The organism is Halomonas elongata (genome assembly GCF_029081005.1).
Classification (GTDB): Bacteria; Pseudomonadota; Gammaproteobacteria; order Pseudomonadales; family Halomonadaceae; genus Halomonas; species Halomonas elongata_B.
The window spans coordinates 1-55,571 of sequence record NZ_JAJQTQ010000012.1 but is presented as its reverse complement, the minus strand read 5'-3'; the positions used below and the strand labels follow the sequence as shown (position 1 = coordinate 55,571).

Below are 55,571 nucleotides of genomic sequence, written 5' to 3'. Positions count from 1 at the left end.
ATGGCCCCGTCCGGGACGCTGTCCGTGGGGGATGAGGTCGAGATCACCCTGGAGTTCGAACAGCGTGAATCGCTGACCGTAGATTTCGAGGCCGTGTCTCCGACCTCCATGTAGGCGGGGAGAGGTATGGTTGCAGAACCTGACGCCCAATCCCCCGCTGTTTCCAGCGGGGGATTGCGTTGAACACGGTTTCGCTTGGCGACTGGGCGGTTCAGAGCGTCATGGCGGCGACCCAGCCAAAGGCGACCAGCGGGATGTTGTAGTGCAGGAAGGTCGGCACCACGCTGTCCCAGATGTGGTCGTGCTGGCCGTCGGCATTGAGGCCGGCGGTCGGCCCGAGGGTCGAGTCGGAAGCCGGTGAGCCGGCGTCGCCGAGGGCGGCGGCGGCGCCCACCAGGGCGATGGTCGCCATGGGCGAGAAACCGAAGTTCAGCGCCATGGGCACGTAGAGCGAGGCAATGATCGGAATGGTCGAGAACGACGAGCCGATCCCCATGGTGATGAAAAGTCCCACCAACAGCATGATCAGGGCGGCCAGTCCCTTGTTGTCGCCGATCACCTCGGTGGAGCTGGTGACCAGTGCCTCGACCTGGCCACTGGCCTGCATCACGCTGGCGAAGCCCGCCGCCGAGATCATGATGAAGCCGACCAGCGCCATCATGCGCATGCCTTCGGTGAAGATGTCGTCCTGCTCATGCCAGCGGAAGACGCCGCTCACCGAGAGCAGGGCGAAGCCGAAGAGCCCGCCGATCACCATCGACCCGGTGAACAGCTGAACCGTGACGGTACCCACCAGGGCTGCCGCCAGTACCAGCATCTGCCAGGGCTTGAGGTGCTGGGCGGCCTGGCTGGGCGTCTCGTCGCCGTGGGCGAGATCGATGTCCTGGTAGTCGCGCTTGCGGCGATAGCTGAACAACAGGGCCACCACGAGCCCCAGCGCCATGCCACCGATGGGCACGATCATGGCCATCGGCACCATGCCCGCCGTCACGTCCAGGCCATTCTCGTTGAGATTGGTCAGCAGGATATCGTGGAGGAAGATCGAGCCGAAGCCGACCGGCAACAGCATGTAGGGGGCGGTGATGCCGAAGGTGATCACGCAGGCCACGGCGCGGCGATCGAGCTGCAGGTGATTCATGAGCTTGAGCAGCGGCGGCACCAGCACCGGGATGAAGGCGATATGCACCGGGATCAGGTTCTGGGAGCTCACGGCCGCGGCCAGCAGCACGCCGAGCAGGGTGAAGACGATCAGTTGACGGTTGGGAATCCCGTCGTCCAGCCCCAGCTTGGCGATGGCCTTGTTGGACAGCAACTGGGTGATGCCCGAGCGTGACAATGCCACGGCGAAGGCACCCAGCACGGCGTAGGAGATCGCCACCTTGGCACCGTTACCCAGGCCGTCGTTGAAGGCGGAAAGGATCTCGCCCAGCGGCATGCCCGCGTAGAGACCGCCGACCAGGGCGGCGGCGATCAATGCGAACACGACGGACACTCGCATCAAGCTGAGGGTGACCATGACCAGGATGGCCAGGACTACTGCGTTCATGTCTTGTCCTTGTTGAGAATGTCGATTGTTGTTGGTGTCGTGCCTTCCCGTTGCTGATACGGCGGGCCCGGGAAGGCGCGACGGAGCGATGGTTGCTGGTCAATTCACCTGGCTGGGCAACAGGTCGGCGGGCGCCAGACGACTGAGGTGGCGTTTCGCGAGGAGGGCGCTGGCGGCGTCGATATCCGGCGCGAAGAAACGGTCCTTGTCGTAGTAGGCGACACGCTCGCGGAGTACCCGGCGAGCCTCTTCCAGGGTGTCGGTCGTCTTGAGGCCGTCGCGGAAATCCAGTCCCTGGCAGGCGGCCAGCCATTCGATGGCGAGGATGCCTCGCACGTTATCGGCCATTTCCCACAGCCGCTTGCCGGCGGCCGGCGCCATGGAGACGTGGTCTTCCTGGTTGGCCGAGGTCGGCAGGCTGTCGACGCTGTGCGGGTGCGAGAGTGCCTTGTTCTCGCTGGCGAGCCCGGCCGCCGTCACCTGTGCGATCATGAAGCCCGAGTTGACGCCGCCGTGTTCCACCAGGAAGGGCGGGAGCTGGGACATGTGCTTGTCCATCATCAGGGAGACGCGACGCTCGGTGAGCGAGCCGATCTCGGCGATGGCCAGCGCCAGGTTGTCGGCCGCCATGGCGACCGGCTCGGCATGGAAATTGCCGCCGGAAATGATATCACCCTGCTCGGCGAACACCAGGGGGTTGTCCGAGACGGCGTTGATCTCGATGCCCAGGACCTCGGCGACCTGGCGGATCTGGGTGAGGGCGGCGCCCATCACCTGGGGCTGGCAGCGCAAGGAATAGGGATCCTGGACCTTGCCGCAATCGACATGCGAGTCGCTGATCTCGCTGCGCTCACCGAGCAATTGCCGGTAGGCGGTGGCGGCATCGATCTGGCCACGCTGGCCGCGCACGTCATGGATGCGGGCATCGAAGGGCGAGCGTGAACTCAGGGTCGCTTCCACGGTGAGCGAGCCGCAGACCGTGGCGGCGGCGAACAGGTCCTCGGCATCGAACAGGCCCTTGAGCGCGTAGGCGGTGGAGACCTGGGTGCCATTGAGCAGGGCCAGACCTTCCTTGGGTGCCAGCGACAACGGTTCGAGGCCGGCCTTGGCCAGGGCTTCTTGGGCCGGCAGCCATTCTCCGCGATGGCGTGCCTGCCCCTCGCCAAGCAGCACCACGCTCATGTGCGCCAGCGGGGCCAGGTCGCCGGAGGCGCCTACCGAGCCCTTGAGCGGGATGTGCGGATAGATCTCGGCGTTGATCAGTGCCACCAGGGCATCCAGGACCTCACGGCGAATGCCGGAGAAGCCGCGAGCCAGGCTGTTGACCTTGAGCACCATGATCAGTCGCACCAGCTCGTCGTCCATGGCGGCGCCGACGCCGGTGGCATGGGACAGCACCAGGGAGCGCTGGAGATCCTCGAGCTGATTCTTTTCGATGCGAGTCTGGGCCAGCAGGCCGAAGCCGGTGTTGACGCCATAGACGGTGCGATCTTCCTCGACCACGCGATTGACGCAGTCGACGCCGGCGGCGATATCGGCATCGGCACTGGTCGGCAGGGAGACCTGGAGAGGGGCTTCGAAGACCCGGCGCGCCTGGGCCAGGGTCATCTTGCCGGGTTGTATCTCGAGATGGTTCATAGGGAGTTCCTCATCTCGCCGAGCCGGAGCTTGCCGGTGGCAGGCACTACGCGAAGGTGCTGTGAACCCATCCCTGGGCGCTACCGATGCCATCCTTGGCATCGGACCTTCGCTTCGACCTGCCACCGGCGCTCCCTGTACCAGCGAGAAGCATGGCTGTGGATGTAGAAGGTTTTACTTGTCGATCATCGGCAGGTCGAGGCCATTCTCCTTGGCGCACTCCTTGGCGATGTCGTAGCCGGCATCGGCATGACGCATGACGCCGGTCCCCGGGTCATTGCGCAGTACTCGGCCGAGGCGGGCATGGGCATCATCGCTGCCGTCGCAGACGATCACCACGCCGGCATGCTGGGAGTAGCCCATGCCCACGCCGCCGCCGTGGTGCAGCGACACCCAGGTGGCGCCGCCGGCGGTGTTGAGCAGGGCGTTGAGCAGCGGCCAGTCGGAGACGGCGTCGGAGCCATCCATCATCGACTCGGTCTCACGGTTGGGGCTGGCCACCGAGCCGGAGTCCAGGTGATCGCGACCGATGACCACCGGCGCCTTGAGCTCGCCGTTTCTGACCATCTCGTTGAAGGCCTGGCCGAGCCGTGCGCGGTCCTTGAGGCCGACCCAGCAGATGCGTGCTGGCAGGCCCTGGAAGCTGATGCGCTCGCGAGCCATGTCCAGCCAGTTGTGCAGGTGCGGGTCGTCGGGGATCAGTTCCTTGACCTTCTGGTCGGTCTTGTAGATGTCCTCGGGGTCGCCGGAGAGAGCCGCCCAGCGGAAGGGGCCGACGCCTTGGCAGAACAGCGGGCGGATATAGGCCGGCACGAAGCCGGGGAAGTCGAAGGCGTTCTCGACGCCTTCTTCCTGGGCCATCTGGCGAATGTTGTTGCCGTAGTCGAAGGTCGGGATGCCTTGCTGCTGAAAGTCGAGCATGGCTTGCACGTGCACGGCCATGGAGCGCTTGGCGGCCTTGACCACCGCCTCGGGGTCGGTCTTGCCGCGCTCGACGTAGTCGTCCCAGGTCCAGCCGGCGGGCAGGTAGCCATGCAGCGGGTCGTGGGCGCTGGTCTGGTCGGTGACCATGTCCGGACGTACGCCGCGCTCGACCAGGGCCGGCAGCACGTCGGCGGCGTTGGCACACAGGCCGATGGATACCGCCTTGCCCTCGGCGGTGTAACGCTCGAGACGCGCCAGGGCGTCGTCAAGGTTTTCGGCCTGCTCGTCGAGATAGCGGGTGCGCAGGCGGAAGTCGAGGCGCGATTGCTGGCACTCGATGTTGAGCGAGCAGGCGCCGGCCAGGGTGGCGGCCAGTGGCTGGGCGCCGCCCATGCCGCCGAGGCCGGCGGTGAGGATCCAGCGGCCCTCGAGGTTACCGTCGTAGTGCTGGCGGCCGGCCTCGACGAAGGTCTCGTAGGTGCCCTGGACGATGCCCTGGGAGCCGATGTAGATCCAGGAGCCGGCGGTCATCTGGCCGTACATCATCAGGCCTTTTTTATCCAGCTCGTTGAAGTGCTCCCAGTTGGCCCAGGCCGGTACCAGGTTGGAGTTGGCAATCAGCACCCGCGGGGCGTCCTTGTGGGTCTCGAACACGCCGACAGGCTTGCCGGACTGGATCAGCAGCGACTGGGTGTCCTCCAGGCGCCGGAGGGTCTCGACGATCTTGTCGTAGCATTCCCAGTCCCGGGCGGCGCGGCCGATGCCGCCGTAGACCACCAGGTCCTCGGGGCGTTCGGCGACGTCCGGGTGCAGGTTGTTCATCAGCATGCGCAGCGGCGCTTCGGTGAGCCAGCTCTTGCAGGTGAGCTCGCTGCCGGTGGGGGCGCCGATCTTGCGGCTGGGGTCGTGACGCTTGTCGGTATGGGACATGGAGGATTTCCTCATGGTCAAGAGTCTGATGGCCGATGTGTGGGTCAGCCGTTCAGGGTGAGCAGATGGACGAGGCGCGCCGCCACTCTGGCGGTTCGGCCATCGATGTCATGGTCGGGGTTCAGCTCGGCAAGGTCGGCCAGGCACAGCTTGCCGCTGTCGCGTACCGTCTCGACCAGCGGCTCGAGCAGTGCCTGGGATACGCCCCGGGCGGCGGGGGCGCTGACGCCCGGCGCCTCGGCGGCGGGCAGCACGTCGAGATCGATGGTCAGGTAGAGGACGTCGCAACGGGCGATGAAGCGTTCCAGGTCGCGCTGGATGGCGTCGATTCCGGTGTGCGTGATGTCGCGATCCTCACGGATCAACACGCCCAGGTCGTCGGCGCGCTGGAACAGCGCTCGGGTGTTGGCGGCCCGGCTGACGCCCAGGCAGGCGTAGCGAAACGGCCAGCCGTTGGCCTGACACGCCTCGGCGATCTGCGAGAAGGGGGTCCCGGAGGAGCGCACATGGGCCGGGTCGCGCAGGTCGAAGTGGGCATCGAGGTTGATGATGCCGACACGCGGTCGTGTCTCGCGGGGCGCGAGGTGCCGGGCGAGTCCTTGCCAACTGGCATAGGCGACTTCGTGGCCACCTCCGAGCACGATGGGCAGGTGGCCGGCGTCGAGCAGCGGGGCCAGGCGCTCGGCCAGAGCTTCCTGAGCGGCTTCCAGGGCGTCGCCGTCGCAGCTCACGTCGCCGGCGTCGAAGGCCGGTCCCTCGCGATGCCAGGCCAGGGGCGCAAGCGCACGACGGATCGCGGAGGGGCCGGCGGAGGCGCCGACCCGGCCCTGGTTGCGAGCCACGCCGGCATCGCAGGCGAATCCGAGCAAGGCACACCCGCTCGGGGCGTCCTCGGTGAGGGGCGCGATGCGCTGGTGCCAGCGATCGCTGTCGGGTTCCGGGTCAATGCGGCCCTGCCAGGGACTCATGTCGATCTCAGTGGCCATGCGCATGATCCTCCACGGGTTGGCCGGCGACGACGCGCTGGCGCAGCCGACTGGGCTGGACGGCATAGGCGAGTTCCGCCGGGGTGTCGATGTTCCAGAGGCAGAGATCGGCGGGAGCACCTTCGCGCAACCTGCCGAGTTCGGGCATTCCCAGGGCCCGGGCGCCGTGCGCGGTCATGCCGGCCAATGCCTCTCGAGGGGTGAGGCGGAACAGGGTGCAGGCCAGGTTGAGCATCAGGGTCGGCATGAACAGCGGCGAGCTGCCGGGGTTGGCGTCGGTGGCGACGGCCATCGGTACATCGGCCTCGCGTAGCCCGGCGATGGGCGGCTGCTGGGTCTCGCGCAGCGTGTGGAAGGCACCCGGCAGGATCACCGCCACGCTGCCGGCATCGCGCATGGCGGCGATGCCGGTGTCGTCGAGATATTCGATGTGGTCGGCGGACAAGGCGCCGTGACGGGCGGCCATGGCGGAGCCGCCCAGATTGGACAGCTGTTCGGCATGGGCCTTGATCGGCAGGCCATGGGCCTGGGCCGCCTCGAAGACGCGCTCGCACTGGGCCACCGAGAAGGCGATCTTCTCGCAGAAGACGTCGACGGCGTCGGCCAGCCCCTCGGCCGCGGCCGCCGGGATCATCTTGTCGCAGACCAGGTCAATGTAGCCGTCACTGTCGCCTGCGTATTCCGGCGGCAGGGCGTGGGCGCCGAGCAGGGTCGTGACGACGCGCACCGGCCGGGCCTCGCCGAGGCGGCGGGCGACGCGCAGCATCTTGAGCTCGTTCTCCACGTCGAGGCCGTAGCCCGACTTGATCTCCACGGTGGTCACGCCGTCGGCGAGCAGGGCGTCGAGGCGCGGCAGGGCGGCGGCGAACAGCGCGTCTTCGCTGGCTTCGCGCGTGTCGCGCACGGTGCTGATGATGCCGCCGCCGCGTCGGGCGATTTCCTCGTAGCTGACGCCTTCCAGACGCGACTCGAACTCGTCGGCGCGACCGCCTCCGAACACCAGGTGGGTGTGACAATCGACCAGGCCCGGCGTCATCACGCCGCCGCTGCCCATCGGAAGGCACGTATCGGCGAGGGAGGCCGAGAGGTCACGCATCGGGATCAGGGAGTGGATGCGGTCGTCCTCGACGATCACTGCCATGGCATCGGGCAGGGTCTGCTGGCCGTCGAAGACGGTGACGTCCTGCCAGAGTCGGCGAGTCCGGGGATGGGTCATGCTGACGCCTCCTGATGTCTTTGTATATACAAATACATTAGCGCATTATTCCTGCGTCGTCACCCCGTTGCGTCGGGTCTGTCCGAGGCCGTGATGTCAGGTTGATTGTCCATGAGTGAGTGATTTTTAATTTTTAAAACAAGTAACTATGATTTTCGTTGGGTTGCTTTTGAATAAGCCGTCGCGAATATGTTTGACCAAAGTATCATGGGTGTGGACGGGCGCGTTCATGGCGTGGGAATTCCCTATGATGTATATACAAAGTATCAACGACGACCTCGCTCACCACGACAATTCAGGAGCCATCCATGGCGAATTCCCCATCCGACGCCTCCCGACGTCGGGGCCCCTCGACGGCCACCGTGCTCAAGCTGTTCGTGCCCAGTCTCATCGGGGTACTGATCTTCTTCGTGCCGATGACGCTCGGTGGCAAGACGACGATCCCGCTGGATCACATGGTGACCGGCGCGCGAAGCCTGCTGGGCGAGGGTAGTGGCCTTTATGCCCTGGCGCTGATCGTCGCCGGGGCGCTCTATCCCCTGGTCAAGGGAAGCTGGCGGCGCAGCATGACCGAGCGGGTCTTCACCGTGCTCAAGCTGGCCGGTGTGGCGGCGGCGGTGATGGCCTTGACCGGTTGGGGCCCCGGCTTTCTGCATGAACCGGACATGCTGCCCTTCCTGTTCGACAAACTGGTGATTCCGGTGGGGTTGATCGTGCCGATCGGCGCCATCTTCCTGGCGCTGCTGATCAGCTTCGGCCTGCTCGAGCTGATCGGTGTGCTGGTCCAGCCGGTCATGCGGCCGGTATGGCGCACGCCGGGGCGGAGTGCGATCGATGCCGTGGCCTCCTTCGTCGGCAGCTATTCCATCGGCTTGCTGATCACCAACCGGGTCTACCAGGCGGGACAGTATTCGGCTCGGGAGGCGGCGATCATCGCCACTGGCTTCTCCACGGTATCGGCGACTTTCATGATCATCGTTGCCAAGACGCTGGAACTGATGGAGATCTGGAATCTCTACTTCTGGTTGACCCTGGCCATCACGTTCACGGTGACCGCGATCACGGTACGGATTCCGCCCCTGTCGAGCATGGACGACAGCAAGCGTGACGGTGAGCCGGAGGCCGTGCCGGGGCGTCGTCTCGCCACCGCCTGGCGTACCGGGCTCGAGGTGGCCGAGCGGGCGCCGAGCCTGTCGTCCAGCGTGGCGCTGAACTTCCGCGAGGGGCTGTTGATGGCGATCAGTATCCTGCCGTCGATCATGTCGGTGGGGCTGGCCGGTCTCTTGCTGGCCAAGTACACGCCCTTGTTCGAATGGCTCGGCTGGGCCTTCTATCCCTTCGTGGCGATCTGGGGGCTGGACGAAGCCGCCGCCCTGGCCCAGGCCTCGGCGGCGGGGCTCGCCGAGATGTTCCTGCCGGCCCTGCTGATGGGCGATGCCGGCCTGGTGGCACGTTTCGCCGCCGGCGTGGTGTCGGTCTCCTCGGTGCTGTTCTTCTCGGCCTCGATTCCCTGCATCCTGTCCACCAGCATCCCGTTGTCGGTAGGGCGCATCGTGGTGGTGTGGTTCCTGCGGGTGGCGCTTAGCCTGCTGCTGGCAGTGCCGGCGGGTTACCTGGTGCAAGCCCTGGCCGCTTGAGGAAAATGGCGTTTGTCCCGGGCCCTGGAGATAGTGGGGCGCCGGGGCGGCGTCAGCGTTTAGGGCGGGGAGCAGTCACTTGGTATGCAGCGAGGAGCGCAGCTTGTAACGGTCGCCGGGGTGGATCAGGCGGGCGTAGCTGATCAGGTGGTCCCCCGACCAGGTGCGCCGGATCATTCTCAGGCAGGGTTCGTGGGGGGCGATGTCGAGACGTCGCGCGGTGTCGGCATCGACCAGCACGGCCTCGACCACGTGCTCCACATCGTTGATCGGGCAGGCCGCCACCAGCACCTCATTGGGGGTGTGCCGGGTGAAATCCGTTTCCAGGTAGTGGGGCACCCGGCTGGGATTGACGTAACGATCCTCGAGCTGGATGGGTATGCCGTCCTCGCGATGCACGATCAGGGTATGGAAGACCCGGGCGCCGTTGCGGACTCCCAGGTACACCGAGATCTCGTCGTCGGCGTCCAGTGCCTCGGCACGCAGGACTTCGCTGGTGTAGACGTGTTCCCGGCTGCGGACTTCCTCGGCGATGTTGTGCACCTCGATCAGCGAGGACTCGGCCTTGCGGTCGGTGACGAAGGTGCCGACTCCCGGCTGACGCGTCAGGTATCCCTTCTGGACCAGGTCGCGGATCGCCTTGTTGGCGGTCATGCGACTGACGCCGAATTCCTCGGCCAGCCGTTCCTCGGGCGGAATGCGGTACTGCGGGGCCCAGTCGCCGCCATGAATCTTTTCCAGCAGGTGGCGTTGTATCTTCAGGTAGAGGGGCAGGGAGCCGGCCATGCGTTATCCTGTGCGTCCATTCCGGTGGAAACGGGAAAAGCAAGGGAACGGCGACACCCGCCGCCCCGTGTTCCAGGCACTTTCGGACAATGCCCAGGAGTCCATGATGTCACGAACCGATCATCGGGGCACATCCCCGACGCGCCTCAAGAGTCCCGCCGCCGCGCGTAATCGCGAGCCGATCCTCGCAGTGCTCGAGGAGGTATTGCCGGCGCGAGCCCGGGTGCTCGAGCTGGCCAGCGGCAGCGGGGAACACGGGCTGCATTTTGCCTCGGCGATGCCGGGCTGGCAGTGGCAGCCGAGCGATGTCGACGCGCACTCCCTGGCATCCATCGAGGCCTGGCGAGAGACGTCGGGTCCGGGCAACCTCATGGCGCCGATTCGTCTCGATGCCACCGGTGCCTGGCCCGACGAAACGTACGACGCCATCGTGGCCATCAACCTGGTGCATATCTCGCCCTGGGAAGTGATCGAAGCGCTGGTGGCTCGGGCCGGCGAGCGGCTGTCGGTCGGCGGAGCGCTCTATCTGTATGGGCCTTATCGGCGCGAAGGTCGACACACGGCGCCAAGCAACGCTGCCTTCGACGAGGACCTGAGACGCCGCGATGCGCGCTGGGGCATACGTGACCTCGAGACGGTGGTGGAAGTGGCCAGGCCTCACGGGTTGGCATGCGAGACGGTCGTCGAGATGCCGGCCAACAATCTCAGCGTGGTACTGCGTCGCCGGTGAGCGAACATTGTGCAACCCCGGCAGCCTTGCGATGATGCCGGGCATGTCGATCGGTCAGTGAGTCGAAGAGTGGACAAGTTCGAGGTGAAACTGGACCAGGCGGCGCGGGCGGCCTGGCTCTCCCATGTGGGAGGCTGTACCCAGGACGAGATCGCCGTCCAGTTGGGCGTCTCCCGTCCCGGTGTGCAACGCCTGCTGGCGCTGGCGCGTCAGGAGGGCCTGGTCAAGGTCCATATCGACCATCCCATCGCGCAGTGCACGGCGCTGTCCCAGACGATTCGCGACGGTTTCGGTCTGGCATTCTGCGATGTGGTCCCGGCCGATGCCGAGGCGGGGGCGGATAGCGCCCATTATCTGGCAGTGGCCGGTGCCGAGCGTCTCGCGCGCCTGCTCGAGCGATCCGAACCACTGACCCTGTCGTTGGGCACGGGGCGTTCGGTACGCGCCACGGTGGAGGCGCTGAGACGGTTCGACCGTCCGCAGCATCGCATCGTCTCGCTGGTGGGCAACATCGCTCGGGACGGCTCCGCCAACCGCTATGACGGTGTCATGGTGCTTGCCGACAAGACGGGCAGTGAGCGCTTCCTGCTGCCCGCGCCGGTCGTGGCGGGTTCGGTCGCCGAGAAGGAGGCACTGCAGGGGCAGCCCCTGTTCCAGGCCATCGCCGAAGTCGCGCGCCAGGCGCAGGCGGCCTTCATCGGGGTGGGGCGAATCGATCGGCAGGCCACCCTGTTTCAGGATCACTTCATCAGCGAAGCCGAGCTGGACGAACTGCTGTCCCGGGAGGCTGTCGGTGAACTGCTCGGCTGGCCCATGAATGCCGAAGGCGAACTGATCGACTGCTCGACCAGCCGGCGCGTCACCAGCCTGCCGTTGTCGATGTTCCGCGACCAGGAAATGGTGGCCCTGGCCGGAGGGCGGGGCAAGGCGCCGGCGATTCTCGCGGCCCTGCGCGGGGGATGGTTGAAGAGTCTGGTGACCGATGAGCAGGCCGCGCGGTATATCGTCGAGCACTTGTGATCGGAGCTTCGAGCCACGAGCTACGAGATACGAGATACGAGATACGAGATACGAGATACGAGATACGAACCCCCGGCCGGGCTGCTCGAGCGGTAATCTCCGTCGTCTGCTTTTGACGAGAGGCTCACGTCAGTCGTCATCCTGCTCGCCGCTCGCCGCTAGCTTCTAGCTTCTAGCTTCTAGCTTCTAGCTTCTAGCTTCTAGCTTCTAGCCTAAAGTCTAAGCACTCCGGCTTTGCGTTTTGAACGTCTCTATCCGATCATTTGATCAGTCGTTGATTTCATTGATCGGTAATGAGCGAAAGGACAGCGGGAGTCCCCGTCGTCCTGAGACAACAACAACGCCTCCCACGAGGCATCAACGCAACAGGAGCACGCCATGCAGCGTCATCGTCTACTTCCCCTGGCCGCCGTCGCGGCGCTGGGCGCCACGGCGGCCCAGGCCGAGACCATCACGGTGGCTACCGTCAACAATAACGACATGGTCATCATGCAAGGGCTCACCGAGGCCTTCGAGAAGGCACACCCCGACATCACCCTTGACTGGGTGGTGCTGGAGGAGAATGTGTTGCGCCAGCGCATGACCACCGATATCGCCACCGATGGCGGGCAGTTCGATGTCATGACCATCGGCAGCTACGAGGCGCCGATCTGGGCCGAGCGTGGCTGGCTCGAACCGCTCGACGACCTGCCCGAGTCCTACCGGGTCGAGGACCTGCTCAAGCCGGTCCGCGATGGTCTCAGCCATGATGGTACCCTGCATGCGCTGCCGTTCTATGCAGAAAGCTCGATGATGTACTACCGCAAGGACCTGTTCGAGCAGGCCGGCATCGAGATGAGCGAGCAGCCGACCTGGAGCGAGGTGCAGGAGTGGGCCGGCAAGCTCAACGACCCTGATAACGAAGTGGCCGGTATCTGCCTGCGCGGGAAACCGGGCTGGGGCGAGAACATGGCATTCGTCTCGACCCTGGTGAATACCCATGGTGGCCGCTGGTTCGACATGGACTGGAATCCCGAGATCGACAGCGATGCCTGGCAGGAGGCGGTCTCTTTCTATGTCGACCTGCTCAATGATTATGGGCCGGCAGGGGCGAGTTCCAACGGCTTCAACGAGAACCTCGCGCTCTTTTCGCGGGGCAACTGCGCCATGTGGGTCGATGCCACCTCGGCGGCCGGCAAGCTGTTCAATCCCGACGAGTCCCAGGTCGCCGACCAGCTTGGCTTCGCCCCGGCGCCGGTGGCCGAGACACCGAAGGGCTCGCACTGGTTGTGGTCCTGGGCCCTGGCGATTCCGAGCTCCTCGGAATCCACCGAAGCGGCCAAGACCTTCATCAGCTGGGCGACTTCGCAGGAATACGTCGAACGGGTCGGCGAGCAGGAAGGCTGGACCAGCGTGCCTCCCGGCACTCGCGAATCCACCTATGCCGATGAGCGTTACCAGCAGGCCGCACCCTTCGCCGGTTTCGTGGTCGACGCGATCCGCGACGCCGATCCGCTGGATTCCACTCTCGAGCCCAATCCCTATGTGGGCGTGCAGTTCGTCGGCATTCCTGAGTTCCAGTCGATCGGTACCCAGGTGGGGCAGATGATCGCCTCGGCCCTGACCGGGGAAACCAGCGTCGAGCAGGCGCTGCAGGCCGCGCAGCGCGCCACCGAACGGACCATGCAACGCTCCGGCTATCTCGACTGACACGCAGGCGTCATCCATGGCGGCGCCTGGCGCGCCGCCTGGATCGAGTGCCGCTTGCGGCGTCCCAACCGACGAGTGACGACCCATGAACAAGACTCGAGCCTCCGGCCGTACTGTCGGGGGACTGCGCACCTTATCGCTGCAGGCCCCCGCGGTAACCCTGCTGTTGCTCTGGATGCTGGTGCCGCTGGGCATGACCCTGTGGTTCTCCTTCCAGCGCTACAACCTGCTGATGCCCGGCATGAAAGGTTTTGCCGGGCTGGAGAACTATCAGTACCTGCTGAGCGATCCCGCCTTGTGGTCGGCCATGGGGACGACCCTGTTGCTGGTGGGCTGGGTCCTGGCGATCACCGTGGTGGGCGGGACCCTGCTGGCGGTGCTGTTCCAGCAGGATTTCTTCGGTCGCGGCATTGCCCGGGTGCTGGCCATTTCGCCGTTCTTTGTCATGCCCACGGTCAGTGCTCTGGTGTGGAAGAACATGATGATGCATCCGGCCAACGGGGTACTGGCCTGGCTCGCCGAATCCTTCGGCCTGCCGGCCCTGGACTGGTTCTCCAGCCTGCCCTTGACCTCGATCATCATCATCGTCTCCTGGCAGTGGCTGCCCTTTGCGCTGTTGATCCTGCTGACCGCCATGCAGTCGCTGGATGACGATCAGGTCGAAGCCGCCCGCATGGATGGCGCGGGCCCGGTGGCGATCTTCTTCTTCATCACGCTGCCGCATCTCAAGCGGGCGATCAGCGTGGTGATCATGATCGAGATGATCTTCCTGTTGACCATCTTCGCCGAGATCTTCGTCACGACGTCCGGTGGGCCGGGACTGGCCACTACCAACCTGGCTTACCTGATCTATATCCGCGCCTTGCTCGACTTCGATGTCGGGACGGCGTCCGCTGGCGGGGTGATCGCTATCATTCTCGCCAACATCGTCGCCATCTTCCTGGTCCGCATGGTGGCCAAGAACCTGGAGCAATGAGCCAGGCACGCTGAGGAGATTCTTCCCATGACGACGACCCTGTCGACCAAGAACACGCCGATGGATGCAGCCCGCGGTGACGCTGCGGCCCGCGCCAGGCGATTGCGCGGCTTCGGGATGGCGGTCCTCGGCTGGACGGTAGCCCTGGTCATTTTCTTCCCGATCTTCTGGATGATCCTGACCGGCTTCAAGACCGAAGCCGAGGCCATCGCCGAGCCGAGCCTGATCTTCACGCCGACCCTGGACAGCTATGTCGAGGTGCAGGAACGCGCCAATTACCTCAAGTTTGCCTGGAACAGCGTGGTGGTGGCCTTCGGCTCGACCCTGCTGGCACTGTTGATCGCCATTCCATCGGCCTATTCGATGGCCTTTTTGCCGACCAGGCGCACCAAGGGCACCTTGCTGTGGATGCTGTCGACCAAGATGCTGCCACCGGTCGGCGTTCTGGTGCCGATCTATCTGTTGTTCCGCGATCTGGGGCTGCTGGACACCCTGACCGGACTGACCATCGTCTACACGCTGATGAACCTGCCGATCGTGGTGTGGATGCTCTACACCTTCTTCAAGGATCTTCCCCGAGACATCCTCGAGGCGGGGCGCATGGACGGCGCGAGCACGCTTCAGGAAATCGGTTATCTATTGCTGCCCCTGACACTGCCCGGGATCGCCTCCACCGGTCTGCTGTCGGTGATCCTGAGCTGGAACGAGTCTTTCTGGAGCCTCAACCTGACGACCTCCCAGGCGGCACCGCTGACCGCCTACATCGCCTCCTTCTCGAGCCCCGAAGGCCTGTTCTGGGCCAAGTTGTCCGCCGCCTCGACCATGGCCATCGCGCCGATCCTGGTATTCGGTTGGCTCACCCAGAAGCAAATGGTCCGAGGCCTGACCTTCGGCGCAGTGAAATAAGAGGACAATGACATGGCAACCCTGCAACTCAACAGCGTCGTCAAGCGCTTCGACGATACCCAAGTCATCAAGGGTGTCGACCTGGAGGTCAAGGATCAGGAGTTCGTGGTCTTCGTCGGCCCATCCGGATGCGGCAAGTCGACCCTGCTGCGCATGATCGCCGGGCTCGAGAGCACCACGTCCGGGGATATCGTCATCGAAGGCCAACGGGTCAACGATCTGGGACCCGCGGAACGCGGCCTGGCCATGGTGTTCCAGAGCTATGCCCTCTATCCGCACATGACGGTGGAGGACAACATGGGCTTCAGTCTACGCCTGGCCGGCGTGGCCAAGGAACAGCGACGCCAGAAGGTGCTCGAGGCGGCCCGCATCCTGCAACTGGAGCCGTTGCTGGATCGCAAGCCGAAGGCCTTGTCCGGCGGTCAGCGTCAGCGGGTGGCGATCGGCCGGGCCATCGTGCGCAATCCCAGCATCTTCCTGTTCGACGAGCCGCTGTCGAACCTGGATGCGGCCCTGCGCGTGCAGATGCGTATCGAGCTGGCGCGCCTGCACGAGGAACTCAAGGCAACCATGATCTACGTGACCCACGATCAGATCGAGGCCATGACCATGGCCGACAAGATCGTGGTACTGCAGGGCGGGGAGGTGGAACAGGTCGGCTCGCCCATGGCGTTGTACCACCATCCTCGCAACCGCTTCGTGGCCGGTTTCATCGGCTCGCCGAAGATGAACTTCCTGCCGGTGAGCGTGGTGTCGGCCGGCGGCGAGGGCGTGGACGTTCGCCTGCCCGGCGGCGGCACGACTCGGGTGCCGGTCGACGGACGGGATTGCGACGCTGGCGAGTCGCTGACGCTGGGCGTTCGCCCGGAGCACCTGACGCTGGACGAAGCGGGGCCGCTGCGGGCACGCATTCAGGTCATCGAACGCCTGGGCGGCCAGACCTCGCTCTACGTGGACATGGACGATGATCTTCTGACGCTGATGGTGGATGGCGACGTTACCCATCGTGTGGGCGACGAGGTCCGTTTCAATTTCGAGCCGCGTCGCGGACATCTTTTCACCGGGGATGACCTCGCGCTCGAGAGTCTCGAACGCCATCCGCTGGCGTCCCTGACCCGTCAGGACAATCGTGCCGCCAGCGATACCGAAGCCTGAGGAGCGGACATGGAAAGGCTGATCTTCGACTGCGATGGCGTATTGGTGGACAGCGAGGCGCTCGCCGAGGCGACCCTGGCCGAACGGTTGTCGACGTGGTTGCCCGACGTCGATATCGAGGCGCGACTGGGCGAGGCTCTCGGTTTGACCACGGGGGCGATCCTCGAACGTCTCGAGGCACTCAGCCGTCATGCGCTGCCTGCCGATGCGCTGCGCGCCATCGACCGCGAGATCGAGCGGCGTCTGGCACGGGAATTGTGCGCCATCGATGGCGTCGCCGAGGTCATCGAGCGACTGGGCATGTCGATGGCGGTGGTGTCCAACAGTCATCGCGGACGCGTACGAGACTCGCTGGCGAAGACCGGGCTGGACACCCTTCTGGGCGAAGTGCCGATCTTCTGTGCCGAACAGGTAACAGATCCCAAGCCGGACCCCGGGCTCTATCGACTGGCCGCCGAGACGTTGGCGTCGCTGCCGAGGGACTGTCTGGTGGTGGAGGACAGTGTGGCCGGTGTCACGGCAGCCCGAGCGGCCGGCATGACAGTGATCGGTTTCATCGGGGCCAGCCATGTGCCGCCCGGCCAGGCGGAGCGGCTGCTCGAAGCCGGCGCCTGGCGTGCGATGACGAGCATGCATGAATTGCCGGCGCTGGTGATGGCCTGGCGCAGACAACGCCTCGCCGGATGAACGACGACGAGAAGGAGACCGTGGGATGAAACTCACCGACAAGGTCGCGGTGGTGACCGGCGGCGCGCGGGGGATCGGCCTGGCGATCGCCGAACGTTATCTGGCAGAAGGTGCCCGGGTGGTCGTCGCCGATGTCGACGCTGCGGCCATCGATGAAGGGCTGGCGTCGCTGGATGCCGGCGACAAGGCCATCGGGCTGCAACTGGATGTGCGTGACAGGGCGTCGATCGATGCCATGGTGGCGACGGTCCTGGAACGTTTCGGTGCCATCGACATCCTGGTCAACAACGCCGCGGTATTCGATATGGCGCCAGTGCTGGACGTGCGGGAGGAAAGCTTCGACCGACAGTTCGAGGTCAACGTCAAGGGGCTCTTCTTCACACTCCAGGCGGTGGCCACGGCAATGGTCGAGCAGGGCCGGGGCGGGGCCATCCTCAACATGGCCTCCCAGGCCGGCCGGCGTGGCGAAGCGCTGGTCAGCACCTACTGTGCCACCAAGGCGGCGGTGATCAGCCTGACGCAATCCTGCGGACTGGACCTGATCCGGCATGGCATCCGGGTCAACGGCATCGCCCCCGGCGTGGTCGACACGCCGATGTGGGAAGAGGTGGATGCGCTGTTCGCACGATACGAGGGACGCCCGCCGGGCGAGAAGAAGCGGCTGGTCGGCGAGGCGGTGCCGATGGGGCGGATGGGTCGTCCGGAAGACTATGCCGGGGCGGCGGTCTTTCTGGCCAGCGACGACAGTGACTACGTCGTCGCCCAGACGCTGAATGTGGATGGCGGCAACTGGATGAGCTGACGATTGGTCGTCGATTTTTGCCTTGTGACCCACATGGAGGTGGGAAATGCGTTGGCCCGCCGGGAGCGGGCCTAGCCCTGGTCATCGCTCGCCGAGTTTTCGGACGAGTCTTGCTACGAGATATACGAAGGCAGGCAGGAGACAAGCCGAAATGACGCCCAACATCCATGAGGTGGCGGCACGGGTGCTGGAGACGGCGGGGGATAGCCGTCGCTTCATCGTGGCCCTGGCGGGGCCGCCCGCCGCCGGCAAGTCCTTCCTGTCGGGTTGGCTGTGCCGGGAACTCAATGCCCGTCAGGCCGGCTGCGCGGCGGTGGTGCCCATGGATGGCTACCACTTCGACAACGCCGTGCTGGAACCGCGCGGGCACTTGCCCATCAAGGGCGCGCCGGAAACCTTCGATACAGAGGGCTTGCGGTGCGACCTGGCGAGGTTGAAACGTGCCGATCGGGAGGTCGCCGTGCCGGTGTTCGACCGGCCCCTGGACCTGGCTCGGGCCGGCGGTCGGCTGATCGCGACCGGGCACCGCATCGTCATCATCGAGGGCAACTACCTGCTGCTCGACGAAGGTCCCTGGCCGATGCTGCGCAATGACTTCGACTTCAGCCTGTTCCTCGAGGTGCCCGACGAGGTGCTCGAGGCGCGTCTGATCGAACGCTGGCGTGACATGGGGCAGGACCAGGCCGGTGCCATCGAGCGTACCCGGCACAAGGACATGCTCAATGCCCGGTTGATCAAGACACGCTCGGTGGCCGCCGACCTGCACTGGGCCACGAGCGACTGAGCCCCACTTTCTCACATGACGCCATTGCCACGAGCGGCAGGAGACCCTTTCATGACTCGACTCAACAACGCCAACCTGGATCAGCTGGCTTCCGAGGTCGCCACACCCGGCTACGATCGTGGCGCCGTTACCCCCGGCATCGTCCACATCGGTGTCGGCGGCTTCCACCGTGCTCATCAGGCGATGTATCTGGATGCGCTGATGCGTCGAGGAGAGGCACTTGACTGGGGGATCGTCGGCGTCGGTGTGATGCCCGGCGATCGCCGCATGCAGCAGACTCTGGCTGCCCAGGATCATCTGTATACCCTGATGGTCAAGCACCCCGACGGTAGCCTCGAGCCCAGGGTGATCGGCTCGATGATCGACTATCGGTTCGCGCCGGACGACCCGGAGGCGGTGATCGAGGCCATGGCCGATCCGGCCATTCGTATCGTCTCGCTGACGGTGACCGAGGGCGGTTACAACGTCCATCCGGTGAGTGGTGACTTCAACCTCGAGGATGACGATGTACGCCATGACCTGGCCGAGCCGGGGGCGCCCCGGACCTCGTTCGGGCTGGTGGTCGAAGCGCTCGCCCGACGACGGCAGCGTGGTGCGACGCCATTCACGGTGATGTCCTGCGACAATATCCAGGGCAACGGCGATGTCGCTCGGCGCATGTTCGGTGCCTTCGCCAGGGCTCGTGACACCGGGCTCGGGGCCTGGATCGAGGCCGAGGTACCGTTCCCCAATTCCATGGTCGATCGCATCACTCCGGTGACGGCGCCGGCGGATATCGAGGAACTGTCGGCCCGCTTCGCGCTCGAGGATGACTGGCCGGTGGTCTGCGAGCCTTTCACCCAATGGGTGCTGGAGGATCGCTTCGCGTCGGGGCGTCCGGCTCTCGACAAGGTCGGTGTGCAACTGGTCGAGAATGTCGAGCCCTATGAATTGATGAAGCTTCGCCTGCTCAATGCCAGTCATCAGGCGTTGTGCTATTTCGGTTATCTGGCCGGGTATCGCTATGCCCACGAAGTCTGCCGGGATCCGTTGTTCGTCGATTTCCTGATGGACTACATGGTGAAGGAGGCGACGCCGACGCTGGCCGCGTTGCCCGGTGTCGACCTGGAGGCGTACCGACGGACCCTGATCGAGCGCTTCGCCAACCCGGAGATCAAGGACACTCTGGCGCGCCTGTGTGCCGAGAGTTCCGATCGTATTCCCAAATGGCTGCTGCCGGTCGCTCGCGATCAGCTTGCCAATGGCGGCGATGTGCATCGAGCGGCGGCGGTGGTGGCCAGCTGGGCGCGCTATGCCGAGGGCACGGACGAAAACGGGGAGCCTATCGAGGTGGTCGACCGCCTCAAGGACTCCCTGACAGCGGTGGCCGCGGTGAATCGAGAACGGCCGACGGCCTTCATCGAGAACCGCGAGCTGTTCGGTGACCTGGCCGATCACCCGCGTTTCCGCGACGCTTATCGAGAGACGCTCGAGAGTCTGCACGAGCGGGGCGCACGCGCTACCCTTGGGACGCTGGTTCGAGCTTGAGGGAGAACGGGATGTATATCGGTGTGGATTGCGGTACCCAGAGTACCAAGGTAGTGGTGGTGGACGTGGACGCGGGTCGCCTGCTTGGCGAGGCGAGCCGCCCCCATCGTCTCGACGAGGGCGACAACGGGCGCCGCGAGCAGCATCCCGAGGATTGGATCGCCGCCTTCCGGGGGGCTTTTCAGGCTGCCGTGGCCGAGGCGCGTATCGATCCCCGTGAGGTTCGTGCCATCGGTGTTTCCGGCCAGCAGCACGGTATGGTGGCGCTGGATGAAGCCGGCGAGCCGTTGTATCCGGCCAAACTGTGGTGCGATACCGAAACCTCCACGCAGAATGACGCCCTGATCGAGCGGCTCGGCGGTGAGGCCGGTTGTCTGGACAAGCTCGGTCTGGTGCTGCAGACCGGCTATACCGCTTCGAAGGTGGCCTGGTTGCGTGAAACCCGGCCGACGATCTATCGGCGCATTGCCACCCTGTTGCTGCCCCATGATTATCTCAATTTCTGGCTCACCGGCGAGCGGGTGGCCGAGGCGGGGGATGCCTCGGGTACCGGTTATTTCGATACCCACCGTCGTTGCTGGCGGCATGATGTCTTCGCCGAGATCGCCCCGGAGCTCGACGCCGAGCGAGTGTTGCCGCGGTTGATCGAGTCCGACGAGCCGGCCGGCGTCGTGCGCCCGGCGCTGGCTCGCGAGCTGGGGCTCGCCGAGGGTGTCCTGGTAGCCAGTGGCGGGGGCGACAACATGCTCGGCGCCATCGGCACCGGCAATATCGCGCCGGGCCTGGTGACCTTGAGCCTGGGCACGTCCGGTACAGTATGCGCCTATTCGGACGAGCCCGTACCCGTCGAGGACGCCATGGTGGCCAACTTCTGCGCCAGCAGCGGCGGCTGGCTGCCGCTGATCTGCACCATGAACGTGACCTCGGCGACCAACCGGGTACGTGAACTCTTCGGCCTCGACCTGGTGGGGTTCAATGACCGGCTCGATCGGGCACCGATCGGTGCCGAGGGGGTGACGACCCTGCCGTTCTTCAACGGTGAACGGGTGCCGCCGCTACCTCAGGCATCGGCCAGCTTTCTGGGGATGACCAGTGTCAATACCACGCCGGCCAACCTCTGCCGATCGGTGGTCGAGAGCGCGACCTTCGGTATGCGCTATGGCCTCGAGAGGCTCGGCAAGCTGGCGGCGGGGGCCAGTCAGATCCGCCTGATCGGCGGTGGTGCAAGGAGTCCTGCGTGGCGCCAGATCGTTGCTGATGTGACGGGCACGCCGGTGGTCTGTCCCCAGGTCACCGATGCCGCGGCGCTGGGAGCGGCGCTGCAGGCAGCCTGGTGCGATCGCCGACGGACGACGAGCCTGTCGACCCTGTGCGAGCGGCTGGTGCACCTCGACCAGACGGCTGCCACCGAGCCGCTGCCGGCGAATGTCGAGGCTTACCACCAGGCATATGGTCGCTACCGCGAGGCGTTGCAACGACACTATCGTATCCCCGACACCCCCTGATTTCCGACACCCATGAGGAGGATCGACATGACCACGCGACTCGATGCCTTGAAGGATCACTCCCTGGTGGTGGCCGACACCGGCGACCTGGAGGCGATTCGTCGCTACCGTCCCCAGGACGCCACGACCAATCCCTCGCTGTTGCTCAAGGCGTTCGATCTGGCGGCCTATCAGCCGTTGATCGATGAGGAACTGGCCGTCATCGAAGGCAGCGATGAAACGGCCGTGGCGCGGGCCGTGGACCGACTTGCCGTGGCCAAGGGCTGCGAGATTGCCAGGCTGATCCCCGGACGGATTTCCACCGAAGTGCCGGCATCGTTGTCCTTCGATACCGAAGCCAGCGTGCGCAAGGCGCATGAGTTGATCGAGGCTTATGACGAGCGTGGCGTGGGCCGCGAGCGTATCCTGATCAAGCTGGCCTCGACCTGGGAAGGCATCCGTGCCGCCGAGCGACTGGAGCGAGAGGGCATCAACTGCAACCTGACCTTGCTGTTCAGCGATGCTCAGGCGCGGGCCTGTTTCGATGCCGGCGTGACCCTCGTTTCACCCTTCGTCGGTCGCGTTACCGACTGGTACAAGCAGGCGACCGGGCGGGATTATGGCCCCGAGGAAGATCCCGGCGTGCGTTTCGTGCGTGGTGTCTGCCGCCGCGTGGTGGAAGGAGGGTTCGATACCGTGGTGATGGGAGCGAGCTTTCGTACCGTCGACCAGGTGCTGGCGCTGGCCGGCTGTCCCCGCCTGACCATCTCGCCGGCACTGCTCGAGGAACTGGCCTCGAGCGAGGGTGACGTGGCGCCGGCGGTCACGATGGGCGGTGATCAAGGAGCTCGTCCGACGCCGATCGACGAAGCGACATTCCGCTGGGAACACAATGCCGATGCCATGGCCAACGACAAGCTGGCCGAGGGGATCCGCCGGTTCGCCGAGGATCACGACGCCCTGGCCCGGCGAATCGCCGAGCGACTGGCCGCTTCATGATGTCGTCCCGAGCCGGGGCAGGCCCCGGCTCCCGCGACTCAGCGGCTTTCGGGGACCTCTCCGGGCACGCGATAGCGCGGTTCTTCCTGCCGGCGTTCCTGTTCGGTCCTGGTGTCGTCCTCGGCGGGCACGCCCCAGACGGTTTCGCGGCTTCCATCCGGCCATGAGTAGGTGGTGCAGCCGCCCGACAGCATGGCTGTCAGCATGATCGAGACGAGCAACAGGCGTTTCGTGAATCTCATGGGGGACTCCTGGAGATGGTCCAGCGGGCCTGGGAAGGCACTGAATAAATGCCTGCGCGGGCAAATCGCGTCGCTATAGCCACCATCCTGGGCGGCTACCCTGGGGGCCCGTCTAAAGACGGTTCAAATTCGCTCCCGGCGAATTGGTGCGCGGTGCTCGAAGCCGCCACATATACCTCATATGCTCCGACTCCTGTGCTCCGCTCGTCGATTGATCAGCGCTTCCCTGGATAGTGGGCATATGGCCGATCTTAATGGACACCAGCCCTGTCGAATACCGTTCCGTGAGCACGGTGTGGTGACGACGTTGTTTTTAGCAGGCTAACAATCCTGCTAACATTACGCCCCTTCGAGCCGCTGGCGGCGCCAGCCGGCCAGGGGAGCTAGAGTTCACAGGAATCAATCGATGTCTCCAGATCAGCGTTTCGCGCGCTGGGTCCGCGTCGCGATCGTGGCCTTCTGCGTGCTGTTTATCTATTTCGTACTCGCCGACACCTATATGCCGATGACCCCGGAGGCTCGAGTATTGCGCCCGGTAGTGCAGGTCGCGCCCGAGGTTGGCGGTCGCGTCGATTCCGTTGCCGTGGTGAACAACCAGCGTGTCGAGCAGGGCGACGTGCTGTTCGGGATAGATCGCGATCCCTATGAGCTGGCGCTGCATGAAGCGCGTCTGGCGCGCGACGCGGTCAGCCGAGACAATGCCTTGATCGAGGCCGACCTTGCCGAGGCTCGGGCCAATCGCGAGTCGGCCCGGGCGATCGCCGAGGAGTTGACCTCCGAACGCCGGCGGGCCGAGTCGCTTCTCGATCGGCACGGCATTTCACGTCAGCGGTTCGACCAGGTTGCCGCCGACGAGCGTGAAGCTCGGGCCTCGGTGGAGGCGGCGCAGGCCCGTATCCGTCATCTCACGGTCAAGCTCGGCAAGCGTGGCGAGGGCAATCTGCAGCTGCGCCAGGCAGATAACGCCATCGAGCAGGCTGAACTCGACCTGTCGCGTACCCTGGTGCGTGCCGAGCGGCCCGGTGTGGTGTCCAACCTCCAGTTGCGGGAAGGCGATTATGCCACTCAGGGGCAGCCGGCGCTGGCCCTGGTGGGGGATCGACTCGACCTGGTCGCCGACCTCCGCGAGAAGAGCCTGCGACATGTGCGGAAAGGCGAGCCAGCACGGGTGGTGTTCGATGCCTTGCCGGGCAAGGTCTTTGCAGCGCGGGTGGTATCCAGGGATGCCGGGGTGAGGGCCGGTCAGCTCACGGCCGATGGCAGCCTGGCGGATATTCCCACCACCGATCGCTGGGTGCGCGATGCACAACGCGTGCGTGTGCATCTCGAAGTCGAAGCCCCTCCCGAGCCTCTGCCCGTCAGCGGTGCCCGGGCCACTGTGCAGCTGTTGCCCGAAGCCAACCCCCTGGCGAGCCTGTTCGGTGGGCTGCAGATCCGCCTGATGTCCTGGTTGCATCATGTCTACTGAGCCGCGTTCACGCACGAGTCTCGCGGGGCTCGGCCATGGCGTGCGTCGCTTGCTGGTGCGCTCGCTGGGGCTGGTGATGCCGCATCGCGGCGACGGGCCCGGGATAGAGTCGGGGGAGTCGCGCTTCGCTCCCAATGACCTGCGCCAATGCCTGCGTGTTGCCTGTGGTGCGGGCATCGGCTTCTTGATCAGCCATTTGATGGGTTGGAACTACGGGGTCTTTTTCACGGTCTTCCCGATGTTCATGCTGGGCATGATCCCGGTGTTCAATGCGCATGTGGTGCGTCAGTTTCTCGGCAACGCCTGTCTCAACGTGGTCGAAGTGAGCCTGGTGGTGGGGTTGACGCAGCATATGCCCGTGGTCATGACCGGCCTCGTGTTTCTGCTGTTCTATGCGCGCTTCAGACTGATGGCGAAGGGGCCCTTGTTCGTGTTCGGCGCCAATGGGGTCCTGACCTTGAGCGTGTTGATGCACTTCGCCAGTTATCCGACCCTGGACCTCGCCGACCTTCTGGCCAGCAATCTGGTGGCCAGCCTGCTCGCCGTGGTCATCGCCGCCGTGATGCACTGGGTGTTTCCCGACGTCGCGCCGCGTCAACGGCCGCCGGGAGAGGACAAGTCGGCGGCTCTGGTACGTCACCAGACGCTGATCGGGGCCATCACGGCGACGCTGTCCTTCGTGGTGTTCCAGACGCTGGATCTACAGGACTCGTTGTCGGCGCAGATGGCTACCATCCTGATCCTGTTCTCGCTGGGCTATCACGGTGCACGGGTTTCCGCCGTCAAGCGGGCCGTGGGCACCCTGCTGGGCTGCAACATGGCGATCATCCTGCAACTGGTGCTGTTCACCCAGAGCGACCACCTGCTGCTGGTACTGGTCAGCTACTGGATCGGCCTGATGCTCTTCGCGCGGGTGCACCTGCTCGAGGGTGGCGGTTCCGGAGTGGGCTTCGGCGGAATGACGACGCTGGGGATTCTCTATGGCCAATACCTCGGGCCCAACCAGGACTTCTTCTATGATGCCCTGTACCGTTTCAGTTCGATGTGCGTGGCCCTGGTTGCCACCCTGGTGGTGATGGCGGTGCTGCATCGCCTGCTGAACGCGTCCGAGCTGACCCGGGCGCATGTCGACTGAGAGGATCAGCCGGATACGCCCAGCCAGAGCGGCACATAGACCACCAGCAACAGCACCGCGATCAAGCCCAGCAGATAGGGCAGAATGGCCCGAGTGATGCGCTCCAGCGGCAACTGGGTGACCGAGGAAGCCACATAGAGGTTGATGGCCACCGGCGGGGTGATCATGCCGATGGAGAGTCCGACGACGATGATCAGCCCGAAGTGGATCGGGTCGATGCCCAGCTGGGCCGTCAGCGGCAACAGTACCGGTGTCAGGATGATCAGGGCGCTGGCGGTTTCGATGAACACGCCGGTCAGCAGGATCACCGCCACGACCAGCAGCATGATCACATAGGGGCTGGTCGACAGTGACAGGACGGACTGGGCGATGGCGGTGGGGACCTGGGCGCTGGAGAGCGTCCAGCTGAGCGCCGCCGAGGTGGCGATGACCAGCATGATCACCGAGGTGGTGATGGCCGAGCGAATGAGGATCCGGTAGATGTCCCCGAGGGTCAGGTCGCGATAGACGAACAGCGACACCAGCAGGGCATAGTTGACGGCGACCACGGCGGCTTCGCTGGGCGTGAATATGCCGGAAAAGATGCCCCCGAGAATGATGACCGGCGTCATCAGTCCCCAGAAGGCGCCCTTGAAGGTCCGTCCGATGACCGCCGCCGAGAGCGCTTGTCCACGCGGATAGGCGCGGCGGTGGGCCTGGACGATGGCGATGCTCGCCAGGCCGATGCCCATGGCCAGGCCCGGCAGGAAGCCGCCGAGAAACAGCTTGGAGACCGACTGCTGGGCGATCACTGCATAGATGATCATTGGCACCGAGGGAGGAATGACCACGCCGATGGTGCCGCTGGCAGCGATCAGGCTGGCCGCCGAGGCTGGATCGTAGCCCTTGCGCTTGAGTTCCGGTACCAGACTCGTGCCGACCGCCGCGGTGGTGGCGGCGCCGGAGCCGGAGATGGCTGCGAAGAACATGCCGGCCAGTACCGAGACGATCGACAGGCCACCGCGGAGAAAGCCGAACAGGCTGTCGGCGAAGTCGACCAGCTTCTCGCTGACCTTGCCCTGGGCCATCAGGTCGCCGGTGAGAATGAACATGGGCACCGCGACGAGCGCGAAGGCATTGACCCCCTGAAACATCTGCTGGGCGAGTACCAGCAGTGGCGTTCCCCCGTGCCACAAGGCCAGCAGGGTACCGGCGCCGATGGCCAGGGCAATCGGGACACCCAGCAGCATGAGTGCCAGGAATGAGCACAACAGCAGGGTGGTCATTCGTCGGTCTCCCCGGTAGTGCGACGCCGCCCCCGGACCAGCAATGACAGGATATCCAGCAGGGTGGTCCAGCTCATCAAGGCCGCGCTCAGCGGGATGACGGCATAGACCCAGGTCATCGACAGGCGTAGCGAGGCCGACTTCTGGAAACTCTGCATCTGCATGTAGCGATAGCCGATGATCACCAGAGCCACCAGAAAGGCCAGGGCCGCGACGCCGGCGAGCAGCCGCATCAGGCGTTGCGGTCGGCCGGGCAGGGCCTCGACCACGAAGTCCACGGCGATATGGCGTCCGCCGCGATAGGCGAGCGTGGCGGCGAGGAAGGTGATCCATACCAGCAGGAAACGCGCGACCTCCTCGGTCCACCCGAGGGCGGTGAAGAAGACACGCGAGACGATCTGCAGGGTGATGACGCCGACCATCGCCGCCATTCCGGCGAAGACGACAGGGCGAGTGGCGGCGTCGATGCCCCGCTCAAGCCGTTCGAGCAGGGGCAGCACTTATTCCAGTGCCTCCCGGATACGCGGCAGGTAGTCCCCGAACTGCTCGGCGTACTGGTCGTAGACCGGTGTCACGGCGTCCTGGAAGGCCGGGATATCGGGCGAGGATTCGATCTGCAGGCCGGCATCGCGCAGTTCGGCCAATTGCTCGGTGCGCATGGCGGCGTTCTGCTCGCGTTCATACTCGGCGGCATCCTGGGCGGACGATTCGATCGCCTGCTGAGCGGCCTCGGGCAGTTGCTGCCAGACCGGCATGCCCATGACGAAGATCGCCGGCGCATAGGTGTGACGTGTCAGGGTCATGTAATCCTGGGTCTCGTTGAGCTTGAACGAGTGGATCACGTTGACCGGATTCTCCTGGCCGTCGATCGTGCCCTGCTGCATGGCGGTCAGCGCCTCGGTCCAGGCCATCGGCACGGCATTGGCGCCCAGTTCGCGGAAGGTGTCGACGTAGACGGGGTTCTCCATCACGCGGATGCGCAGGCCGTCCAGATCCTCGGGCGAGCTGACCGGGTGGGCACTGTTGGTCAGGTTGCGAAAGCCGCGCTCGGCATAGGCGAGTCCCTTGAGGTTGACGTCGCCAAGCCTGTCGAGCAGTTCCTGTCCGATGGGGCCATCGAGCACTCCATAGGCTTCTTCGGGAGAGGAGAACAGGAAGGGCAGTTCGAAGACCGCCATCTCTTCGACGAAGTTGGCGACCGGACCATTGGTGATCACGCCCATGTCCACGGTGCCGATCTGCATGCCTTCGAGCAGGGTGCGTTCGTCGCCCAGGGTGGCGTTGGGGTAGAGGTCGATGGTCACCGCGCCGTCGGTGCGTTCGGCAACCAGTTCCTTGAATTTCTCGGCAGCGATATGAAAGCCATCCTGCTCGTTGACCACATGGGCCAGACGGAGGGTGACGGGTTCGATGTCGGTGCTGTCCTGGGCCTGGACGGAAGTGGCGCCCAGCAGGGCGGCCAGGCCGAGCGCCAGCGTGCCTTTGGGAAAGGTCGTCATTAGGGTGTCCTTGAAGTCCGCTGTGTCATGGAAACACGGTTTTTCAGCGTTTCCTTATGGGTTGTGTCTATTATCGAGGCGGATTGCTGAGGATGCCGAGTCAGACGGCTGCGGTCAATTGCAGGCTTATCATGCATCATGGCGCTCATGGATGGCCGGTGTCGGATGGCCGCGCGATGGCAGAAGGGGAAGCAGGATGGATATGACGCTCGTCGAACATATGTGGATCGCGGTCGTCGTGCAGCTGGGCCTGGCAGGTTTCCTGGGGCTCAGGGGAGCGGGCGTGGCGGCCGTGATGGTGTTTCTCGGTCGGGAAATCGCGCAGAACGAGTTCGAGGCGTTGCGGCTTCCCGAATACGCCGACATGAGCCTGGCCACCTTGCCCTGGTGGGCGGGACTTCGGCATGGCTGGGGGCTGGGGTCGGTGCTGGATGTCGTCGCCCCGGCGCTGGCCTGTTGCCTGGTCGCACTGCTGTGGCGGGCATGGCGGCGGTGGCGTTGAACCATGCCGTTGCGCTATCGCTGCTCTGGCCGGTGGTCGTTGCCGACCTGCGCGCCTGGTTCTCGGAGGCCAGGCACCATCATACATGGTGGTCATGGTCGTGGTTTCTGCCCGCCGGGATCGACCCGGCGGGGAGGTGCTAATGACCGGTGAGGCTGGTTTCATTCTATCTTGTGCGCCAAGGCCATCAGGTAAAGTGCTATGGCCAGGGCGAGCACGGAGAGTGCGAGATAGATGGCATCCAGAGGGGTGTCGAACTGTATTTCCACGACGGCCCGAAAAAATTCGATGATCACTGCCAGGATGACGACTCGAGCGATCTTGTCCTTGAGCTGGTCCAGCGACTGAACGTTGAACGGGTGGGTGAACGCATGCTCTTCTACAGGCTCTATGCGTGATACGAAGAGCTTGTAGACACCTATCCCGAAGATCATCAAGACCAGTGCAATCAGGTAAATATCGATGGCTACAACGATGTCGGTGACGATGATCTTGTGAAGATCGGGGTCCCCTTCCAGGTAGCGATGCCATGTCTCGAGTACTAGTGAAATGATGTCCAGAGTGGCAAGAAGGAACAGCACCAGAGCACCGAGCAATGCGGGGATCACCGCCAGTAGTACCATTAGCCGCGATTGCCACAGGACGTATTCGAATCGTTGCTCGAACCGGCTGCGTGGCGTGCTGGAGCCTGGATCTTGCCCAGGTGGTTGTTCGTCGCTCATGCCAGTCCTCCTGATGGTCCTGCTATTCGTTGCTCGAAGTACACCGCATTGGGTGTTGCATCGTCCAGGCCCTGATCGGAGCTTGGCGCCTGCGCCGAATGTTGGGGGGCATATCAGAGGGTCTCTGACAGCGTTCCAAATGATTTGACACCTGTCCGGGAGAAGAGAAGTATGAATTCATGACTTTCGGGCCCTGTGCCCTGCTGTTCTTCCGGAGTTCCATACGGTATGCGCGTTTTTGCCAATCCAGTCGGTTCCGGATCACTTTGGTTCGACAACCTCGCCACTGCCGACGGCACCCCCGTTGCTTATGATCCCCAGGCACGGGCCTTCCTGCCTATGCCGCCTTTCTGCGCCAACAGGGATGTCATCGGTTGCAACTGGATTGCGCCTGCTCAGGATGCCTTCTGTCGATCCTGCGCCATGACGGCGCTGGCTCCAGATACCGCTATACCCGGCGCTATCCCCAACTGGGCACAGACTGAGGCTGCCAAGCGTTGGGCGCTCGACAACCTGGGGCGCTGGCACTGGTTCCGGCCAGAGGACCCGGGGGCGCGCCCCGTCTTTCACTTGCTTGCCGAGGGCCCGACGCCCGTGCTCATGGGGCATGTCGAAGGTGTGGTGACGATCAGCGTGGCGGAGGCTGATCCGGTCCTGCGCGCCACTCGACGCCAAGCGCTCGACGAGCCCTACCGCACGATGATTGGACATATGCGCCATGAGATAGCGCATATGCTCTGGTGGAGACTTAGTCTGCGCGACGATTTCCTCGATGCCTTCCGCGTCATGTTCGGCGACGAGCGGGCGGATTACCCCGTTGCGCTCCAGCGCTACTACCATGACGGCCCTCCACCCGATTGGAGACAACGCTTCCTGACCGCCTACGCTTCCGCGCACCCGCATGAGGACTGGGCCGAGACCGCCGCGCATCTGCTGCATCTGACCGATATTACCGATAGCTTCGTTGCCGCGGGCTTGTCATTGCCTGAGCTGCCGAACCCGGGCTGGGACCCATACTCGGAACCGGATGCCGAGCGCCTGATCCATGTGGCGACTTCCCTCGCAGTGGGCGTCAATCATGTCAACCGCTCCATGGGGCTATCCGATCTCTACCCCTTCGTGCTGTCGGAGGCCGCGCGCTGTAAACTCGCCTTCGTGCATGACTGGTTGCGACGAGGTGCGCAGGGGCGTTAACCCCTGAAACTGCCTGCACTCGGCGCCGGTTTTCGCCTTGCCTTGCGGCCTACATGGATGCGGGGATGGTGTTGGCCCGCCGGGGGCGGGCCCTGGTCTTCGTCCGTCGGCTTTTCGGGTAGTGCCTGGCGATGAAAATGTCGTCATCGTGCACGGCCACCGGTGTTTCTGGAAACGTTCTCGGGGACTCTGAACGCCACAGGTGCTGAATGGATGGCCTTCATTCAGTCGGTCAGTTTTCTTGTGACCGTGCAGTGGCACACCCCGTCCTCGATGCTATCGATGCGGACAACAACCGGGCGATCCTCGGCCAGGTCTTCGGTGAACAGAAGCCAGGTGTTTGAATCGAACCCTCGCACGTATTCCTTGCCGACTTCAGGCTTCTCGATCTGATGCGTGCCGATCTGCGTGGTCATGCCAACCTCGAGGCGGTGTATATCTTGCATGGGTGCCACCTGTACCAACGAAAATGAAATACTCGCTGCCATGGTACATGGCGCGCTGAGCAGCCGCTCATGGACTTTTCCTATATGTATACCCAGTATAGCATTGCGTCGCTCTCGGGTTCGCGTGTATCGCCTGCCATCTTCTCAGACATTCGCCTCCCTGAAACTCACCAATCGGTGCTTCTCCTCGTCCCACAGGGCCAGGCGCACGGAGGCAAGGCTCTGCCATAGGGTAAGACGGCCGATACCCCGGAGTTCGGGATGGTCGCGCAGCACATCCGGCAGGCGGTAGAAGGGGATGCGGGTGCATAGGTGATGGACATGGTGCACCCCGATGTTGGCGGTGAACCAGCGCAAGATGCCGGGCAGGTCATAGTGTGAACTACCGTGCAGTGCCGCCTCCTGGAAAGTCCAGTCGGGGTCGTGCTCCCAGAAGGTATCCTCGAACTGGTGCTGGACATAGAAGAGCCAGACCCCGATCGTGCCGGCGATCAGCGTGATCGGCAGCTGCACGAGCAGGAAGGGGCCGATGCCCACCAGCCACATCATGGCGGCGACAAGGACCAGGATTGCCGCATTGGTCGCCATGGTGCTCAGCCAAGGCATCCAGCCTGCGCGCATGAAGCCCACCGGCAACCGATTGTCCAGCAGAAACAAATACGCAGGGCCGAGGGCGAAGAGGACGAAGGGGTGACGATAGAGCCGGTAACGCAGCCTCTTGTTGCGCGGCAGGGCGCGGAATTCCTCTACCGTCAGGGTGTCGATGCCACCGATACGCGGACGGTCGAGGTTGCCGGAATGGGCATGATGGTGCCTGTGGGCATGGCGCCAGAAGTCGAAGGGCGTCAAGGTCAGCACGCCGATCGCCCGTCCGACCCAGTCATTGGCACGCCTCGAGGGAAAGAAGGCGCCATGGCTGCAGTCATGCTGGATCATGAACAGGCGTACGAGAAAGCCCGCGGCGGGCAGGGTGAGCATCAGGCCGAACCAGTAGCCGGCGTTCAGTGCCGCCCAGGAGAGGATCCAGAGCAGGGCGAAAGGAATCAGCGTGACCAGCAGTTCGATGATGCTGCGCGTGATGCGTGGCGTGCGGTAGTCTCCCAGGGCGCGCATGAGGGCGCGCGGTTCGCTGGCGAGATCGTGTCCTGGGGTTCCCATCTGCGGGCTCCTGCCGGGTTCAGGAGGCTATCGAAGACCCCGACAGTCTCCTGAATTCAGTATAACACTGAGGCACATGGGACATATATGGGGCAAGCCGATGCCGTTTCAGGGTATTGGTGATGATGCGGGTGCTCGGCAGGGTCTGCACAGGGCCATCATCGGGGAGAAGCTCTCGTCCAACGCAAAACCGCCACTCGGCATGACCCGTGAGTGGCGGTTTTACATGATATTCTGGTCGGAGCGACTGGATTCGAACCAGCGACCTTTGCAACCCCATTGCAACGCGCTACCAAGCTGCGCCACGCTCCGATTTCATTCCTCGATCGACCCTTGGTGCCTGAGGCCTCCCCGAGAACGAGGCGTATACTAGCGCGTTCATGACCAAATGAAAAGCCCCTTTTGCGCTTTTGTTTCAATTGCTTGGCCAATGGCGCCAGGATGGTGTCCGGCTGCATGGCTTTGCCACAATACCTCATTGTGGAACGAGGCGATGAGTCGGGAGGCGAGGATGCCATTGATCATGGGGATGAGCATGCTGCTGGCATGCCAGATGCTGGGGGAACTGGTGACACGGGGGCTGGCGTTGTCGGTACCCGGGCCGGTGATCGGCATGGTGATTCTGCTTGCGGCCTTGATGGCGAGGGGCAAGGTGCCGTCGAGTCTCAGGGTGACCGGTGAAGGTCTGCTGCGTTACCTGACATTGCTGTTCGTGCCGGCGGGTGTCGGACTGATGGTGCATGGCACCTTGATCGGGGCCGACCTGCTGCCGATCGTGGTGACGCTGGTGGGGTCCACGGCCGTTACCCTGGCGGTGACCGCCTGGGTGTTGTCGCGACTGCAGCGCCGGGGCAGGCGTGAAGGTAGCGAGGAGGGGAGAGCATGAATGTGGCGGCCCTGGATCAGCTGTGGGTCTATCTTTCCGGCAACCCGCTGCTGTCGTTATTGGTGACGCTGCTGGCGTTCATGGTGGCAGTACGTCTCAATCGTGCGCTGGGCGGGACGCCCTTGCTGCATCCGGTCACCTTGTCCATCGCGATCCTGATCGGTTTCCTGCTGCTGGTCGACATGGATTACGCCACCTATTTCGAGGGGGCTCAATTCATCCACTTCCTGCTGGGGCCGGCCACGGTGGCTCTGGCGATCCCTCTCTACGATCACCGCGAGCGTGTCCGACGCCTGTTGGGGCCGCTGCTGCTGGCCTGTGTCGCGGGTATCGTGACGGCGGTGGCCAGCACCATCGGTCTGGCGATGCTGTTCGGCGTTCGACACGAAACCTTGCTGTCATTGGCGCCACGTTCTGTCACGTCCCCCATCGCCATGGGGATCGCCGAGCAGATCGGGGGAATACCGTCGCTGGCGGCGGGACTGGTATTGCTGACGGGGTCCATCGGTTGCGCCCTCGGACCGGGGATCTTTCGTCTACTGAGGATCACCGACCCGGCGGTGCAGGGTTTCACCATGGGCTTGTCGGCCCATGGTTTCGGAACGGCTCATTCCTTTGCCCGTCTGGGGGCGGTGGCGGGCGCCTTCTCGGGTCTTTCGATGGGGCTGACCGGCCTGCTGACCGCCTTTCTCCTGCCGTTGATCACGCGACTCCTTGGCCTGAACTGATGTGTTTCGCGTTGCCATCATCGGGTACAGCGATGCCCGGATGGTCTACGCTTTGTCTGAAAACTGGCTGCGCTTGCTCATCCAGCGTTAAAAATCGACTCAAAATACTCATTTACACGGCGTAAACTCCGTCTTTTCGTCGATTTTTGCCTTGTCTGACCATCGCTCGCCGACTTTTCAGACAAAAAAGCTTGGGGTCAAGAGTCAGGAAACGGTACGCATCGATGGAGGTGGGCAATGTGGCGAGTGATCAAATCGGTCCTGGCGGCCTTCTTCGGGGTGCAGAAGGAGAGCCGCCGACACGAGGACTTCTCGCGGGGTCGGGCCTCGCACTTCATCATCGCCGGCATCTTGATGGGCCTGGCACTGGTGCTGTTGATCGCCCTGGTGGCGTCGTTGGCCGCCCGATAGGGCCGCTCGGTTGTCAGATCGTTGAGAGCCGCGTTTATGAGCCCGCAGCAGAGCGGTCCGTGACGAATGCCGAGGCTCTTCTATACTCGATCAAGTAGCGGCTAATACAACAACAATGTTCGAGAGGAGGCGATGCGCATGCGGCGAGTGTGGACAGCGGGATTGGCCGCCTGCTCGGGGCTGTCGGGAAGTGTGCTGGCCAATGGCTGGAACATGCCGGTCGGTGTCACCGATGTCAGTCGCGAGATTCATTCTTTGCACATGACGATCTTCTGGATCTGTGTCGTCATCGGCGTCGTTGTCTTCGGCGCGATGTTCTATTCGCTGTTTCGCTATCGCCGGTCGCGTGGTGCCAAGGCTGCCAACTTCCACGAACATACCACCGTGGAAGTCATCTGGACCCTGATTCCGATCCTGATCCTGGTCGCCATGGCGATTCCCGCTACCGCGACGCTCAAGACGATGTATGACGCCTCCGAGGCCGATCTGGACGTCATGGTCACCGGCCAGCAATGGCGCTGGCGTTATTCCTATCTCGGCGAGGACGTCGCCTTTACCTCCAATCTGGCGACATCTCGCTCCCAGGTCAGCGGGGAGAGCGCGAAGGACGAGAACTATCTGCTCGAGGTCGATGAGCCACTCGTGCTGCCGGTGGATCGCAAGGTACGCCTGCTGATGACGTCGGACGATGTCATCCATTCCTGGTGGGTACCGGACCTTGCCGTCAAACAGGATGCCGTGCCGGGCTTCGTCAACGAGAATTGGGTACGTATCAATGAGCCGGGGATCTATCGCGGCCAGTGTGCCGAGCTGTGCGGTCGTGATCACGCCTTCATGCCGGTGGTCGTCAGGGCGGTAGAGCCCGAGCGTTTCGACGAATGGCTGGCCGAGCGCAAGGAGGCCGCCGCTCAGGCCGAACTGGGTGTGGATCGCGAGTGGGAACTGGATGAGTTGATGGAACGGGGCGAGCAGGTCTATGGCACGATCTGTGCCTCCTGTCACCAGCCCGACGGCTCCGGAAGCCCGCCGGCCTTCCCGGCACTGGCCGGTAATCAGGCAATGCTGGAGGATCCGGACTACCACATTGACACCGTGGTCAACGGTGTGTCCGGGTCGGCGATGCCGGCCTTCCGCAGCACCCTGAACGCGGTGGAGCTGGCCGCGGTGATTACCTATGAGCGTAATGCCTGGGGCAATGAAACCGGCGAGGCCATACAGCCGGCGGATATTGCCGAGCTGCTCGACGAACAATAGGGCGCACGCTTTTCTCGATGACGGATACCGAGGGGGATAGACCATGGCTTCGCACCTGCCTCCCAGACCCACCGCCCAGCATAGTCAGGCCGATGCCGGCGGCATGGCGGCGGACGAGCACCATCACGGGCCGCGAGGCCTGAAGCGCTGGTTGCTGACCACCAATCACAAGGAGATCGGTTCCCTGTATCTGATCTTCTCGCTGAGCATGTTCTTCATCGGTGGCATCTTTGCCATGGTGGTCCGGGCGGAGTTGTTTCAGCCCGGCCTGCAGCTGGTGCAGCCGGAGTTCTTCAATCAGATGACCACCATGCATGGCCTGATCATGGTGTTCGGCGCGGTCATGCCGGCGTTCGTCGGGTTGGCGAACTGGATGGTGCCATTGCAGATCGGCGCCCCCGACATGGCATTGCCGCGTCTCAACAACTTCAGCTTCTGGCTGCTGCCGGTGGCCTTTGCGTTGCTGCTTTCCACCCTGGTAATGCCGGGCGGGGCGCCCGATTTCGGCTGGACCTTCTATGCGCCGCTCTCGACCACCTATGCGCCGCCGTCCACGACCTTCTTCATCTTCTCGCTGCACCTGGCAGGCATCAGTTCGATCCTTGGTGCCATCAATATCATCGCGACCATTCTCAATCTGCGGACGCCAGGCATGCGCATGATGGACATGTCGTTGTTCGTATGGACCTGGTTGATCACCGCCTTCCTGTTGATCGCCGTGATGCCGGTACTGGCCGGGGTGATCACCATGATGTTGCTGGACATCAATTTCGGCACCAGTTTCTTCAATGCCGCCGGTGGGGGGGACCCGGTGCTCTTCCAGCATCTGTTCTGGTTCTTCGGACACCCGGAGGTCTACATCATGATCCTGCCGGCCTTCGGCATCGTCTCGGTGATCATCCCGACCTTCGCCCGCAAGCGCCTGTTCGGCTATGCCTCCATGGTCTATGCCACGGCGTCCATCGCGATTCTCTCTTTCCTGGTCTGGGCTCATCACATGTTCGTCGTGGGCCTGCCTCTGGTGGCGGAGCTGTTCTTCATGTACAGCACCATGCTGATCGCCGTGCCTACCGGGGTGAAGGTGTTCAACTGGATCACTACCCTGTTTCGAGGTTCCCTGACCTTCGAACCGCCGATGCTGTTTGCCCTGGCCTTCGTGGTGCTGTTCACCATCGGTGGCTTTTCGGGGCTGATGCTGGCCATCTCGCCGGCCGACTTCCAGTATCACGATACCTATTTCGTGGTCGCGCATTTCCACTATGTGCTGGTGCCCGGGGCAGTGTTCGCCATCATGGCGGGGGTCTATTACTGGTTGCCCAAGTGGACCGGTCACTATCCCCATACGCGCCTGTCGCAGTGGCACTTCTGGCTGTCGGTGATCGGCGTGAACCTGACCTTCTTCCCCATGCACTTCGCCGGGCTTGCCGGCATGCCGAGGCGGATCCCGGACTATGCCCTGCAGTTTGCCGACTTCAACATGATTACCAGTATCGGGGCCTTCATGTTCGGGATCTCGCAGTTGCTCTTCGTGGCGGTGGTGGTGCTCTGCGTGCGCGGTGGCGAGAAAGCGCCGGCCAAGGCCTGGGACGGTGCCGAGGATCTCGAGTGGACGGTCCCGAGCCCGGCGCCGCTGCATACCTTCGAGACGCCGCCCCGCTTCGAGCCGGATCGGCACTGATGGCTGACGCCGGGAGGCATGCATGACGGGGCAACATAGCGGAGACACGCGCAAGGGTATAAGGCGGACCGTGGCGAGGACCCTGGTGGCGCTGGCCGGGATGTTCGTCTTCGCCTTTGCCCTGGTGCCCTTGTACGACGTCTTCTGCCAGGTCACCGGGCTCAATGGCAAGACCTCGAACCAGGCCCAGGCGCTGGTTCACGAAGCCGCCGACCAGGATCGAGTGGTGACCATGCAGATCATCACCCGAGGGAGTTCCGGGTTGCCGTGGTCGCTGGAGGCGCATACCCGTCAAGTCCGGGTACATCCGGGACAGAGTGCCGAGGTTGACTTCACGTTCGAGAACCTGGGTGACGAGGTTAGTGTGGCCCGCGCGGTGCCCAGCGTGTCGCCCTCGGAAGCGTCGCTGCATCTTCGCAAGCTGGCGTGCTTCTGTTTTCAGAATCAACGACTTGCACCGGGCGAGCGTTTCGAGGCGCCCCTGGTCTTCCAGTTGACGCGGGACCTGCCGGACGACATCAAGACGGTCACGCTGGTCTATACCCTCTATCGGCAGGACGCGGGACCGTCCCGGGAAAACGGGACACAAGCGCTAGGAGGTGATGCATGAGCGGTGGCAGCTATTACGTACCCGCATCGAGCAAGTGGCCGGTGCTGGGTTCCCTGGCACTGGGTGCCATGATGATCGGTACCGGCGTGGTGCTGGTGCACGGTTCTTCCGGTATGCCGATCATGGTGATCGGTCTGATCGGGATCCTGGCAGTGATGGCCTTGTGGTTCCGTGACGTGATTCATGAATCCCGACAGGGCCTCTACGATGCCCAGATGGATCGTTCCTTCCGCTGGGGGATGGGGTGGTTCATTTTCTCCGAGGTCATGTTCTTTGCCGCGTTCTTCGGCGCCCTGTTCTATATCCGGACCTTCGCGTTGCCATGGCTCGACGGTGAGGGGGCCAAGGGAGTCGCTGCGCTGCTCTGGCCCGATTTCACGGCTTCCTGGCCATTGCTCGAGCCGCCGGACACGGCCATTCAGGGGCCTCATCAGACCTTCAGTCCCTGGCACTTGCCGCTGGTCAATACCCTGATTCTGGTGGGTTCCAGCATCACCTTGACGGTGGCGCACGAAGGCCTCAAGGAAGGGCACCGCGATACGGCACGCCACTGGTTGACGCTGACCGTGCTGCTGGGACTGTGTTTCATCGCGATTCAAGGCCTCGAGTATCGGGAGGCCTACGTCCATTACGGCATCACCCTGCAGGCGGGGATCTACGGCGCAACCTTCTTCTTGCTGACAGGCTTTCATGGCGCCCATGTGATCGTCGGCACCCTGATTCTTATCGCCATCCTGGCACGGGTACAACGCGGGCACTTTTCCGAGGAGCATCACTTCGGGTTCGAAGCGGCGGCCTGGTACTGGCACTTCGTGGATGTGGTCTGGATTGGTCTCTTTACCTTCGTCTATGTCTTCTGAGCCGATGAGGCTCGGTGCCATCAGCCGGCGAGGCTTCCGCCATAGAAACCGTACAGGAGCAGTACCAGCAGCAGGGCGGCCAGACAGACACGCAGCTTGAGGGAAATGAGCACGCGACGCGAACGACCGCCATCCTTGAGCAGGAAGCCGGCACCGGCGGCGAGACTCGCGACCATGGCAACGAAGACGAGGGCGATCAGGACCTTGAGAAGCATGTCGGACTCCATGACGAGATTTTCCACACGGGTTCGGTCCAGCCGTCGCCTGGTGATCTGGTTCGGGTTCTGGGCCTGTCTGGTGATTCTCGGACTCGGACTCGGACTATGGCAGTGGGAACGTGCCGCCGACAAGCGCGAGTTGCTGGCGCGCTTCGAATCTGCCCCTCGAATGGTGGCACCCGAGGCCATACCGCCCAATGGCGCGCAGATCACCGTGACGGGAGAGTACCTGGCGGATGAGACGCTGTTTCTCGATAACCGCATTCACGGTGAACGACTCGGCGTGGCAGCCCTGACCCCCTTGCGCGGCGACGATGGGCGCCTGTGGCTGGTGGAGCGGGGGTTCATGCCCACCGGTCCGAGTCGGGAAACGCCGCGCGTGTCGACGCCGGATGGCCGTGTGACGCTGAAGGGGCGCTGGCAGGTGGATGGGGAGTCGGCGCCTCTCTTCGGGCCCAATCGGGAGGGCAAGCGCCTGCAGCGCATCGACCTCGGTGCCTGGGAGTCCCTGGGAGGTTTCGCCCACGCCGGTTGGCTGCATCTGGAAGAAGGCGGAGGGCACTTGACGTCCTGGTGGCGTCCGAATGTGTTGCCGCCGTCGCGTCATCTCGGTTATGCCGGTCAATGGTGGGGGCTGGCGCTGGCGGCGATGGTGGTAATGATCATCGGTGCTCGGCGTTTGAGCCGTGATCGACCCAGGCACCCGCCCGAGAACAAGGAGACACGCCGATGACCGATGCCCATATTGTTCGTTCCCGACTCAAGCTGCTGGCGTTGTTTGCCGTGTTCGCCCTGCCCATGGCGATGGCATGGGGCATGGTCGAGTGGCGGCTGGGCATCCCCGATGAACGCACCGCCCACGGCACGTTGCATCCCGATATCCCGACGTTGTCCGACTGGCCATTGAGCCAGGTGGAGAAGGAGGGGGCCGACGATTGGTTGATGGCCTTCGATTGCGTGAGTGATTGCAGCGAATCGGCTGACCGCTGGTGGCGGCTGCATCGTGCCCTGGGGCGTGATGCTCATCGGGTCAGCCGTTTGCGCATCGGCGGGGCGGAGAGCAAGGCGTTACCTGGCGAATCGGTCGTGGCGTGGCGAGATATGCCGGTCTGGCGGGAACCCGGGACGCTCTGGATTCTCGATCCCGCTGGCCGGCCGGTGCTGAGTTATGGCGAGGGCGTAGAGGCGTCGAATGTGCTGGAGGACATCGAGCGCCTGCTGGAACTGAATCCCGAGCCACCTATGGCACGTCTGCGTGACGAGTGATGGGAGGGATGGAGGATGCACGAGGGACGCATGCGAGATCAGCGGTACCGGGCAAGGTTGAATGGGCTGCGCTGGTTGAGTCTGCTGGGGATGTTGCTTGCCGCTCTGGTGGTGCTGGCCGGTGCCTGGACGCGTCTGGTGGATGCCGGTCTGGGATGTCCGGACTGGCCTGGGTGCTATGGACAGTGGGTGGTGCCGGACGAGACCCGAGCCCTGGCGCACTCGCCCGATGCGCCGTTCGATACGTCCAAGGCATGGATGGAGATGCTGCATCGCTACCTGGCCTCTTCGCTGGGGTTGCTGGTTATCGCCGTGGTGGTGCTGGCCAGGCGCCTGAGGCATCACGATGGAGTCCCATGGCGACTCTCGCTGGGGTTGCTGACACTCATCCTGGTGCAGGGCGCCTTTGGTGCCTTCACCGTGACGCTCCGTCTGTGGCCCCAGGTGGTGACGCTGCATCTGCTGGGGGGCATGGCCGTCATGGGCGGTTTCCTCTGGTTGTACCTGCGATTTCGGCGCCTGGTGATACCAGGCAGATCGCGACGTCAGCCGCGACGCCTGACGCCATTGTGGGGGGCAGCGCTGGCGCTTCTGGTCCTGCAGCTGGCTCTCGGTGGCTGGACCTCGAGCAACTATGCCGGTATTGCCTGCCAGGGCTTCCCTACCTGCAATGCCCAGTGGTGGCCCAGCATGGATTGGGGAGAAGGGTTTCACCTGACGCAGACGGTGGGACCCAACTATCTGCATGGGCAGTTGCACGCCGAGGCTCGAAGCGCTATCCAGGTCGGCCATCGTCTGGGGGGAGCGGCGTTGTTCCTGTGCCTGCTGGGGCTCGCCCTGCGGCATCGTCGTGACCGCGAGGTATCCCCCTGGCTGGGGTTGATGGGGGGCGCCTGCCTGCTGCAGGCGGCACTGGGTATCGCCAATGTACTGTTCTGGCTGCCGCTCTGGCTGGCCTTGTTGCATACGGCGGGCGCAGCCGTGCTGGTGGTGGTGACGCTGCTGGCGGTCTGGCAGTGGCGGTGGGGGCAGTCCATGCCCCGGTCATTGCCGTCGATAACGACGAGGGAGTTGATGCATGCATGATGCTCGGCCGGTGACCCGGGAAACGCTCATGCCGCTATGGCGTGATCTCGTTACCCTCGGCAAGCCGCGTGTGGTGTCGGTGATGCTGGTCTGCAGTCTGGTGGGGATGTTGCTGGCGCGGCCGATACCGCCGTTAGACAAGGTGGTGCTGGGGTTGATCGGCATCGGGCTTGCTGCCAGTGGCGCCGCGGCGTTCAATCATGTCGTGGACCGTCGCCTGGATGCCCTGATGCTGCGCACGGCGTCGCGCCCCCTGGCCACCCGGCGCCTGTCGATACCACTGGCCCTGGGGTGGGCAACGCTGCTGTCGGTCGCGGGGGTCGGGGTGCTGCATGAAGGCGTCAACCCCTTGACGGCCTGGCTCACCTTCGGCTCCTTGATCGGCTACGCCCTGATCTATACCGCCTTCCTCAAGCGAGCCACGCCACAGAATATCGTGATCGGTGGCGTGGCCGGTGCGGCGCCTCCGCTGCTGGGCTGGACATCGGTGAGCAACCAGCTCGGTCCCGAGCCGTTGCTGCTGGTGTTGATCATCTTCGCCTGGACGCCACCGCATTTCTGGGCATTGGCCATCCACAAGCGCGACGAGTACGAACGTGCCGGCGTCCCGATGCTGCCGGTGACCCACGGCGACGCTTTCACGCGTCTTCAGGTATGGCTCTATGGCTGGTTGACGGTCTCGGTGACCTTGCTGCCTTTTGCCATCGGCATGAGCGGATGGATCTATCTGCTAGGCGTGACGGCGCTGAATGCACGCTTCATGTGGTGGAACGGTCGGGTGTGGCGAGGTCGTGACCCGAAGGCGCCCCTCGCGGCTTTCTGGTTTTCCATTCGTTATATCCTGGGCGTCTTCGTCGTCCTGCTGCTGGATGGCTATGCCGGATTCTGGTGGGCCTGACGTGGAAGGGGGCCTTGAATCCCGACGGCGTCCGGAGATGCCGGGACGGGGGGCGGATGGCAGCGGGCCCTTGCTTTCGGCGTCAAGGGGCCCGAGTGACGGTGATATGGGTTGGTCGTCCGAAGGGGGCGGTTTAGAATGAGCGTCTTTATCGCTTGAATGCTGGACGTAACGGGAATCCTTTCATGACCAATACCACCGCCGTGATCTTGCTCGGGCTGGCCCTGGCCGTCGTTGCCGGCCTGGGGGCGTATGCCGTCACCCTGTGGCGGGAGGTCCGACGTCGCGAAGCATTTCGCGAGGAAGAACTGCGCCGGGCACATGATAATTGTCTGGAGAATCTCGAGCTGGTAGCCAATGCCTTGCAGCAGGGGCAGGTCGATATCACGGAGGGCGCATGGCGTTGCAAGACACTGCTGGATATTCTCGATCCGTCGTTGACGTCGCGACCGGAGTTTCTGGCATTTGCCGAGGTGCATGAACGAACCCGTCATCTTCACACGCATTCGGCGCGCCAGGCTCTGAGCCCCAAGGCGCGATTTCACGAGGATCGTGAACGCCTGAAAGTCGAGGGTGAGTGGCGTGATGCCGTCATGAAAGCGGCCGTGAGTGTGCTGCAGTTTCGGCGCGACTGGCCGGACGCTTTGCATTGATTTGAATGACCTAAACAAAACAATGTATTACACTTTCCAGTGCGTTTTTCGATTGAAAGGTGACTCAGTCTCCGGCAAGCTGCTAATCGCGACGTAGATGACTGATAAGAGGATGGAGTCCCGAGTCATCACGCGTTGATTGGCCGAGATCGCGATTTCGTGCTTTCTTGGTCGGTATGGACGGACAAGTTCCGTCTCTGGTTGGCCATACCATCGGACTCGCTGGATGGCTAAGCCTATGCTGGCCCCGCTAGATTTGTGTCAAGAAGGAGTCTTACATGAAAAAATCAACGACTGGCTTGTTGCTCGGTTCCGCGCTGGTGGTCGGTCTGTCCGGCTGCGCCAGTTCGGCGTCTCAATCCTCCGGCATGGGCGATAGCTCAGCGTCTGATCGTGCCTGGTACAAGCACCCCGCTGTCTGCAGCGTGGCGGGTGGCCTGATCGGTGCTGGTATCGGTTACAGCGCCGTCAAGGACGACGATGAGGATACCGGTGCCTATATCGGTGGTACTGTCGGTGCCACGGCGGCTGCACTGCTGTGTGCCGAGCCGAACAAGGGCCCGGCTCCCGTCGGTGACAGCGATGGCGATGGTGTGCCGGACGATCAGGATCAGTGCCCGGGTACCCCGGCCGGTGTCGCTGTCGACGCCGTGGGCTGCCCGGTGGATTCCGATGGTGACGGCGTGCCGGACTATCAGGACCAGTGCCCGGGTACCCCGGCAGGTGCCGAGGTCAATGCCCTGGGCTGCGTCGAGGACCTGGTGCTGCAGGACGTCAACTTCGAGTTCGATTCTGCCCGCCTGACCATGGGGGCCGAGTCTGTCCTGAGCGACGTGGCTTCCAAGCTGCGCGCCAATGACAACGTCCGCGTGCGTATCGAAGGCCACACCGATTCCGTCGGTCCGGCCGGTTACAACAAGGATCTGTCTCAGCGTCGTGCCGATTCCGTGGCAAGCTTCCTGGCCAGCCAGGGCATCGCTGCCAATCGGATGACCACCATCGGCTATGGCGAAGAGCAGCCGGTGGCCAGCAACGACACCAAGGCTGGCCGTGCCGAGAACCGTCGCGTCGAGCTCGGCGAGTGGGAGTGATCCCCTCCTGAGTCGACCGTTGCGCCTCGGCATCCGCCGGGGCGCGGTTAGAGTCGGAAAGGCGCCTTCGGGCGCCTTTTTCATTGGCGATCTGGCCCACCCATGGCGCCGTCGGCAGGGCGTCTGGTAGGCTAGCGTCGCTCAAGGCAACCCAATCTTCTCGCGACATGTGATCCCTGGTATGGATCACCACTGTGCACAAGGAATCGCTTCATCATGCCCATCGTGACCCTGCCGGACGGCAGCCAGAGATCCTTCGACGAACCCCTTTCCATCATGCAGCTGGCCGAGAGCATCGGTACCGGCCTGGCCAAGGCCTGTGTGGCTGGCCGTATCGATGGCGAGCTGGTGGACGCAGCGGATGTCATCGACCATGACGCTGAAGTGGCGATCGTCACCGCCCGCGACCCCGAAGGGCTGGATATCATTCGTCACTCCTGTGCCCACCTGATCGGCCATGCGGTCAAGCAGCTCTATCCGGACGCCAAGATGGCCATCGGCCCGGTGATCGAGGATGGGTTCTATTACGATATCGACTTCGGGCGCTCGGTGACGCCCGAGGATCTCGAGGCCATCGAGGCGCGCATGAAGGCGCTGATCGAGACCGGTTACGATGTCGTCCGTGAGTACGTCGACCGTGATCGTGCGATGCTGACCTTCCTGCACCGCGACGAGCCCTACAAGCAGGAGATCGTGCGGGAGATTCCGGAAGGGGAGACGATCCGTCTATATCATCACCAGGAATACACCGATATGTGTCGGGGGCCCCATGTCCCCAATACCCGTCACCTCAAGGCCTTCACATTGACCAAACTGGCCGGTGCCTACTGGCGGGGTGATGCCGAGCGCCCCATGCTGACACGAATCTATGGCACTGCCTGGGGTGACAAGAAACAACTCAAGGCCTATCTCAAGCGTCTCGAGGAGGCCGAGAAACGCGACCATCGCAAGCTGGCACGCAAGCTTGACCTCTTCCACATGCAGGAAGAGGCGCCGGGCATGGTATTCTGGCACCCGCGTGGCTGGACGCTGTGGCAGGTGGTCGAGCAGTACATGCGCCAGGTGTACAAGGACGGCGGCTATCAAGAGATCCGCTGTCCCCAGGTGATGGATGTGTCGCTGTGGAAGAAGTCCGGCCACTGGGACAATTATGCCGATGGCATGTTCTTCACCGAGTCGGAGAAGCGCGAATACGCGCTCAAGCCGATGAACTGCCCTGGACATGTGCAGGTCTTCAACTCCGGCCTGCGCAGCTACCGTGAACTGCCGGTACGTTACGGCGAATTCGGCGGGTGCCATCGCAACGAGCCTTCCGGTGCCCTGCACGGCATCATGCGGGTGCGCGCCTTCACTCAGGACGATGGTCATGTCTTCTGCACCGAAGAGCAGATCGAATCCGAAGTGACCAGCTTCCACCGCCAGGCCCTGCAGGTCTACAGCGACTTCGGGTTCGAGGACATTGCCGTCAAGATTGCCCTGCGTCCTGAAAAGCGGCTTGGCGATGATGCGGTCTGGGATCGTGCCGAAGAAGCGCTGCGTGGTGCGCTGCGCACCTGTGACGTCGACTGGGAGGAGTTGCCGGGCGAGGGTGCTTTCTATGGCCCCAAGATCGAGTATCATATGAAGGATTGCCTGGGGCGCGAATGGCAGGTAGGTACCATGCAGGTCGATTTCATGATGCCGGTGCGCCTCGGTGCCCAGTATGTCACCGAGGATGGCGATCGACGCTCGCCGGTGATGCTGCACCGGGCCATCGTCGGCTCGATGGAGCGCTTCATCGGCATCCTCATCGAGCACTATGCCGGCGCGATGCCGTTGTGGTTGGCACCCCAGCAGGTTGTGGTGTTGACGATCACCGATTCGCAGCGTGACTATGCCATTTCCCTCGAGCAGCGCTTGCAGAAAAAGGGCTTGCGAGTCAAGGCGGACTTGAGGAATGAGAAGATCGGCTTTAAAATCCGCGAGCATACGTTGCAGAAGGTCCCCTATCTCCTGGTGGTGGGAGATAAGGAAGTCGAAGCCGACTCGGTGGCCGTGCGCTCGCGCAGTGGCGAGGACCTCGGCACCATGACGGTGGATGCCTTCATCGACCGGATTCAGGCCGAGCGGCGCTAGCGACATCTTCCAAGACTGAAGTGGAGACGGAACCATCAAGAGAAGCAACCCCAGAGGACGCCCGCAGGAAAAGCGTCCCCCGATGAACGAGAGAATTACCGATGAGCAGGTGCGCCTGATCGATAGCGATGGCGAGCAGCTGGGCATCATGCCCACTCGCGATGCGCTGGAGCGTGCCGAATCGGCTGGTATGGATCTCGTGCAGATTTCCAATGCCGATCCGATCGTCTGCAAGATCATGGATTACGGCAAGTTCGTCTTCGAGCAGAAGAAGCAGAAGGCGGCGCAAAAGAAGAAGCAGAAGCAGATCCAGGTCAAGGAAGTCAAATTCCGGCCTGGCACCGACGAGGGTGACTATCAGGTCAAGATGAAGAACCTGACGCGTTTCCTCGAAGGTGGCGACAAGGGCAAGGTCACGTTGCGTTTCCGCGGTCGCGAAATGGCCCACCAGGACATCGGCCGCAAGCTGATGGAGCGCATCGCCGCCGATCTCGAGGAGATCGGTACCGTCGAGTCCTTCCCCAAGATGGAAGGACGTCAGATGATCATGATCATTGCCCCCAAGAAGAAGTGACCCGGCGGCCAGTCAAACGGGTGGCAGGTGTTGTGCCTGCCATCGGCCCCGGGTTTTCTCAAAAACCTCGAGCGGAGTTCAACTCATGCCGAAGATCAAGAGCAACAGCGGCGCTGCCAAGCGCTTCAAGAAGACGGCCAACGGCTTCAAGCACAAGCAGTCGTTCCGTAGTCACATCCTGACCAAGAAGTCCACCAAGCGTAAGCGTCAGCTGCGTGGTATGAAGCAGATCCACGACGCCGACAAGCAGCTCGTGCAGCGCATGCTGCCGAACCTGTAACCCTTGGTCGCAATTCTTCAACGTCAGGAGTAAGCCATGACTCGTGTCAAGCGTGGTGTCGTCGCTCGTCGCCGTCACAAGAAAATTCTCAAGCAGGCCAAGGGCTACTACGGTGCCCGTTCGCGCGTCTTTCGCGTAGCCAAGCAGGCCGTCATCAAGGCCGGTCAGTATGCCTATCGTGACCGCCGCCAGCGCAAGCGCCAGTTCCGCGCCCTGTGGATCCAGCGTATCAACGCCGGTGCTCGTCAGCATGGCCTGTCCTACAGCCGTTTCGTCGGCGGTCTGAAAAAGGCCGGGATCGAGATCGATCGCAAGGTGCTGGCCGATCTGGCCGTCAACGAGAAGGCAGCATTTGCCGCCATCGTCGAGAAGGCCAAGGCTGCCCAGTAAAGGGGATCGAAAGGGTGCGCTGTCAGCCGAGCGCGAAGCGCCGCCCCGATGATCGTCGCAGGGGAAGAGCAGCCGCTCTTCCCCTGTTTTTTTGCATGCGACACCCGGTCGCGTCGAGGCTGTCCGCACAGCAGGGCATCGGTCGGCGCTGACGGGATCAAGAATTCGGAGCATCAACGGATGGACCACCTTCCCACTCTGGTCGCCGAGGCCCGCGACGCCATCCAGGCCGCCGAAAGCATGGCCGTGCTGGATGAGCTGCGCGTGCGCTATCTCGGCAAGAAGGGCGAGATCACCGCGCTGCTCAAGGGCCTGGGCCAGCTGCCGGCGGAAGAGCGTCCGGCCGCGGGGGAGCGTATCAACCAGGCCAAGCAGGCGTTGGCCGCTGAACTCGATGAGCGTAAACAGACGCTCGAGAAGGCCGCCCTCGAAACACGGCTTGCCGCCGAAACACTGGATGTGACACTGCCGGGGCGTGGCCAGCCCGGCGGCGGTCTGCATCCGGTGACCCGGACCCTGGAACGCATCGAGGGGCTGTTTACCCATGTCGGTTTCGATGTGGCGGTCGGGCCGGAAATCGAGGACGACTACCACAACTTCGAGGCCCTCAATATTCCCGCCCACCATCCGGCGCGGGGCATGGCCGATACCTTTTACTTCGATGCCACCCGACTGCTGCGCACTCATACGTCACCGGTTCAGGTGCGCACCATGAAGAGCACCGAGCCGCCGATTCGCATCGTCTGCCCGGGGCGGGTCTATCGCAGCGATTCCGACCTGACGCATACTCCGATGTTTCATCAGGTCGAAGGCCTGCTGGTCGACGAGGATGTCCGGTTTTCCGACTTGAAAGGTACTATCCAGGACTTCCTGCATGCCTTCTTCGAGCGTGACGATTTGGCCGTGCGCTTTCGTCCGTCCTATTTCCCCTTCACCGAGCCCTCGGCGGAGGTCGATATCCAGTGCGTGATGTGTGACGGCGGCGGCTGCCGAGTCTGCTCCCACAGTGGCTGGCTGGAAGTCATGGGCTGCGGCATGGTGCATCCGGAAGTGTTCCGTCACTCCGGTATCGACAGCGAACGCTATACGGGCTTTGCCTTCGGCATGGGGGCCGAGCGGCTGGCCATGCTGCGCTATGGCGTCAACGACCTGCGGTTGTTCTTCGACAACGATCTGCGCTTCTTGCAGCAGTTTGCCTGATTGTCACCAGTACACAGCCAGGGAGCATTGTCGTCAGGCTTGATGCGTAGGGGCGGGAACAGGTCGTGGAGGAGGTCCTGCGCAGGGTGAGGAGCACGGCTCCGAACGGGCTGGCCTTGGATGGCCAGCACTGGCCCTGCAAGCGGAGCGGGACGCGAGAGCTCCGCAGGTAGGTAGCGCCCGAGGAGAGGGCAGCGCCTCCTCGTAGACCTGTCGATGACCCGACGCCGTGTTGCCGACTGCGATACTCCTAGAGAGCACAGCGATAGGATTTGTCATGAAATTTTCCGAACAGTGGCTGCGTGAATGGGTCTCTCCGGCGTTGTCGACTCAGGCACTGGCCGATCAGATCACCATGGCCGGCCTCGAAGTGGACGGGATCGAGCCCGTGGCGGCGGCCTTCGATGGCGTGGTGGTGGCCGAGGTGGTCGAGCGGGCGCCGCACCCCGATGCCGACAAGCTCAATGTCTGCCAGGTTGATGATGGCAGCGAACGGCTGCAGGTCGTCTGTGGTGCCCCCAATGTTGCCGAGGGGCAGAAGGTGGCCTTTGCCCGGGTCGGCGCCGTGCTGCCCGGTGACTCCACGGCTGAGGGGTTCAAGATCAAGAAGGCCAAGCTGCGTGGCGTCGAGTCCCGCGGCATGATCTGCTCCGCCTCCGAATTGGGGCTGGAGGAAGATACCTCCGCCGGTATTCTTGAACTGCCGTCCGCGGCGCCGGTCGGTGAAGACTTTCGCGCCTACATGACGCTCGATGACAGCACCATCGAGGTGGATCTGACGCCCAATCGGGGCGACTGCCTGAGCGTCAAGGGCATGGCCCGTGAGGTCGGCGTGCTCAATCGCCTGCCCATCTCGGGACCGAATATCGACCCGGTGGCAGCCGTTCACGATGAGACCTTTCCGGTGCGTGTCGAGGACGCCGAAGGGTGCCCGCGCTACCTTGGTCGGGTGATCAAGGGCGTCGACGTCACGGCCGAGACGCCGCTCTGGATGGTCGAGCGCCTGCGTCGTGGCGGCGTGCGCGCCATCGATCCGGTGGTCGATGTCACCAATTACGTCATGCTCGAGCTCGGTCAACCCTTGCATGCCTTCGATCGTGCCAACCTCGATGGTGCCGTGGTGGTGCGTCGGGCCCGCCAGGGTGAACAGCTGGTGCTGCTCGATGGCCAGGCCATCACGCTCAACGACGACACCCTGATCATTGCCGACGAGCGCGGCCCCCTGGCCATCGCCGGTGTCATGGGCGGGGAGCATTCGGGGGTGAGCGTCGAGACCCGAGACATCTTTCTCGAGGCGGCTCACTTCTCGCCGCTGGCGGTGGCTGGCCAGGCCCGTGCCTATGGGCTGCATACCGATGCCTCGCATCGTTTCGAGCGTGGCGTCGACCCGGCTCTCGCCCGGGAAGCCGCTGAACGTGCCACGGCACTGTTGCTGGAAATTACCGGGGGCGAAGCCGGCCCGCTGATCGAGGTCGCCGACGCATCGCGACTGCCCAGTGATCGCGAGGTGGTGTTACGCCGCGGGCGGCTCGATCAGGCCCTGGACAAGGAACTGCCCGCCGACGAGGTCGGTGAGATCCTCGAACGTCTGGGTATGACCGTCGAGGGCGTCGACCAGGGCTGGCGGGCCAGGGTGCCGAGCTGGCGTTTTGATATCGCCATCGAAGAAGACCTGATCGAGGAGGTGGCACGCATCCACGGCTACAACAAGCTGCCGGCACGTCATCCTCGTGCGCATCTCGGGCCTCGCCCGGATCACGAAGCGCGTACGCCGCTCGCCGCCCTGCGTCACCGCATGGTCTCGCGAGGCTACTTCGAGGCGGTGACCTACAGTTTCGTGGCGCCGGAGCTGCAGGAAACTCTGTTGCCTCAAGCCGTGTCGCCGGTGCTGGCCAACCCCATCTCCAGCGATCTGTCGGTGATGCGCGCCAGCCTCTTTCCCGGTCTGGTGCGGGCGCTCGAGCACAACCTCAATCGTCAGCAGAACCGCGTCCGGTTGTTCGAAACGGGCCTGGTGTTCCGGGGCGAGCTCGATGATCTCGATCAGGTACCGATGCTTGGTGCGCTGGTCTGTGGCGGTCGTGAACCCGAAGGGTGGAGCGGCGGCAAACAGAGGGTGGACTTTTTCGATCTCAAGGGAGATCTGGAAAGCCTGATCGAGATGGGTGGGGAACCGGATGCCTGGCGCTTCGAACCTGGTGAACATCCGGCCCTGCATCCCGGGCAGAGCGCTCGTGTGATGTACCGTGGTCAGGAAGCCGGGTGGATCGGTACGCTGCATCCGGCAGTGCGTTCCCGGCTGGGCCTCAAGGTGGATGCCTTGCTTTTCGAGGTTCGGCTGGATGCCCTGACCCATGGCCGCATACCGGCATTTCGGCCGTTGTCCCGCTATCCCGAGGTGCGACGCGACCTGGCCTTTCTGGTCGACGCGGCGCAACCGGTACAGGCCTTGCTGGATACGCTGCGCGCTCAGGCCGGGGAATGGCTGGTCGAGGCACACCTGTTCGATGTCTATCAGGGCAAGGGCGTGCCGGAGGGACGAAAGAGCGTGGCATTGGGCTTGACCTGGCAGCATCCTTCGCGCACGCTAAATGACGATGAAATCAACCAGTTGGTCGATGCCATCGTCGAGGAGTCGCGTCTGCACCTGGGTGCCGAGTTGCGCGCGTGAGGATCTCGAGGCGGCTCATGAAGCAGGAACTGGCTCGGCCACCACAGCGTGAGGAAAGCGACATGGGTGCGTTGACAAAGGCCGAGCTGGCCGAACACCTGCACGCCGAGCTTGGCCTCTCCAAGCGCGAGGCAAAGTCCATGGTGGAGTCCTTCTTCGAGGAGATCCGGGGCTGTTTGCGCGAGAATGAACAGGTCAAGCTGTCCGGTTTCGGCAATTTCGACCTCCGAGACAAGCGCGAGCGGCCGGGACGCAATCCCAAGACGGGGGAAGAAATTCCGATTTCCGCCCGTCGCGTCGTGACCTTTCGGCCCGGCCAGAAACTCAAGTCTCAGGTCGAGGAGTACGCTGGCGACGAACGCTGATCCCGTCGCCCCCTCGCATCGAGCCATGCAACGGACGCCGTCATTTCCAGTGAAATGGCGGCGTTTTCGCCTGTGCGTGTCAGGAGCCTGTCGGATTTGGCCGATCGTCGCGAGAAAGACGGATTTCGAGACAAGTTTCGTGCTATTTGAATCAGCCCCCCCCTAGAGGGTGCCGTGCTCCAGTGACCAGGTAATCACCACCTTGATCAGATAAGCCAGCATCCCGCCGCCGAGTACCACGAACAGCATGATGGTGCCGAAACGGCCCGCTCCAGACTTGCGAGCCAGGTCCCAGATGATGAACCCCATGAACAGCATGAGACCGCCGATCATGATGGGCGTGATCCAGGCGTCGAAGGCGTGTTGCATGTCTCCTCCACTGAGTCGATAACCCGGGTGAGTATACGCGATCCTCGGGCATGCCAGCATGTCCGGCGGCGTGCGGCGTGCGGCGTGCGGCGTCGGGGCTCACATGTTACGATCCGGCTGAATTTCCAAGGCAAGCTTCGCGACATGCCCATGCTCAAGATCTTCGTAGGAACCGTATATGGCGGTGCCCTGGATGTGGCCGAACAGGTTGCGCCACTGTTCGAACAGGCCGGCTATGAAGTGTCGATCTTCGATCAGCCGACGCTGGATGACCTGGTCGGTTCGCCGACGGATCTGGCGCTGTTCTGCACCTCGACCACTGGCAGCGGCGACTATCCGGGCAGCCTCGTCGCCTTCGTTCGCGAGCTGGAAGCGAAGAGTCCGGGGCTCGTCGGCCTGCGTTACGGAATGATCGCCATGGGCGACAGCTCCTATGTGGACTCTTTCTGCGGTGCCGGTCGCTGCCTCGACGAGGTGCTTCAGGGGCAAGGAGCCGAGCGTCTCGGCGAGCGTCTCGAAGTGGATGCGATGGAAACCTTCATGGCCGATGATGCTGCCTTGCCCTGGGCAGAAGAGTGGATCGAGTCCCAGCAGCTCAAGGTAGCCTGAGCGTGACGGCCTCACCGGAGCGCTGCAGCCTGTTGACCGGTTTGCTGATCCTGATGCTGGTCAGCGTGCCGCGTTACCTTTCCGGTGGCCATGATACCCATCTGGCCTTGATGTCGATCGGCGGGGTCGCCGTGGCGTCGCTCGCCGTCTTCCAATGGTGGCTGTTGCCCGCCGAGTCGCGTGCCACGCTGCCTGCCTTGATGCGGCGTCTCGTGGCCTGTCTGGTGGTGGGTCTATTGGCCATGGGCATCTGGCATGCGCTGTTCGGCGCCTGGAGCGGCTGGCCGCTGCTGGTGTCGCATGGTGCGACGCTGGGATTGCTGCTGCATGCCCTGGGGATGTGGTGGAAGCCAGCCCCGAAGGGGAAGGAATAAGGCACGGAACGCGGCTGACGCCGCTGGAAGAGCGAAGAACGGCGCTTCGCGCCTTGAAGAGGGAAGAAAACCCTTTTGATGCCCCAGGCTCTGGGGCTAACCTGCTCTTCACTCTTCACTCTTCACTCTTCACTCTTCACTCTTACCCGAGGGTATAGCAGGGCACGTATTCGCCGGCGAGTTTCATGCGGCCCTGGGCGACGAAGGACGTCAACAAGTCGTCCAGGCGTGCCATCAACTGGGGTTCTGCGCTGAGCCGGAAGGGGCCGTTGGCCTCGATGAGGCGAATGCCGCGCTCCTTGACATTGCCGGCGACAATACCGGAAAAGGCGCGTCGCAGGTTGGCCGCCAGCTCGTGAACCGGTTGCTGTCGATGCAGGGCCAGCGCGGCCATGCTGTCGTGGCTGGGCTCGAAAGGCTCCTGGAAATCCCGGACCACGGTGAGTCGCCAGTTGAAGTAGAAGGCATCCTGGCGAGCGCGGCGGTATTCCCCGACGTTGTCGATGCCCTTGCGCATGACGCGGGCCACTTCCACCGGGTCGTCGATGATGATGCGATACAGCCGCCGTACCGATTCGCCGAGGGTATAGACCAGAAACTCGTCGATGCGCTTGAAGTAGTCGGCGGAGTTGGCGGGGCCAGTGAGGATGACCGGCAGCTCCATGTCGTCGTTGTCCGGGTGCAGCAGAATGCCGAGGAGGTAGAGGATTTCCTCGGCGGTGCCGACCCCGCCGGGGAAGATGATGATGCCGTGCCCCAGGCGGACGAAGGCTTCGAGGCGCTTCTCGATGTCGGGCATTACCACCAGTTCATTGACGATGGGGTTGGGGGCTTCGGCGGCGATGATGCCGGGTTCGGAGACGCCAAGATAGCGTCCTTCGCTCCGGCGCTGCTTGGCATGAGCGACGTTGGCGCCTTTCATGGGGCCCTTCATGGCGCCCGGGCCGCACCCGGTACAGATGTCGAGTTCACGCAGCCCCAGGTGGTAGCCCACGTCCTTGGTGTAGTCGTACTCTTCGCGAGAGATCGAGTGGCCGCCCCAGCAGACCACCAGGCTCGGGTCTCGGCTGGGCTTCAGGGTGCCGGCCTTGCGCAGGATGTGGAAGACGGCATTGGTGGTGCCGTCGGCACTGCCCAGGTCGAAACGCCGACGCGTCTGGATCTCGTTGTAGACGTAGACGATATCGCGCAGCACCGAGGAGAGGTGCTCTCGAATGCCTCGAATCATGCGCCCGTCGACGAAGGCTTCGGCGGGGGCATTGGTGAGTTTCAGGCGCACGCCGCGATCCTGCTGGATGACTTCGATATCGAAATCCGGATAGGTCTCCATCAACGCCAGGCCATCGTCGGTGGGATTCCCGGAGTTGAGAACGGCCAGCGCGCAGCTGCGCAACAGTTCGTGCAAGCCGCTGCGCGAGGTGTCGTGCAGGCGGTTGACTTCCTGTTGGGAGAGAATTTCCAGGCTGCCTTCCGGCGAGATGGTGCTGGAGATGGTATCGGCCATTCGGGGCGTCCGTGTCGCGAGGATGAATAAGGGAGCGCGCCAGAGGCGTTCCCCCGGCTTCGCCGATCATGGCAAAGCGGTCTGCATATCAGCGATGCTATCACGGCCTCGGTGGGTCAGGGCTATCGCAATTAGTGTTGTTGCGCTCGAGGCTGTTCCGTCGACAGGTCAGCGAGGGGCGCTACCGATACACTGCATCGCTATCGCATCCTGCTTCGCTTGCAGGTCCGGGCCCCGGCGCCCCCGGGCCGAGCCAACTGCGAAGTCTTGCACAGCCGGTGCAAGCGCTGCGGTCATGCCCACCAACTGATAGAATGACCTCGCCGGTTCTCCGTACAGCGACGTGACGCGCCATGTTCAACGCCCAATACTTCCGCACCTTCATCACCCTGGTCGAGACGGGCAGTTTCACGCGAACGGCGCGTCGCCTGGAAATGACCCAGCCCGGCGTCAGCCAGCATGTACGCAAGCTCGAGCAGTACCTCGGGCGCTCCCTGCTCGAGCGGCAGGGGCGGCGATTCGCGCTCACCGAGGCCGGTCGGCGTGCCTACGACTATGCCCTGAAGCTGTTTGCCGAGCACGAGCAATTCCGCCATTCCCTGGACGACGAGAGCCTCGACAGCGGTGAGTGTCGACTGGCGTCTCCCGGGAGCGTCGGCCTGATGCTTTATCCTTTCATCCTTGGTCAGCAGCAGATGTACACGGGGTTGACGGTCAGCTACAGCTTTGCCTTCAACCACGAGATCGTCAGCGACGTGCTCGCCGGGCGCCATGATCTGGGGATCGTCACCGAGGCGGTTCGGCATCCCGAAGTGGACTGCGAGGTCTGGCATCAGGAGCCGTTGTGTCTGGTGGTGCCGGCGGATTTTGCCGGCACCGGCCTGGCGGACCTGATGGGCATCGGCTTCATCAGTTACTCGGATGGGGTCAACCACGCCGATACCCTGCTGCGCTGCAATTTTCCGGGAGAGTTCCGGTCCATGAGCCACTTTCCACGCCAGGGGTTCACCAACGAAGTGAGCATGGTGCTGGATGCCGTGGCACGCGGCCTGGGCTTTACCGTGGTGTCGCGGCTGGTCCTCGAGACATCGCCCTGGCAGCGCCAGGTCAAGGAACTGTCGTTGCCACAACCGGTGCATGAGACACTGCATCTGGTGACCCGGCGCGGCAGCCGCATGCCGCGTCGCTATGCCCGGTTGCTGGATGCCTTCCGCGAGCATCGGCGCCATGAACGCTATGGGCATGGCGAGCCTTCGATGGAAAGTGCCGGCGCCATGGAGAACGATGGTGGAGCGAACTGAGCAGGAGACGTTTCGCCATGCCGCCCGAAACGACGACGCCCCGCCATGATTGAACTGCACCCCGAAAGTTGGACACCCACTCCAACCTTCGGGGTGTTTTTATGAGGAACCGATACGACGAGGGGTA

General features: G+C 63.6%; 57 protein-coding genes and 1 tRNA gene (1 of these 58 running past the window's edge). 41 read left to right on the top strand and 17 right to left on the bottom strand.

All coding sequences use genetic code 11. From position 1 onward, the window contains the following. Window positions 1-114 carry the final stretch of a copper chaperone PCu(A)C gene (locus tag LU493_RS10670; RefSeq protein WP_275287779.1) on the top strand. It extends 351 nt beyond the left edge of the window, so 114 of the gene's 465 nt are visible here — the last part of the coding sequence; its start codon lies beyond the left edge, outside the window; it ends in the stop codon at window positions 112-114. 97 nt (window positions 115-211) lie between these two features. On the opposite strand, the gene LU493_RS10665 is transcribed toward LU493_RS10670, so the two are convergent. The 5 genes from LU493_RS10665 to hutI all read right to left on the bottom strand — a co-directional run bounded on the left by LU493_RS10665 (window position 212) and on the right by hutI (window position 7,240). Beyond that, window positions 212-1,546 (bottom strand): Na+/H+ antiporter family protein, encoded by a 1,335-nt coding sequence (locus tag LU493_RS10665; RefSeq protein ID WP_275287778.1) that lies wholly within the window; start codon window positions 1,544-1,546, stop codon window positions 212-214. Window positions 1,547-1,645: 99 nt separating this feature from the next. Further along, the gene (gene hutH / locus LU493_RS10660) at window positions 1,646-3,184 is read right to left on the bottom strand and encodes a histidine ammonia-lyase (protein WP_275287777.1); all 1,539 of its coding nucleotides are present in this window, start codon (window positions 3,182-3,184) and stop codon (window positions 1,646-1,648) included. 174 nt (window positions 3,185-3,358) lie between these two features. Further along, complete coding sequence (gene hutU, locus LU493_RS10655) at window positions 3,359-5,038, bottom strand: urocanate hydratase (protein ID WP_275287776.1); 1,680 nt, start codon at window positions 5,036-5,038, stop codon at window positions 3,359-3,361. Between the two features lie 44 nt (window positions 5,039-5,082). Next, a complete protein-coding gene (gene hutG, locus LU493_RS10650) occupies window positions 5,083-6,024 on the bottom strand; it encodes a formimidoylglutamase (RefSeq protein ID WP_275287775.1) in 942 nt (313 codons plus the stop codon). Next, entirely contained in the window at window positions 6,014-7,240 is a 1,227-nt protein-coding gene (gene hutI / locus LU493_RS10645) for an imidazolonepropionase (RefSeq protein WP_275287774.1), read from the bottom strand. Before hutI ends, hutG begins: the two co-directional genes overlap by 11 nt. 308 nt (window positions 7,241-7,548) lie before the next feature. On the opposite strand from hutI, the gene LU493_RS10640 reads away from it, so the two are divergent. Then, a complete protein-coding gene (locus LU493_RS10640) occupies window positions 7,549-8,877 on the top strand; it encodes a YjiH family protein (RefSeq protein ID WP_275287773.1) in 1,329 nt (442 codons plus the stop codon). A gap of 75 nt (window positions 8,878-8,952) precedes the next feature. Here the strand turns inward: LU493_RS10640 and hutC are convergent, their stop codons facing one another. After that, on the bottom strand, window positions 8,953-9,663 hold the full coding sequence (gene hutC / locus LU493_RS10635; RefSeq protein WP_275287772.1) for a histidine utilization repressor: 711 nt from the start codon (window positions 9,661-9,663) through the stop codon (window positions 8,953-8,955). 106 nt (window positions 9,664-9,769) lie between these two features. Here hutC and LU493_RS10630 point away from each other — a divergent pair, with 106 nt between their 5' ends. From LU493_RS10630 to tal, 12 genes are all read left to right on the top strand, one after another. Next, complete coding sequence (locus LU493_RS10630; RefSeq protein ID WP_275287771.1) at window positions 9,770-10,393, top strand: DUF938 domain-containing protein; 624 nt, start codon at window positions 9,770-9,772, stop codon at window positions 10,391-10,393. Window positions 10,394-10,462: 69 nt separating this feature from the next. Then, the gene (locus tag LU493_RS10625) at window positions 10,463-11,413 is read left to right on the top strand and encodes a sugar-binding transcriptional regulator (protein ID WP_275287770.1); all 951 of its coding nucleotides are present in this window, start codon (window positions 10,463-10,465) and stop codon (window positions 11,411-11,413) included. 378 nt (window positions 11,414-11,791) lie between these two features. Continuing rightward, complete coding sequence (locus LU493_RS10620; protein WP_275287769.1) at window positions 11,792-13,102, top strand: ABC transporter substrate-binding protein; 1,311 nt, start codon at window positions 11,792-11,794, stop codon at window positions 13,100-13,102. A gap of 85 nt (window positions 13,103-13,187) precedes the next feature. Continuing rightward, window positions 13,188-14,078, top strand: coding sequence for a carbohydrate ABC transporter permease (locus LU493_RS10615; RefSeq protein ID WP_275287768.1), 891 nt, complete (start codon window positions 13,188-13,190; stop codon window positions 14,076-14,078). A 117-nt stretch (window positions 14,079-14,195) separates the two neighbouring features. Further along, the gene (locus LU493_RS10610) at window positions 14,196-14,984 is read left to right on the top strand and encodes a carbohydrate ABC transporter permease (RefSeq protein ID WP_275287830.1); all 789 of its coding nucleotides are present in this window, start codon (window positions 14,196-14,198) and stop codon (window positions 14,982-14,984) included. Between the two features lie 12 nt (window positions 14,985-14,996). Then, window positions 14,997-16,139, top strand: a complete 1,143-nt coding sequence (locus tag LU493_RS10605) for an ABC transporter ATP-binding protein (RefSeq protein WP_275287767.1) — start codon at window positions 14,997-14,999, stop codon at window positions 16,137-16,139. A 9-nt stretch (window positions 16,140-16,148) separates the two neighbouring features. Next, a complete protein-coding gene (locus LU493_RS10600; protein ID WP_275287766.1) occupies window positions 16,149-16,826 on the top strand; it encodes an HAD family hydrolase in 678 nt (225 codons plus the stop codon). 25 nt (window positions 16,827-16,851) lie between these two features. Further along, the gene (locus tag LU493_RS10595) at window positions 16,852-17,628 is read left to right on the top strand and encodes an L-iditol 2-dehydrogenase (RefSeq protein WP_275287765.1); all 777 of its coding nucleotides are present in this window, start codon (window positions 16,852-16,854) and stop codon (window positions 17,626-17,628) included. Between the two features lie 151 nt (window positions 17,629-17,779). Continuing rightward, complete coding sequence (locus tag LU493_RS10590) at window positions 17,780-18,412, top strand: nucleoside triphosphate hydrolase (protein ID WP_275287764.1); 633 nt, start codon at window positions 17,780-17,782, stop codon at window positions 18,410-18,412. Between the two features lie 51 nt (window positions 18,413-18,463). Continuing rightward, window positions 18,464-19,939 (top strand): mannitol dehydrogenase family protein, encoded by a 1,476-nt coding sequence (locus LU493_RS10585; RefSeq protein WP_275287763.1) that lies wholly within the window; start codon window positions 18,464-18,466, stop codon window positions 19,937-19,939. 11 nt (window positions 19,940-19,950) lie between these two features. Then, window positions 19,951-21,444 carry a xylulokinase gene (gene xylB, locus LU493_RS10580; RefSeq protein WP_275287762.1) on the top strand — a complete coding sequence of 498 codons (1,494 nt, stop codon included), beginning with the start codon at window positions 19,951-19,953 and terminating at the stop codon, window positions 21,442-21,444. A gap of 27 nt (window positions 21,445-21,471) precedes the next feature. After that, window positions 21,472-22,422 (top strand): transaldolase, encoded by a 951-nt coding sequence (gene tal / locus LU493_RS10575; protein ID WP_275287761.1) that lies wholly within the window; start codon window positions 21,472-21,474, stop codon window positions 22,420-22,422. 38 nt (window positions 22,423-22,460) lie between these two features. Here tal and LU493_RS10570 read toward each other — a convergent pair whose 3' ends face one another. Next, on the bottom strand, window positions 22,461-22,664 hold the full coding sequence (locus LU493_RS10570) for a hypothetical protein (protein ID WP_275287760.1): 204 nt from the start codon (window positions 22,662-22,664) through the stop codon (window positions 22,461-22,463). A gap of 406 nt (window positions 22,665-23,070) precedes the next feature. Between LU493_RS10570 and LU493_RS10565 the strand changes: the two genes are divergently transcribed. Continuing rightward, complete coding sequence (locus tag LU493_RS10565) at window positions 23,071-24,132, top strand: HlyD family secretion protein (RefSeq protein WP_275287759.1); 1,062 nt, start codon at window positions 23,071-23,073, stop codon at window positions 24,130-24,132. Beyond that, window positions 24,122-25,267: a DUF2955 domain-containing protein gene (locus LU493_RS10560; RefSeq protein WP_275287758.1), complete on the top strand. Its 1,146-nt coding sequence runs from the start codon at window positions 24,122-24,124 to the stop codon at window positions 25,265-25,267. The genes LU493_RS10565 and LU493_RS10560 overlap by 11 nt, the downstream gene beginning before the upstream one ends. Before the next feature lie 5 nt (window positions 25,268-25,272). Here the strand turns inward: LU493_RS10560 and LU493_RS10555 are convergent, their stop codons facing one another. The 3 genes from LU493_RS10555 to LU493_RS10545 are packed head-to-tail and all read right to left on the bottom strand — an operon-like array spanning window position 25,273 to window position 28,031. Then, window positions 25,273-26,532, bottom strand: a complete 1,260-nt coding sequence (locus LU493_RS10555; RefSeq protein WP_275287757.1) for a TRAP transporter large permease — start codon at window positions 26,530-26,532, stop codon at window positions 25,273-25,275. Next, window positions 26,529-27,032 carry a TRAP transporter small permease gene (locus LU493_RS10550; RefSeq protein ID WP_428994557.1) on the bottom strand — a complete coding sequence of 168 codons (504 nt, stop codon included), beginning with the start codon at window positions 27,030-27,032 and terminating at the stop codon, window positions 26,529-26,531. The genes LU493_RS10555 and LU493_RS10550 overlap by 4 nt, the downstream gene beginning before the upstream one ends. Next, entirely contained in the window at window positions 27,033-28,031 is a 999-nt protein-coding gene (locus LU493_RS10545) for a TRAP transporter substrate-binding protein (RefSeq protein WP_275287756.1), read from the bottom strand. 196 nt (window positions 28,032-28,227) lie between these two features. On the opposite strand from LU493_RS10545, the gene LU493_RS10540 reads away from it, so the two are divergent. Next, a complete protein-coding gene (locus LU493_RS10540; protein WP_275287755.1) occupies window positions 28,228-28,533 on the top strand; it encodes a hypothetical protein in 306 nt (101 codons plus the stop codon). A 161-nt stretch (window positions 28,534-28,694) separates the two neighbouring features. On the opposite strand, the gene LU493_RS10535 is transcribed toward LU493_RS10540, so the two are convergent. Next, window positions 28,695-29,255 (bottom strand): YqhA family protein, encoded by a 561-nt coding sequence (locus LU493_RS10535; RefSeq protein WP_275287754.1) that lies wholly within the window; start codon window positions 29,253-29,255, stop codon window positions 28,695-28,697. A 228-nt stretch (window positions 29,256-29,483) separates the two neighbouring features. Here LU493_RS10535 and LU493_RS10530 point away from each other — a divergent pair, with 228 nt between their 5' ends. Continuing rightward, a complete protein-coding gene (locus tag LU493_RS10530; RefSeq protein ID WP_275287753.1) occupies window positions 29,484-30,449 on the top strand; it encodes a zinc-binding metallopeptidase family protein in 966 nt (321 codons plus the stop codon). A gap of 224 nt (window positions 30,450-30,673) precedes the next feature. Here the strand turns inward: LU493_RS10530 and LU493_RS10525 are convergent, their stop codons facing one another. From LU493_RS10525 to LU493_RS10515, 3 genes are all read right to left on the bottom strand, one after another. Continuing rightward, complete coding sequence (locus LU493_RS10525; protein ID WP_275287752.1) at window positions 30,674-30,865, bottom strand: hypothetical protein; 192 nt, start codon at window positions 30,863-30,865, stop codon at window positions 30,674-30,676. 174 nt (window positions 30,866-31,039) lie between these two features. Beyond that, window positions 31,040-32,053 (bottom strand): fatty acid desaturase, encoded by a 1,014-nt coding sequence (locus tag LU493_RS10520; RefSeq protein ID WP_275287751.1) that lies wholly within the window; start codon window positions 32,051-32,053, stop codon window positions 31,040-31,042. Window positions 32,054-32,288: 235 nt separating this feature from the next. After that, a tRNA-Pro gene (locus tag LU493_RS10515) sits at window positions 32,289-32,365 on the bottom strand. Window positions 32,366-32,564: 199 nt separating this feature from the next. Between LU493_RS10515 and LU493_RS10510 the strand changes: the two genes are divergently transcribed. From LU493_RS10510 to LU493_RS10480, 7 genes are all read left to right on the top strand, one after another. Then, on the top strand, window positions 32,565-32,939 hold the full coding sequence (locus LU493_RS10510; RefSeq protein WP_275287750.1) for a CidA/LrgA family protein: 375 nt from the start codon (window positions 32,565-32,567) through the stop codon (window positions 32,937-32,939). Next, window positions 32,936-33,667 carry an LrgB family protein gene (locus LU493_RS10505; protein ID WP_275287749.1) on the top strand — a complete coding sequence of 244 codons (732 nt, stop codon included), beginning with the start codon at window positions 32,936-32,938 and terminating at the stop codon, window positions 33,665-33,667. Before LU493_RS10510 ends, LU493_RS10505 begins: the two co-directional genes overlap by 4 nt. Before the next feature lie 237 nt (window positions 33,668-33,904). Then, on the top strand, window positions 33,905-34,078 hold the full coding sequence (locus LU493_RS10500) for a DUF2970 domain-containing protein (RefSeq protein WP_275287748.1): 174 nt from the start codon (window positions 33,905-33,907) through the stop codon (window positions 34,076-34,078). 138 nt (window positions 34,079-34,216) lie between these two features. Further along, window positions 34,217-35,332, top strand: coding sequence for a cytochrome c oxidase subunit II (coxB, locus tag LU493_RS10495; protein WP_275287747.1), 1,116 nt, complete (start codon window positions 34,217-34,219; stop codon window positions 35,330-35,332). 43 nt (window positions 35,333-35,375) lie between these two features. Then, on the top strand, window positions 35,376-37,010 hold the full coding sequence (gene ctaD, locus LU493_RS10490) for a cytochrome c oxidase subunit I (RefSeq protein WP_275287746.1): 1,635 nt from the start codon (window positions 35,376-35,378) through the stop codon (window positions 37,008-37,010). 22 nt (window positions 37,011-37,032) lie between these two features. Next, window positions 37,033-37,620 carry a cytochrome c oxidase assembly protein gene (locus LU493_RS10485; protein ID WP_275287745.1) on the top strand — a complete coding sequence of 196 codons (588 nt, stop codon included), beginning with the start codon at window positions 37,033-37,035 and terminating at the stop codon, window positions 37,618-37,620. After that, a complete protein-coding gene (locus tag LU493_RS10480) occupies window positions 37,617-38,480 on the top strand; it encodes a cytochrome c oxidase subunit 3 (protein ID WP_275287744.1) in 864 nt (287 codons plus the stop codon). The genes LU493_RS10485 and LU493_RS10480 overlap by 4 nt, the downstream gene beginning before the upstream one ends. Window positions 38,481-38,500: 20 nt before the next feature. Here LU493_RS10480 and LU493_RS10475 read toward each other — a convergent pair whose 3' ends face one another. Then, a complete protein-coding gene (locus LU493_RS10475; RefSeq protein ID WP_275287743.1) occupies window positions 38,501-38,695 on the bottom strand; it encodes a DUF2909 family protein in 195 nt (64 codons plus the stop codon). A gap of 10 nt (window positions 38,696-38,705) precedes the next feature. Here LU493_RS10475 and LU493_RS10470 point away from each other — a divergent pair, with 10 nt between their 5' ends. From LU493_RS10470 to ihfA, 13 genes are all read left to right on the top strand, one after another. After that, window positions 38,706-39,431 carry an SURF1 family protein gene (locus LU493_RS10470; RefSeq protein ID WP_275287742.1) on the top strand — a complete coding sequence of 242 codons (726 nt, stop codon included), beginning with the start codon at window positions 38,706-38,708 and terminating at the stop codon, window positions 39,429-39,431. Next, entirely contained in the window at window positions 39,428-39,964 is a 537-nt protein-coding gene (locus LU493_RS10465) for a hypothetical protein (protein ID WP_275287741.1), read from the top strand. Before LU493_RS10470 ends, LU493_RS10465 begins: the two co-directional genes overlap by 4 nt. 30 nt (window positions 39,965-39,994) lie before the next feature. Continuing rightward, the gene (locus LU493_RS10460) at window positions 39,995-41,050 is read left to right on the top strand and encodes a COX15/CtaA family protein (protein WP_275287740.1); all 1,056 of its coding nucleotides are present in this window, start codon (window positions 39,995-39,997) and stop codon (window positions 41,048-41,050) included. Continuing rightward, window positions 41,043-41,948 carry a heme o synthase gene (gene cyoE / locus LU493_RS10455; protein WP_275287739.1) on the top strand — a complete coding sequence of 302 codons (906 nt, stop codon included), beginning with the start codon at window positions 41,043-41,045 and terminating at the stop codon, window positions 41,946-41,948. Before LU493_RS10460 ends, cyoE begins: the two co-directional genes overlap by 8 nt. Before the next feature lie 185 nt (window positions 41,949-42,133). Beyond that, the gene (locus tag LU493_RS10450) at window positions 42,134-42,601 is read left to right on the top strand and encodes a DUF2489 domain-containing protein (protein ID WP_275287738.1); all 468 of its coding nucleotides are present in this window, start codon (window positions 42,134-42,136) and stop codon (window positions 42,599-42,601) included. Between the two features lie 278 nt (window positions 42,602-42,879). Continuing rightward, complete coding sequence (locus LU493_RS10445) at window positions 42,880-43,692, top strand: OmpA family protein (protein ID WP_275287737.1); 813 nt, start codon at window positions 42,880-42,882, stop codon at window positions 43,690-43,692. A gap of 216 nt (window positions 43,693-43,908) precedes the next feature. After that, complete coding sequence (gene thrS / locus LU493_RS10440) at window positions 43,909-45,807, top strand: threonine--tRNA ligase (RefSeq protein ID WP_275287736.1); 1,899 nt, start codon at window positions 43,909-43,911, stop codon at window positions 45,805-45,807. A gap of 34 nt (window positions 45,808-45,841) precedes the next feature. Beyond that, window positions 45,842-46,381 (top strand): translation initiation factor IF-3, encoded by a 540-nt coding sequence (gene infC, locus LU493_RS10435; RefSeq protein WP_275287828.1) that lies wholly within the window; start codon window positions 45,842-45,844, stop codon window positions 46,379-46,381. Window positions 46,382-46,466: 85 nt separating this feature from the next. Continuing rightward, window positions 46,467-46,661, top strand: a complete 195-nt coding sequence (rpmI, locus tag LU493_RS10430; RefSeq protein ID WP_016854829.1) for a 50S ribosomal protein L35 — start codon at window positions 46,467-46,469, stop codon at window positions 46,659-46,661. 36 nt (window positions 46,662-46,697) lie between these two features. Continuing rightward, window positions 46,698-47,051 (top strand): 50S ribosomal protein L20, encoded by a 354-nt coding sequence (gene rplT / locus LU493_RS10425; protein WP_013332273.1) that lies wholly within the window; start codon window positions 46,698-46,700, stop codon window positions 47,049-47,051. Between the two features lie 180 nt (window positions 47,052-47,231). Beyond that, complete coding sequence (pheS, locus tag LU493_RS10420) at window positions 47,232-48,251, top strand: phenylalanine--tRNA ligase subunit alpha (RefSeq protein ID WP_275287735.1); 1,020 nt, start codon at window positions 47,232-47,234, stop codon at window positions 48,249-48,251. A gap of 277 nt (window positions 48,252-48,528) precedes the next feature. Next, window positions 48,529-50,922: a phenylalanine--tRNA ligase subunit beta gene (pheT, locus tag LU493_RS10415; protein ID WP_275287734.1), complete on the top strand. Its 2,394-nt coding sequence runs from the start codon at window positions 48,529-48,531 to the stop codon at window positions 50,920-50,922. Window positions 50,923-50,984: 62 nt separating this feature from the next. Then, complete coding sequence (ihfA, locus tag LU493_RS10410; protein ID WP_275287733.1) at window positions 50,985-51,287, top strand: integration host factor subunit alpha; 303 nt, start codon at window positions 50,985-50,987, stop codon at window positions 51,285-51,287. A gap of 162 nt (window positions 51,288-51,449) precedes the next feature. On the opposite strand, the gene LU493_RS10405 is transcribed toward ihfA, so the two are convergent. After that, the gene (locus LU493_RS10405) at window positions 51,450-51,656 is read right to left on the bottom strand and encodes a DUF2788 domain-containing protein (RefSeq protein ID WP_275287732.1); all 207 of its coding nucleotides are present in this window, start codon (window positions 51,654-51,656) and stop codon (window positions 51,450-51,452) included. A gap of 144 nt (window positions 51,657-51,800) precedes the next feature. On the opposite strand from LU493_RS10405, the gene LU493_RS10400 reads away from it, so the two are divergent. Then, entirely contained in the window at window positions 51,801-52,265 is a 465-nt protein-coding gene (locus LU493_RS10400) for a flavodoxin domain-containing protein (RefSeq protein WP_275287731.1), read from the top strand. 2 nt (window positions 52,266-52,267) lie between these two features. Beyond that, on the top strand, window positions 52,268-52,639 hold the full coding sequence (locus LU493_RS10395; protein WP_275287730.1) for a hypothetical protein: 372 nt from the start codon (window positions 52,268-52,270) through the stop codon (window positions 52,637-52,639). Between the two features lie 142 nt (window positions 52,640-52,781). Here the strand turns inward: LU493_RS10395 and ppnN are convergent, their stop codons facing one another. Next, complete coding sequence (gene ppnN / locus LU493_RS10390) at window positions 52,782-54,143, bottom strand: nucleotide 5'-monophosphate nucleosidase PpnN (protein ID WP_275287729.1); 1,362 nt, start codon at window positions 54,141-54,143, stop codon at window positions 52,782-52,784. Between the two features lie 353 nt (window positions 54,144-54,496). On the opposite strand from ppnN, the gene LU493_RS10385 reads away from it, so the two are divergent. Further along, complete coding sequence (locus LU493_RS10385; RefSeq protein WP_275287728.1) at window positions 54,497-55,444, top strand: LysR family transcriptional regulator; 948 nt, start codon at window positions 54,497-54,499, stop codon at window positions 55,442-55,444. Window positions 55,445-55,571: the final 127 nt, after the last annotated feature.

What these genes read in the sequence shown, in the direction of transcription:
- LU493_RS10470 (WP_275287742.1), top strand. Translation starts at nt 38,706, where the DNA reads ATGACGAGATTTTCCACACGGGTTCGGTCCAGCCGTCGCCTGGTGATC.
- rpmI (WP_016854829.1), top strand. Translation starts at nt 46,467, where the DNA reads ATGCCGAAGATCAAGAGCAACAGCGGCGCTGCCAAGCGCTTCAAGAAG.
- pheT (WP_275287734.1), top strand. Translation starts at nt 48,529, where the DNA reads ATGAAATTTTCCGAACAGTGGCTGCGTGAATGGGTCTCTCCGGCGTTG.
- LU493_RS10665 (WP_275287778.1), bottom strand. Translation starts at nt 1,546, where the DNA reads ATGAACGCAGTAGTCCTGGCCATCCTGGTCATGGTCACCCTCAGCTTG.
- LU493_RS10505 (WP_275287749.1), top strand. Translation starts at nt 32,936, where the DNA reads ATGAATGTGGCGGCCCTGGATCAGCTGTGGGTCTATCTTTCCGGCAAC.
- hutU (WP_275287776.1), bottom strand. Translation starts at nt 5,038, where the DNA reads ATGTCCCATACCGACAAGCGTCACGACCCCAGCCGCAAGATCGGCGCC.
- LU493_RS10555 (WP_275287757.1), bottom strand. Translation starts at nt 26,532, where the DNA reads ATGACCACCCTGCTGTTGTGCTCATTCCTGGCACTCATGCTGCTGGGT.
- LU493_RS10520 (WP_275287751.1), bottom strand. Translation starts at nt 32,053, where the DNA reads ATGGGAACCCCAGGACACGATCTCGCCAGCGAACCGCGCGCCCTCATG.
- LU493_RS10560 (WP_275287758.1), top strand. Translation starts at nt 24,122, where the DNA reads ATGTCTACTGAGCCGCGTTCACGCACGAGTCTCGCGGGGCTCGGCCAT.
- LU493_RS10585 (WP_275287763.1), top strand. Translation starts at nt 18,464, where the DNA reads ATGACTCGACTCAACAACGCCAACCTGGATCAGCTGGCTTCCGAGGTC.
- hutI (WP_275287774.1), bottom strand. Translation starts at nt 7,240, where the DNA reads ATGACCCATCCCCGGACTCGCCGACTCTGGCAGGACGTCACCGTCTTC.
- pheS (WP_275287735.1), top strand. Translation starts at nt 47,232, where the DNA reads ATGGACCACCTTCCCACTCTGGTCGCCGAGGCCCGCGACGCCATCCAG.
- LU493_RS10600 (WP_275287766.1), top strand. Translation starts at nt 16,149, where the DNA reads ATGGAAAGGCTGATCTTCGACTGCGATGGCGTATTGGTGGACAGCGAG.
- LU493_RS10640 (WP_275287773.1), top strand. Translation starts at nt 7,549, where the DNA reads ATGGCGAATTCCCCATCCGACGCCTCCCGACGTCGGGGCCCCTCGACG.
- LU493_RS10630 (WP_275287771.1), top strand. Translation starts at nt 9,770, where the DNA reads ATGTCACGAACCGATCATCGGGGCACATCCCCGACGCGCCTCAAGAGT.
- cyoE (WP_275287739.1), top strand. Translation starts at nt 41,043, where the DNA reads ATGCATGATGCTCGGCCGGTGACCCGGGAAACGCTCATGCCGCTATGG.
- ppnN (WP_275287729.1), bottom strand. Translation starts at nt 54,143, where the DNA reads ATGGCCGATACCATCTCCAGCACCATCTCGCCGGAAGGCAGCCTGGAA.
- LU493_RS10605 (WP_275287767.1), top strand. Translation starts at nt 14,997, where the DNA reads ATGGCAACCCTGCAACTCAACAGCGTCGTCAAGCGCTTCGACGATACC.
- tal (WP_275287761.1), top strand. Translation starts at nt 21,472, where the DNA reads ATGACCACGCGACTCGATGCCTTGAAGGATCACTCCCTGGTGGTGGCC.
- LU493_RS10400 (WP_275287731.1), top strand. Translation starts at nt 51,801, where the DNA reads ATGCCCATGCTCAAGATCTTCGTAGGAACCGTATATGGCGGTGCCCTG.
- thrS (WP_275287736.1), top strand. Translation starts at nt 43,909, where the DNA reads ATGCCCATCGTGACCCTGCCGGACGGCAGCCAGAGATCCTTCGACGAA.
- LU493_RS10615 (WP_275287768.1), top strand. Translation starts at nt 13,188, where the DNA reads ATGAACAAGACTCGAGCCTCCGGCCGTACTGTCGGGGGACTGCGCACC.
- LU493_RS10465 (WP_275287741.1), top strand. Translation starts at nt 39,428, where the DNA reads ATGACCGATGCCCATATTGTTCGTTCCCGACTCAAGCTGCTGGCGTTG.
- coxB (WP_275287747.1), top strand. Translation starts at nt 34,217, where the DNA reads ATGCGGCGAGTGTGGACAGCGGGATTGGCCGCCTGCTCGGGGCTGTCG.
- hutC (WP_275287772.1), bottom strand. Translation starts at nt 9,663, where the DNA reads ATGGCCGGCTCCCTGCCCCTCTACCTGAAGATACAACGCCACCTGCTG.
- LU493_RS10475 (WP_275287743.1), bottom strand. Translation starts at nt 38,695, where the DNA reads ATGCTTCTCAAGGTCCTGATCGCCCTCGTCTTCGTTGCCATGGTCGCG.
- hutG (WP_275287775.1), bottom strand. Translation starts at nt 6,024, where the DNA reads ATGGCCACTGAGATCGACATGAGTCCCTGGCAGGGCCGCATTGACCCG.
- LU493_RS10500 (WP_275287748.1), top strand. Translation starts at nt 33,905, where the DNA reads ATGTGGCGAGTGATCAAATCGGTCCTGGCGGCCTTCTTCGGGGTGCAG.
- ihfA (WP_275287733.1), top strand. Translation starts at nt 50,985, where the DNA reads ATGGGTGCGTTGACAAAGGCCGAGCTGGCCGAACACCTGCACGCCGAG.
- LU493_RS10610 (WP_275287830.1), top strand. Translation starts at nt 14,196, where the DNA reads ATGGCGGTCCTCGGCTGGACGGTAGCCCTGGTCATTTTCTTCCCGATC.
- LU493_RS10525 (WP_275287752.1), bottom strand. Translation starts at nt 30,865, where the DNA reads ATGACCACGCAGATCGGCACGCATCAGATCGAGAAGCCTGAAGTCGGC.
- LU493_RS10460 (WP_275287740.1), top strand. Translation starts at nt 39,995, where the DNA reads ATGCGAGATCAGCGGTACCGGGCAAGGTTGAATGGGCTGCGCTGGTTG.
- rplT (WP_013332273.1), top strand. Translation starts at nt 46,698, where the DNA reads ATGACTCGTGTCAAGCGTGGTGTCGTCGCTCGTCGCCGTCACAAGAAA.
- LU493_RS10480 (WP_275287744.1), top strand. Translation starts at nt 37,617, where the DNA reads ATGAGCGGTGGCAGCTATTACGTACCCGCATCGAGCAAGTGGCCGGTG.
- ctaD (WP_275287746.1), top strand. Translation starts at nt 35,376, where the DNA reads ATGGCTTCGCACCTGCCTCCCAGACCCACCGCCCAGCATAGTCAGGCC.
- xylB (WP_275287762.1), top strand. Translation starts at nt 19,951, where the DNA reads ATGTATATCGGTGTGGATTGCGGTACCCAGAGTACCAAGGTAGTGGTG.
- LU493_RS10565 (WP_275287759.1), top strand. Translation starts at nt 23,071, where the DNA reads ATGTCTCCAGATCAGCGTTTCGCGCGCTGGGTCCGCGTCGCGATCGTG.
- LU493_RS10510 (WP_275287750.1), top strand. Translation starts at nt 32,565, where the DNA reads ATGCCATTGATCATGGGGATGAGCATGCTGCTGGCATGCCAGATGCTG.
- LU493_RS10485 (WP_275287745.1), top strand. Translation starts at nt 37,033, where the DNA reads ATGACGGGGCAACATAGCGGAGACACGCGCAAGGGTATAAGGCGGACC.
- LU493_RS10540 (WP_275287755.1), top strand. Translation starts at nt 28,228, where the DNA reads ATGGATATGACGCTCGTCGAACATATGTGGATCGCGGTCGTCGTGCAG.
- LU493_RS10445 (WP_275287737.1), top strand. Translation starts at nt 42,880, where the DNA reads ATGAAAAAATCAACGACTGGCTTGTTGCTCGGTTCCGCGCTGGTGGTC.
- LU493_RS10405 (WP_275287732.1), bottom strand. Translation starts at nt 51,656, where the DNA reads ATGCAACACGCCTTCGACGCCTGGATCACGCCCATCATGATCGGCGGT.
- LU493_RS10595 (WP_275287765.1), top strand. Translation starts at nt 16,852, where the DNA reads ATGAAACTCACCGACAAGGTCGCGGTGGTGACCGGCGGCGCGCGGGGG.
- LU493_RS10530 (WP_275287753.1), top strand. Translation starts at nt 29,484, where the DNA reads ATGCGCGTTTTTGCCAATCCAGTCGGTTCCGGATCACTTTGGTTCGAC.
- hutH (WP_275287777.1), bottom strand. Translation starts at nt 3,184, where the DNA reads ATGAACCATCTCGAGATACAACCCGGCAAGATGACCCTGGCCCAGGCG.
- LU493_RS10590 (WP_275287764.1), top strand. Translation starts at nt 17,780, where the DNA reads ATGACGCCCAACATCCATGAGGTGGCGGCACGGGTGCTGGAGACGGCG.
- LU493_RS10535 (WP_275287754.1), bottom strand. Translation starts at nt 29,255, where the DNA reads ATGAGCGACGAACAACCACCTGGGCAAGATCCAGGCTCCAGCACGCCA.
- LU493_RS10385 (WP_275287728.1), top strand. Translation starts at nt 54,497, where the DNA reads ATGTTCAACGCCCAATACTTCCGCACCTTCATCACCCTGGTCGAGACG.
- LU493_RS10620 (WP_275287769.1), top strand. Translation starts at nt 11,792, where the DNA reads ATGCAGCGTCATCGTCTACTTCCCCTGGCCGCCGTCGCGGCGCTGGGC.
- LU493_RS10450 (WP_275287738.1), top strand. Translation starts at nt 42,134, where the DNA reads ATGACCAATACCACCGCCGTGATCTTGCTCGGGCTGGCCCTGGCCGTC.
- LU493_RS10545 (WP_275287756.1), bottom strand. Translation starts at nt 28,031, where the DNA reads ATGACGACCTTTCCCAAAGGCACGCTGGCGCTCGGCCTGGCCGCCCTG.
- LU493_RS10570 (WP_275287760.1), bottom strand. Translation starts at nt 22,664, where the DNA reads ATGAGATTCACGAAACGCCTGTTGCTCGTCTCGATCATGCTGACAGCC.